This window comes from Motilimonas cestriensis (genome assembly GCF_021295315.1).
Classification (GTDB): domain Bacteria; phylum Pseudomonadota; class Gammaproteobacteria; order Enterobacterales; family CBDFNC01; genus Motilimonas; species Motilimonas cestriensis.
The window spans coordinates 1-57,671 of sequence record NZ_JAIMJA010000010.1; the positions used below are offsets into that span (position 1 = coordinate 1).

At 43.5% G+C, this 57,671-nt stretch carries 57 protein-coding genes; 29 read left to right on the forward strand and 28 right to left on the reverse strand.

The features are described from left to right. The 4 genes from K6Y31_RS10850 to K6Y31_RS10865 all read left to right on the forward strand — a co-directional run. A partial coding sequence (locus K6Y31_RS10850; RefSeq protein ID WP_427901897.1) for a transposase occupies window positions 1–128 on the forward strand: 128 nt, incomplete at its 5' end. A gap of 227 nt (window positions 129–355) precedes the next feature. Beyond that, window positions 356–610 (forward strand): hypothetical protein, encoded by a 255-nt coding sequence (locus K6Y31_RS10855; protein ID WP_017096922.1) that lies wholly within the window; start codon window positions 356–358, stop codon window positions 608–610. A gap of 9 nt (window positions 611–619) precedes the next feature. Next, window positions 620–874 carry a hypothetical protein gene (locus K6Y31_RS10860; protein ID WP_233052802.1) on the forward strand — a complete coding sequence of 85 codons (255 nt, stop codon included), beginning with the start codon at window positions 620–622 and terminating at the stop codon, window positions 872–874. Next, window positions 867–1,622, forward strand: coding sequence for a hypothetical protein (locus tag K6Y31_RS10865; RefSeq protein WP_108194403.1), 756 nt, complete (start codon window positions 867–869; stop codon window positions 1,620–1,622). Before K6Y31_RS10860 ends, K6Y31_RS10865 begins: the two co-directional genes overlap by 8 nt. A gap of 300 nt (window positions 1,623–1,922) precedes the next feature. On the opposite strand, the gene K6Y31_RS10870 is transcribed toward K6Y31_RS10865, so the two are convergent. Both K6Y31_RS10870 and K6Y31_RS10875 read right to left on the reverse strand, forming a co-directional pair. Continuing rightward, the gene (locus K6Y31_RS10870) at window positions 1,923–2,963 is read right to left on the reverse strand and encodes an IS91 family transposase (protein WP_233052803.1); all 1,041 of its coding nucleotides are present in this window, start codon (window positions 2,961–2,963) and stop codon (window positions 1,923–1,925) included. Beyond that, entirely contained in the window at window positions 2,960–3,847 is an 888-nt protein-coding gene (locus K6Y31_RS10875; protein WP_233052804.1) for a site-specific integrase, read from the reverse strand. Before K6Y31_RS10875 ends, K6Y31_RS10870 begins: the two co-directional genes overlap by 4 nt. 201 nt (window positions 3,848–4,048) lie before the next feature. Here K6Y31_RS10875 and K6Y31_RS10880 point away from each other — a divergent pair, with 201 nt between their 5' ends. Then, on the forward strand, window positions 4,049–4,378 hold the full coding sequence (locus K6Y31_RS10880) for a hypothetical protein (protein WP_233052805.1): 330 nt from the start codon (window positions 4,049–4,051) through the stop codon (window positions 4,376–4,378). A gap of 117 nt (window positions 4,379–4,495) precedes the next feature. Here K6Y31_RS10880 and ltrA read toward each other — a convergent pair whose 3' ends face one another. Beyond that, window positions 4,496–5,809: a group II intron reverse transcriptase/maturase gene (gene ltrA, locus K6Y31_RS10885; RefSeq protein ID WP_233052806.1), complete on the reverse strand. Its 1,314-nt coding sequence runs from the start codon at window positions 5,807–5,809 to the stop codon at window positions 4,496–4,498. A 658-nt stretch (window positions 5,810–6,467) separates the two neighbouring features. Here ltrA and K6Y31_RS10890 point away from each other — a divergent pair. The 3 genes from K6Y31_RS10890 to focA all read left to right on the forward strand — a co-directional run bounded on the left by K6Y31_RS10890 (window position 6,468) and on the right by focA (window position 8,899). After that, entirely contained in the window at window positions 6,468–7,052 is a 585-nt protein-coding gene (locus K6Y31_RS10890; protein WP_233052807.1) for a DMP19 family protein, read from the forward strand. 279 nt (window positions 7,053–7,331) lie between these two features. Next, a complete protein-coding gene (locus K6Y31_RS10895; RefSeq protein ID WP_233052808.1) occupies window positions 7,332–7,640 on the forward strand; it encodes a putative quinol monooxygenase in 309 nt (102 codons plus the stop codon). A 407-nt stretch (window positions 7,641–8,047) separates the two neighbouring features. Next, a complete protein-coding gene (gene focA / locus K6Y31_RS10900; RefSeq protein ID WP_233052809.1) occupies window positions 8,048–8,899 on the forward strand; it encodes a formate transporter FocA in 852 nt (283 codons plus the stop codon). 81 nt (window positions 8,900–8,980) lie between these two features. On the opposite strand, the gene metQ is transcribed toward focA, so the two are convergent. From metQ to K6Y31_RS10925, 5 genes are all read right to left on the reverse strand, one after another. Next, window positions 8,981–9,823: a methionine ABC transporter substrate-binding lipoprotein MetQ gene (metQ, locus tag K6Y31_RS10905; RefSeq protein ID WP_233052810.1), complete on the reverse strand. Its 843-nt coding sequence runs from the start codon at window positions 9,821–9,823 to the stop codon at window positions 8,981–8,983. A gap of 11 nt (window positions 9,824–9,834) precedes the next feature. Continuing rightward, window positions 9,835–10,488 carry a methionine ABC transporter permease gene (locus tag K6Y31_RS10910; RefSeq protein WP_233052811.1) on the reverse strand — a complete coding sequence of 218 codons (654 nt, stop codon included), beginning with the start codon at window positions 10,486–10,488 and terminating at the stop codon, window positions 9,835–9,837. A gap of 83 nt (window positions 10,489–10,571) precedes the next feature. Next, window positions 10,572–11,603 carry a methionine ABC transporter ATP-binding protein MetN gene (metN, locus tag K6Y31_RS10915; protein ID WP_233052812.1) on the reverse strand — a complete coding sequence of 344 codons (1,032 nt, stop codon included), beginning with the start codon at window positions 11,601–11,603 and terminating at the stop codon, window positions 10,572–10,574. 219 nt (window positions 11,604–11,822) lie between these two features. Further along, window positions 11,823–13,775 carry a GGDEF and EAL domain-containing protein gene (locus K6Y31_RS10920; protein WP_233052813.1) on the reverse strand — a complete coding sequence of 651 codons (1,953 nt, stop codon included), beginning with the start codon at window positions 13,773–13,775 and terminating at the stop codon, window positions 11,823–11,825. Between the two features lie 223 nt (window positions 13,776–13,998). Continuing rightward, window positions 13,999–14,796: a substrate-binding periplasmic protein gene (locus K6Y31_RS10925; protein WP_233052814.1), complete on the reverse strand. Its 798-nt coding sequence runs from the start codon at window positions 14,794–14,796 to the stop codon at window positions 13,999–14,001. Window positions 14,797–15,237: 441 nt separating this feature from the next. Between K6Y31_RS10925 and cspE the strand changes: the two genes are divergently transcribed. Further along, window positions 15,238–15,447, forward strand: coding sequence for a transcription antiterminator/RNA stability regulator CspE (gene cspE, locus K6Y31_RS10930; RefSeq protein ID WP_232801980.1), 210 nt, complete (start codon window positions 15,238–15,240; stop codon window positions 15,445–15,447). A gap of 271 nt (window positions 15,448–15,718) precedes the next feature. Here cspE and K6Y31_RS10935 read toward each other — a convergent pair whose 3' ends face one another. Further along, window positions 15,719–17,314, reverse strand: coding sequence for an isocitrate lyase (locus K6Y31_RS10935; RefSeq protein WP_233052940.1), 1,596 nt, complete (start codon window positions 17,312–17,314; stop codon window positions 15,719–15,721). Between the two features lie 187 nt (window positions 17,315–17,501). After that, window positions 17,502–19,688 (reverse strand): malate synthase G, encoded by a 2,187-nt coding sequence (locus K6Y31_RS10940; RefSeq protein ID WP_233052815.1) that lies wholly within the window; start codon window positions 19,686–19,688, stop codon window positions 17,502–17,504. Between the two features lie 142 nt (window positions 19,689–19,830). On the opposite strand from K6Y31_RS10940, the gene K6Y31_RS10945 reads away from it, so the two are divergent. Further along, the gene (locus tag K6Y31_RS10945) at window positions 19,831–21,417 is read left to right on the forward strand and encodes a DUF3612 domain-containing protein (protein WP_233052816.1); all 1,587 of its coding nucleotides are present in this window, start codon (window positions 19,831–19,833) and stop codon (window positions 21,415–21,417) included. 27 nt (window positions 21,418–21,444) lie between these two features. On the opposite strand, the gene K6Y31_RS10950 is transcribed toward K6Y31_RS10945, so the two are convergent. Beyond that, on the reverse strand, window positions 21,445–22,110 hold the full coding sequence (locus K6Y31_RS10950; protein ID WP_233052817.1) for a DUF2913 family protein: 666 nt from the start codon (window positions 22,108–22,110) through the stop codon (window positions 21,445–21,447). A 60-nt stretch (window positions 22,111–22,170) separates the two neighbouring features. Next, window positions 22,171–23,040, reverse strand: coding sequence for a helix-turn-helix domain-containing protein (locus K6Y31_RS10955; protein ID WP_233052818.1), 870 nt, complete (start codon window positions 23,038–23,040; stop codon window positions 22,171–22,173). Between the two features lie 150 nt (window positions 23,041–23,190). Between K6Y31_RS10955 and K6Y31_RS10960 the strand changes: the two genes are divergently transcribed. Beyond that, the gene (locus K6Y31_RS10960; protein ID WP_233052819.1) at window positions 23,191–24,405 is read left to right on the forward strand and encodes a sugar efflux transporter; all 1,215 of its coding nucleotides are present in this window, start codon (window positions 23,191–23,193) and stop codon (window positions 24,403–24,405) included. A gap of 272 nt (window positions 24,406–24,677) precedes the next feature. Here the strand turns inward: K6Y31_RS10960 and K6Y31_RS10965 are convergent, their stop codons facing one another. From K6Y31_RS10965 to K6Y31_RS10990, 6 genes are all read right to left on the reverse strand, one after another. Then, window positions 24,678–24,887, reverse strand: coding sequence for a cold-shock protein (locus tag K6Y31_RS10965; protein WP_232801970.1), 210 nt, complete (start codon window positions 24,885–24,887; stop codon window positions 24,678–24,680). A 335-nt stretch (window positions 24,888–25,222) separates the two neighbouring features. Beyond that, on the reverse strand, window positions 25,223–25,909 hold the full coding sequence (locus K6Y31_RS10970) for a TIGR01621 family pseudouridine synthase (protein ID WP_233052820.1): 687 nt from the start codon (window positions 25,907–25,909) through the stop codon (window positions 25,223–25,225). A 55-nt stretch (window positions 25,910–25,964) separates the two neighbouring features. Continuing rightward, window positions 25,965–26,708 (reverse strand): ABC transporter permease, encoded by a 744-nt coding sequence (locus tag K6Y31_RS10975; RefSeq protein ID WP_233052821.1) that lies wholly within the window; start codon window positions 26,706–26,708, stop codon window positions 25,965–25,967. 3 nt (window positions 26,709–26,711) lie between these two features. Then, window positions 26,712–27,455 (reverse strand): ABC transporter permease, encoded by a 744-nt coding sequence (locus K6Y31_RS10980; protein WP_232801967.1) that lies wholly within the window; start codon window positions 27,453–27,455, stop codon window positions 26,712–26,714. Window positions 27,456–27,516: 61 nt separating this feature from the next. Further along, window positions 27,517–28,287, reverse strand: a complete 771-nt coding sequence (locus tag K6Y31_RS10985; RefSeq protein ID WP_233052822.1) for an ABC transporter substrate-binding protein — start codon at window positions 28,285–28,287, stop codon at window positions 27,517–27,519. Between the two features lie 123 nt (window positions 28,288–28,410). After that, window positions 28,411–29,181, reverse strand: coding sequence for an ABC transporter ATP-binding protein (locus K6Y31_RS10990; RefSeq protein ID WP_233052823.1), 771 nt, complete (start codon window positions 29,179–29,181; stop codon window positions 28,411–28,413). Between the two features lie 671 nt (window positions 29,182–29,852). On the opposite strand from K6Y31_RS10990, the gene K6Y31_RS10995 reads away from it, so the two are divergent. From K6Y31_RS10995 to K6Y31_RS11005, 3 genes are all read left to right on the forward strand, one after another. After that, window positions 29,853–30,461, forward strand: a complete 609-nt coding sequence (locus K6Y31_RS10995; protein WP_233052824.1) for an acetate uptake transporter — start codon at window positions 29,853–29,855, stop codon at window positions 30,459–30,461. Window positions 30,462–30,684: 223 nt separating this feature from the next. Continuing rightward, complete coding sequence (locus tag K6Y31_RS11000; protein WP_233052825.1) at window positions 30,685–31,782, forward strand: YjgN family protein; 1,098 nt, start codon at window positions 30,685–30,687, stop codon at window positions 31,780–31,782. Next, a complete protein-coding gene (locus tag K6Y31_RS11005) occupies window positions 31,782–32,774 on the forward strand; it encodes a M48 family metallopeptidase (protein WP_233052826.1) in 993 nt (330 codons plus the stop codon). The genes K6Y31_RS11000 and K6Y31_RS11005 overlap by 1 nt, the downstream gene beginning before the upstream one ends. Before the next feature lie 323 nt (window positions 32,775–33,097). Here the strand turns inward: K6Y31_RS11005 and K6Y31_RS11010 are convergent, their stop codons facing one another. From K6Y31_RS11010 to K6Y31_RS11020, 3 genes are read right to left on the reverse strand one after another with little or no spacing between them, the layout of a single operon-like run. Further along, on the reverse strand, window positions 33,098–33,619 hold the full coding sequence (locus K6Y31_RS11010) for a DUF2753 domain-containing protein (RefSeq protein WP_233052827.1): 522 nt from the start codon (window positions 33,617–33,619) through the stop codon (window positions 33,098–33,100). Window positions 33,620–33,626: 7 nt separating this feature from the next. Further along, the gene (locus tag K6Y31_RS11015; RefSeq protein ID WP_233052828.1) at window positions 33,627–34,559 is read right to left on the reverse strand and encodes an ATP-binding cassette domain-containing protein; all 933 of its coding nucleotides are present in this window, start codon (window positions 34,557–34,559) and stop codon (window positions 33,627–33,629) included. Between the two features lie 11 nt (window positions 34,560–34,570). Beyond that, a complete protein-coding gene (locus tag K6Y31_RS11020) occupies window positions 34,571–35,428 on the reverse strand; it encodes an ABC transporter ATP-binding protein (protein WP_233052829.1) in 858 nt (285 codons plus the stop codon). 205 nt (window positions 35,429–35,633) lie between these two features. Here K6Y31_RS11020 and K6Y31_RS11025 point away from each other — a divergent pair, with 205 nt between their 5' ends. After that, the gene (locus tag K6Y31_RS11025) at window positions 35,634–36,482 is read left to right on the forward strand and encodes a thioredoxin family protein (RefSeq protein WP_233052830.1); all 849 of its coding nucleotides are present in this window, start codon (window positions 35,634–35,636) and stop codon (window positions 36,480–36,482) included. A 194-nt stretch (window positions 36,483–36,676) separates the two neighbouring features. On the opposite strand, the gene K6Y31_RS11030 is transcribed toward K6Y31_RS11025, so the two are convergent. After that, window positions 36,677–37,831 carry a GGDEF domain-containing protein gene (locus tag K6Y31_RS11030; protein ID WP_233052831.1) on the reverse strand — a complete coding sequence of 385 codons (1,155 nt, stop codon included), beginning with the start codon at window positions 37,829–37,831 and terminating at the stop codon, window positions 36,677–36,679. A gap of 491 nt (window positions 37,832–38,322) precedes the next feature. On the opposite strand from K6Y31_RS11030, the gene K6Y31_RS11035 reads away from it, so the two are divergent. Next, window positions 38,323–38,781 (forward strand): hypothetical protein, encoded by a 459-nt coding sequence (locus tag K6Y31_RS11035; protein WP_233052832.1) that lies wholly within the window; start codon window positions 38,323–38,325, stop codon window positions 38,779–38,781. A 139-nt stretch (window positions 38,782–38,920) separates the two neighbouring features. On the opposite strand, the gene K6Y31_RS11040 is transcribed toward K6Y31_RS11035, so the two are convergent. Both K6Y31_RS11040 and K6Y31_RS11045 read right to left on the reverse strand, forming a co-directional pair. Continuing rightward, window positions 38,921–39,553 (reverse strand): HAD-IA family hydrolase, encoded by a 633-nt coding sequence (locus tag K6Y31_RS11040; RefSeq protein ID WP_233052833.1) that lies wholly within the window; start codon window positions 39,551–39,553, stop codon window positions 38,921–38,923. Window positions 39,554–39,560: 7 nt separating this feature from the next. Next, window positions 39,561–39,785 carry a hypothetical protein gene (locus K6Y31_RS11045; protein WP_233052834.1) on the reverse strand — a complete coding sequence of 75 codons (225 nt, stop codon included), beginning with the start codon at window positions 39,783–39,785 and terminating at the stop codon, window positions 39,561–39,563. A 97-nt stretch (window positions 39,786–39,882) separates the two neighbouring features. Here K6Y31_RS11045 and K6Y31_RS11050 point away from each other — a divergent pair, with 97 nt between their 5' ends. Further along, window positions 39,883–40,749, forward strand: coding sequence for a LysR family transcriptional regulator (locus K6Y31_RS11050; protein WP_282560164.1), 867 nt, complete (start codon window positions 39,883–39,885; stop codon window positions 40,747–40,749). Between the two features lie 224 nt (window positions 40,750–40,973). Here the strand turns inward: K6Y31_RS11050 and sohB are convergent, their stop codons facing one another. Then, entirely contained in the window at window positions 40,974–42,023 is a 1,050-nt protein-coding gene (gene sohB / locus K6Y31_RS11055; RefSeq protein WP_233052836.1) for a protease SohB, read from the reverse strand. Window positions 42,024–42,150: 127 nt separating this feature from the next. On the opposite strand from sohB, the gene K6Y31_RS11060 reads away from it, so the two are divergent. From K6Y31_RS11060 to K6Y31_RS11080, 5 genes are read left to right on the forward strand one after another with little or no spacing between them, the layout of a single operon-like run. After that, entirely contained in the window at window positions 42,151–42,885 is a 735-nt protein-coding gene (locus K6Y31_RS11060; protein WP_233052837.1) for a YciK family oxidoreductase, read from the forward strand. 17 nt (window positions 42,886–42,902) lie between these two features. After that, window positions 42,903–43,844 (forward strand): LysR family transcriptional regulator, encoded by a 942-nt coding sequence (locus K6Y31_RS11065; protein WP_233052838.1) that lies wholly within the window; start codon window positions 42,903–42,905, stop codon window positions 43,842–43,844. Then, window positions 43,841–44,575, forward strand: coding sequence for a 5-oxoprolinase subunit PxpA (locus K6Y31_RS11070; protein WP_233052839.1), 735 nt, complete (start codon window positions 43,841–43,843; stop codon window positions 44,573–44,575). Before K6Y31_RS11065 ends, K6Y31_RS11070 begins: the two co-directional genes overlap by 4 nt. 2 nt (window positions 44,576–44,577) lie before the next feature. Beyond that, window positions 44,578–45,279 carry a 5-oxoprolinase subunit PxpB gene (gene pxpB / locus K6Y31_RS11075; RefSeq protein ID WP_233052840.1) on the forward strand — a complete coding sequence of 234 codons (702 nt, stop codon included), beginning with the start codon at window positions 44,578–44,580 and terminating at the stop codon, window positions 45,277–45,279. Then, window positions 45,269–46,222, forward strand: coding sequence for a 5-oxoprolinase subunit C family protein (locus K6Y31_RS11080; protein ID WP_233052841.1), 954 nt, complete (start codon window positions 45,269–45,271; stop codon window positions 46,220–46,222). Before pxpB ends, K6Y31_RS11080 begins: the two co-directional genes overlap by 11 nt. A gap of 36 nt (window positions 46,223–46,258) precedes the next feature. Here K6Y31_RS11080 and ylqF read toward each other — a convergent pair whose 3' ends face one another. Beyond that, window positions 46,259–47,182: a ribosome biogenesis GTPase YlqF gene (gene ylqF / locus K6Y31_RS11085; protein ID WP_233052842.1), complete on the reverse strand. Its 924-nt coding sequence runs from the start codon at window positions 47,180–47,182 to the stop codon at window positions 46,259–46,261. Window positions 47,183–47,570: 388 nt separating this feature from the next. Between ylqF and K6Y31_RS11090 the strand changes: the two genes are divergently transcribed. The 4 genes from K6Y31_RS11090 to K6Y31_RS11110 all read left to right on the forward strand — a co-directional run bounded on the left by K6Y31_RS11090 (window position 47,571) and on the right by K6Y31_RS11110 (window position 52,324). Then, entirely contained in the window at window positions 47,571–48,548 is a 978-nt protein-coding gene (locus tag K6Y31_RS11090) for a TAXI family TRAP transporter solute-binding subunit (protein ID WP_233052843.1), read from the forward strand. 355 nt (window positions 48,549–48,903) lie between these two features. Next, window positions 48,904–51,489, forward strand: coding sequence for a TRAP transporter permease (locus K6Y31_RS11100; RefSeq protein WP_233052844.1), 2,586 nt, complete (start codon window positions 48,904–48,906; stop codon window positions 51,487–51,489). Between the two features lie 9 nt (window positions 51,490–51,498). Then, window positions 51,499–51,930 (forward strand): universal stress protein, encoded by a 432-nt coding sequence (locus tag K6Y31_RS11105; RefSeq protein ID WP_233052845.1) that lies wholly within the window; start codon window positions 51,499–51,501, stop codon window positions 51,928–51,930. 199 nt (window positions 51,931–52,129) lie between these two features. After that, window positions 52,130–52,324 carry a YaeP family protein gene (locus K6Y31_RS11110; protein ID WP_233052846.1) on the forward strand — a complete coding sequence of 65 codons (195 nt, stop codon included), beginning with the start codon at window positions 52,130–52,132 and terminating at the stop codon, window positions 52,322–52,324. 18 nt (window positions 52,325–52,342) lie between these two features. Here K6Y31_RS11110 and K6Y31_RS11115 read toward each other — a convergent pair whose 3' ends face one another. Then, complete coding sequence (locus tag K6Y31_RS11115) at window positions 52,343–53,092, reverse strand: hypothetical protein (protein WP_233052847.1); 750 nt, start codon at window positions 53,090–53,092, stop codon at window positions 52,343–52,345. A gap of 320 nt (window positions 53,093–53,412) precedes the next feature. Between K6Y31_RS11115 and K6Y31_RS11120 the strand changes: the two genes are divergently transcribed. Together K6Y31_RS11120 and K6Y31_RS11125 are read left to right on the forward strand one after the other, a co-directional pair. Further along, entirely contained in the window at window positions 53,413–54,498 is a 1,086-nt protein-coding gene (locus tag K6Y31_RS11120) for a sensor histidine kinase (RefSeq protein WP_233052848.1), read from the forward strand. A gap of 89 nt (window positions 54,499–54,587) precedes the next feature. After that, complete coding sequence (locus tag K6Y31_RS11125; RefSeq protein WP_233052849.1) at window positions 54,588–55,205, forward strand: hypothetical protein; 618 nt, start codon at window positions 54,588–54,590, stop codon at window positions 55,203–55,205. Window positions 55,206–55,214: 9 nt separating this feature from the next. On the opposite strand, the gene K6Y31_RS11130 is transcribed toward K6Y31_RS11125, so the two are convergent. Next, window positions 55,215–56,129 (reverse strand): LysR family transcriptional regulator, encoded by a 915-nt coding sequence (locus tag K6Y31_RS11130; protein WP_233052850.1) that lies wholly within the window; start codon window positions 56,127–56,129, stop codon window positions 55,215–55,217. Window positions 56,130–56,402: 273 nt separating this feature from the next. On the opposite strand from K6Y31_RS11130, the gene K6Y31_RS11135 reads away from it, so the two are divergent. After that, a complete protein-coding gene (locus K6Y31_RS11135) occupies window positions 56,403–57,617 on the forward strand; it encodes a pyridoxal phosphate-dependent aminotransferase (protein WP_233052851.1) in 1,215 nt (404 codons plus the stop codon). The last annotated feature ends 54 nt before the right edge of the window (window positions 57,618–57,671 follow it).

The window sequence follows — 57,671 nt, forward strand, 5'->3', positions numbered from 1 at the left end:
TCGGCAATATAACGGTGAATAAAGGCATGAATAAGTTGACGCTACGGGGACAAGCCAAAGTGAATGCCCAGTGGCAGCTGTATTGCCTTGTTCATAATATTGAAAAGCTGCAAAAGACGATGCATTAAGCAGGGCAAGCCCCCTATTGCCTGAAATCCCCCCCAAACCAGCCTCAAACGCCTCATAAAAAACGCCAACTCAAGATAATCTTCATTCCAGCAGAAAAAGACTAAACAATTGAGTCAAAACAAGAACTCAGCTATGGTTTGGTGCATCATAAAAATATATTTTAAAACGAGTAATTCTACAGGCTCGTTAACTGCCTTTCAAATCTGGCATTTCTAAAGGAGTATTTATGAACATGAATGATCAAGACCTTGGGCACAAATTAAAACTTAAATATGGTACTGCACCAAATGATCCAAGTGCTAATCAGCTAGAGCTAATAAAGCGTGATATTAAGGCTTTGGTTGCTAAGGGTATAACACCAACAGAAAACGATTGGGCTGAGATTGTAAAAAGGCATTGTCCAAGTGCTGGTAGTTACGGTTACAGTGGCGCTGACACATCAGATTTGATTACATTATTACAATTGGCAACCAAAAATTAGGAGTGTTTTATGAGTTTAGATATTTTAAAAAAGGAGCTTGAAGCTGCATTATTGATCACGGACTGGTCACCCTCAACAGCTGAATTAAAAGAAATTGCAAGACGCCTCAAAGCATTTAAAGGAGAGCCTAGCAAAGCTAATATCGCTAATGTTGTTTTGGAAGTGGTTGGTTCATATGAAGCAATGGCTTTGGAAGGCGTTGATAATTCAGACTTAACAACGTTACTTTTACTTGCAACCAAAACGGCTTCAAGTGATGACTAATGAACAATCTGTTCTTCTCGCTGAAAGCGAAATTGAAGAGTTAAAACAGAAGTATATGGCTCATCTTAGTCCAGTAGTTCTTCGCCTTCATAAAGATGGTGGGGAGCCAACTCTTCAAGAATTACTTACTTGTCAGCAACTTGGGGCTCAATATTTTAATTTTGTCGAGAATTTTGTCGGTAATAGTGGCTTGCTTGGTGCACATGCCAATGGAAAATGGATTTCAGGGTTTGCTGAAACCTGTCATAGCATTTTAAGCGCTTATATTGTACATGTTAATTTTCTACGAAGTCATTCAGCTACACTTAAAGTTGCGTTAGAACAACCGAATGCTAATGCATACGCAAACATGCAAAGAATGACTAAAGAATATCTTTCTAAAGAACAGTGGCAACAATTAGAGAATTCTTTTATTGAGAGCTCTCTGCCAACAACAGGGTTCAAATTCGCAGGGGCAAATGATTTGAAAGAAACACCTAAATGGCAGCTAATAACGGGGCTAATTGTGGGGGTAGTATTCGCTTTCTTAATTCTCGTTGCCGTAATTTTTATTCCTAATCCTACATCAACACAGTTTTTTATTTTCAGGGGCGTGTTTGCAATTTCACTAGCCGCAATAGCTGCAATTATCCCAGGCTTGCTAAATGTTGAGTCTCGATTCCAAAAATTCTCAATAAAAGCAACAGGAGCAATAGCTGTATTTGTTATTGTATGGTTACTAAATCCACCTGCACTAATCGGCAGTTAACAGATAAGAATAGGTGTCGCGAAGCCGACACCTATATTCAAGTGTTGGACAAGCCCGGAGCCTCGATGAGCTCGATTCCTTCCTTATTAAGTAAATTGCTGCATTGAGTGTTAACCGCGCTTAGCCTGAGTACCTTTCTCAAGACGAGCGAGAGGGATGTAAGGGGCGATCATAATGTAAACGCTTGCCTTATCAGTTTGTTACGGCTTGCCTGTGTGTTATTTCTTTATTCGTATTCCTCTTGTTGTCGCCCTAGGCGTGGTGAAGGCCATCATCCTTATTGCGTCCTTGCGGGGTTGATTATCTCGGTCGCAGGATACCAATGCAGCGCATGCTGTGCTGGCAACACGGGCAAGTGCGCTCGGGTTTGCTCGGTGGCGCTATTCCCAGTAGCTGTTGCAACAACGGCAGTAGCAAACATTGTATTTGGTGCAAAATGGCTTTGGCGTTACCGCGTAAAAAGCCGTAATCACGGGCGCGTTGTAACCCCTTTGGTAACACGTGTTGCAACATCAACATCAAGAACGTCAATGTTGGCAGTGTGCGCTGCTTCCAGTGGTTGGTTTGCCCGTCGCGATAACGAAACGTGACGTTATCCTTGGTGATGTCAATGATGTCTTTGTCGGGCAATACACCGCGATACAAGTAGCGCGAGAGATACTTCAGCGTCGGTAAGCCTTCGCCCACGGCGCGACAATCCACTACCCATTTCGGTGGGACGTGATTGGGCAAGCTCAAGCTTGGGTGTTGATTGATGGCGTCGAGCATTCTGGCGCGCCACACTTTCGCCAGTGCAAAGGCGTTAAACAAGTAGTCTTTTTTGCCTTTGTACCAGTGTTTTTTGCTGGCGTCATAGCGGCCGCCAGCCACTAAAATGTGCAAATGCGGATGTAAGTTACGCTGTCGGCTGTGGGTGTGCAGCACCGAGGTAAAGCCGAGCTCGCCTTTGTTCTGCTTGGCGGCGAAGTCTTTAAGGATGCTGGCGGTCACCTTAAACATAATGGGATATAAATGGCGCGGATGATGGGCCGCGAGTGACCTGAGCTCATAAGGCAAGGTGAAGGTCACCATAAAATAGGTGGTGAGTAGCAGCTTACTTTGTTGTCGCCATAACCATTGGGACGCGGTGCGCTGCTGGCACTGCGGGCAAAACCGATGCCCACACGATAATGGCGTCACTTCCTGATGCGGGCAGTGACGACATTGCCATTTTGAGCTGCCTTGTTGCTCAGTTTGGCATCGTAATAAAGCATGAATGGCACGGCGTACGTCGTTGTTGAGATTGTATTGCTGGCGCAGCGCATCCTGATGCTCACGCAATATTTCAATAAAGGCGCTCATGAGTTAGCCCACATCAACACCAATTTATCAGCGAGTTGGTTCACCGCTAACACACTGTCGGCTTGTTTCACGCGGGTCAGGTGGGTGTAGCGCGCGGTGGTATTGAGACTGGCGTGACCGAGCAAGGCTTGCAGCGAGCGCAAATCCAACCCTTGCTCCAGTAAATGGGTGGCATAACAATGGCGCAGCGAATGGGGACTAATGTGTTGATGGATATTGCAATCAGCCAGTACCCGCTTGAGGGCTTTTTGCACGCTGCCTTTATCCATTGGCACATCGCTGTCGGGCCCCATTTTTGGAAACAACAAGCGAGTATGGCGATGCGTGGCCCAGTAACCACGTAGCGCCACCAAGGTGCGCTCAGGCAGTGGCACCAATCGGTCTTTGCCGCCTTCGCCATCACGCACATGCACCTGCATTGATGCGCTGTCGATATCGGATATGGTCAAATTAAGCCCTTCGCTTAACCGCAAACCCAAGGTATAGAGCACCAAAAAGAACACTTGATAACGACACTTAACCGTCATGGAAATCAGCAAACCGACTTGCGCCGAGGTCAACACATCCGGCAAGCGCTTCACCTGCGGCGGTTTAACAATGTTAAGCCACTCCCACTGCCTATCAAGGGTGTAGCGATAGAAAAACTGCAAACCATTACGGTCAATTTTCACCGTGCTCCAAGAATGGGTCGCAACCAGACTGGCAAAGTAGGTCTTTAAATCATCGGCCGTCATGGCATCAGGTGCGCGGTCAAAAAACGCAGAAAGGCGACGCACCGCACGAGAATACGCATCAATGGTTGCCGGGCGTTTGCCTTGTAAAGTTAAGTTGGTAAGATGTTGTTGGTAAAGCAATTCAAAGCGTTGTTGGTCGGTGGTATTCATGGTTTTTACTCCAGTAAGCCCCATCAAAGTGACGGGGGGTTACTTGAGTATGAAATATCAACCACACTCCGCCGCGCAGCGGCTTCGTTCAACAAGGCAATTAAACGGAACTAAAACAGTTGGTTAGGTTCCGCTTCGCTCCACATTATAACCAACAATTTTAGTCCGCTTGTTGCGGCGTTAGCTATCAAGGAGAGTTTTGTGAAATCACCATTTATCAATCATTTAATCACTAAAATCATAGAAGGAAAGTCGGAGGTAGCTTTATCCTCTAGTGCAGCTAAAGCGACTCTAAGTAAATTAGAAGAAGTTGCTGAAGCTATTAGAACATCACAAGGGGAAGATGCTAAGCAATCCGTACTTTCTTACATAGAAGTTAAAAGAGCATTGGAACAATGTATCGACTTTGTTGATAATAAATCCACACAAGTTACAGATGAAGATCATACAATTTATTATGATTTTATTTATAGTAATCTTACTAAAGCTGAAGCGATAATTGATTCTGAATTAACTCATTTAGGTCTTTGATATTTGATAGCTAATCGAGTAGCCGGAGGTATCTAGCCTCCAGCCCCCACAACACCCTGCATGCGGGTCCGCACAGGGCGTTTCACTATGGGTAGTGAAGCTTAATCCATCCATCTCTCAGCTCATAAAGTCCCTGATTCTTCGGGTAAGCATTGGATAATGCTTGTTGAATTCCGGGGGGGTCGAACTTCGCCATGGGCCTTTACTGGTGATGCCGCAAGCAACCGCAGACTGGATATGCACGCCACGGGATAACAGGTTTCTGACTTTGGTTCTCGGCTTACGCCATTGTCGCCAGTAAGCCATTCGCACTCTGCGTCTGATCCAGTGATCAAGGTCAACACAGCGCTGGTAGCAGTTGGCGATACCGAAGTAGTTGATCCAGCCCTGAAGGTATTGGCTCAGTTTGAAGAGCTGATATTTCATCGAGACTCCCCAGTTTCGGTTTGTCAGTTGCCTGACCCGCTGTTTAAATGTTGCCAGCGTTTTGTCATGCCACTGAATGTTACCCCGCTTGAATGTAAACCCGAGGAACTGACTTTCAGAGGTTTTGACTACCTTGCTTTTCGTGCTGTTCACCATTAATTTCAGCTTGTTTTGCAGGAAGTTGCTGATGCTGTGCAGCACGCGTTCACCCGCTCGTTTCGACCTGACCAGAATGGTAAAATCATCTGCATAGCGGGCGAACTGATGGCCACGTTTCTCCAGCTCTTTGTCCAGTGGGTCGAGCATAATGTTTGCCAGCAGAGGGGATAAGGGTCCGCCCTGTGGTACACCTTCCCGGGTTTCGCTATAAAACTGGTTATCGTCTTTTGCTTTACAAATGACGCCAGCTCTAAGGTAGCGACCAAGCAATTTCATCAGACGTTTGTCCTTCACTTTATAGCTAAGATGCGTCATCAGAAGGTCATGGTTCACACGGTCAAAGAATTTAGACAGATCAACATCTACCGCAAATTTACGGCCTTGTTTAATGATGCCTTGCATTTGCTTTACGGCTTGCTGCCCATTTCGGTTTGGTCTGAATCCGAAACTGTTGTTTGAGAATTCAGGATCGAATATGGGGGTAAGCACCTGGGCTATAGCCTGCTGTATCACTCTGTCGGTGACGGTCGGGATCCCCAGCAGGCGTTTGCCGCCATCGGGTTTGTCAATCTCTACGCGCCTGACAGGTGAAGGTTGATATTGCTGCGCGTTAATGGCTTCAGCAACGTCATCCCACTGGCCAGATTTAACCCAGCCGGGGAACTGTTCGATGGTCATGCCATCAACACCAGCTGCCCCTTTATTGACTCGAACATGTTGCCATGCAAGACGAAGGTTCTCGCGTTGCAGTATCTGTTCGAACAAATTGTTGCCAAAGGCTGGCTTCGTATCAGTATGCTGGCTCACGTCGCTGCCGGGCGGCATTCGTGTTTCCAAATATGACAAGGCTCCTCCTTTATTTCATCGTGTTCAGGCCTTCACCGTGTCCCCTCCATTACGGCAAGAGAGAGACATTTGGCGCTTTTATAAATGGTGCCGTCTGCTGACTTCTGCTTAATCGTTCGTGGGATTACTCCAACCAGCGCTATCGTTGTTCATCTATTCGCTCATATTGGTTGATGAGTCCAATATGCCAGGCCAGTTTAAAGCAGCGGCCAAGCTGCTAAAGAGACGATCGCATGTTAAGCAGATCTCCCCGGATAAGGACAAAAACGGGCCGGCCCTCCGGTTTCACTGCACAACTGCATCATTTACGGTGCTCCTTAAATCACATGGCTTTGTCGTCTTGTGCCAACTCGCCTCGGAGCTACGCCTCGTATGATGTTCTTATTCATCAGCTCGCAGTTTTGCTAGCGGCTTCCTCCAGACCTTTCCTCGCGGAAAAGCCCTTGCCATTCGCTAATAGTTAACGTCTAATAATCAATAAGATAGTTAGACGGTGATTTTCCTATAGAGGACTTTCACCTCATTAGTTCATGCCCATGCCGGGCGTACACAAGGCGTTTAAACGGAACTAAAACAGTGGGTTACGTTTCGCTTCGCTACACAGTATAACCCACAATTTTTGTCCGATTATTGTGGCGTTATGCATTAAGGTGTAAATATGAGTGACAAGGTTCCATGTATTGAGTGCGGTGCGCTCGTATTACCCTCCACAGCAAAGAGAACTGGTGGAGTTTGTATGCCATGCAAAAATGGCAATCGAAAAAATATTGAACGAGCTAAAGAGTATTATAAGAAAGAACGTGAGCTAGAAAAGACCTGTCCATTTAGGGCTCTTTGGCGGAATCTAGTTGATAAAGTTTACAATCATGAAGGTGGATTTACTGCTTTGTCAGAAGCTGAAAAAACTTATTATGCTGTAAATACCCTTAGTGGCGAAGTCTACAATGGTGGCTTTATTCAGTATTTTGATAATACGGCAGGAGAGCATTTTAAGTATGCCGAACTTGGTCTTGAGAGTTTATCTGCAACGCAATCCTTGATGCTATTGCGCCAAGCAAAAACGGCTCTATTTGGTTCGGCAATCGTACCCACAGATCAAGCGCAACGTTGGTCAATAATCAGAAAGAATACAGATGAACCTGATTTAGATGTTCTCGATACCGAGTTTTACAAAGATGAAGATAAATTAGGTGAAAAACTTGAGGATTTCGCTATTAAATCGTTCCTCATAAAAAATGCATAATCGGGTAGCCGGAGGTATCTAGCCTCCAGCCCCCACACCCCCCATCATGCATTCTTGATTAAGAAGGTGAGCAATGGGCGGTTCATCTTCCTACAGAGGACTCTCACCTCATTAGTTAATGCCCATGTTGGGCGTACACAAGTCATTCCAAAGGACAGAAAACAGCTGGTTTTTGCTCCTGCGTCGCTGATTTTAACTAACTATTTTATTGCCTCTGAATGAGGCTTTATGTGGCTAAGTAACATGAATTTATTCACCTGAACCGTTAGGAAATGGAATTTGATAACTGTAATCGTAAACGCAAAAGTTAAATGTGATTTTCTTAATGAATATTTAGAAGTTGCATCATTACTTACTAAAGAGTCTCGAAATAGAGCTGGTTGTGTGTCGTATGTTTTCAATCAAAGTGTTGGTAACCCATTAGAGTTTACTCTATTCGAACAATGGGAAAGTCAGGCGCACTTAGACGAACACATCAAAGCTTTAATAGATTTACTTGGTGCGCCTGATCCTGGCGGTATGCTTCCTGCAAAGTTGATTAACTTTTACGAAAGTGCAGAACCAAAGTTTTACAACTCAATCGAGTAACGCGCACATACCCCCCCCTCTGGCAGGATAGTTTTTACTACTTAAATTTTAACCAGTTGGGGCGTTAGGACTTAATTGTGCCGCGCTATAGTGAAGAACCAGGGCAAACGCATGAATGTTTTTCGAGCGTTTAGTGGTGTTTTCTTAGACGAATATCTGCCGCAAGGATGCGGTAGTTAAGCCATCATGGATGATTTCACGGCGTTTCGTATAAGAAGATTCCACTTTGTTCGCTTAGTTGATTGTATTTTGTACACTCATGCGTTCGCCCTGAGTGAAGAACGAAAGCAGCAGGTTTTCCCTCACTGTTACTGATATTTTTCATATTCCTGATATTTATCAATCTAGATCACACTTTTTTTGTTAATCTGTCGGCCTTTTTCATTCACTTGTAGCTGAGTCGCAACTTGGAAACACAAAAAAACCCGTTTGATTCTTTAATGCCGACTGAAATGGCGAAAAAAGCCGAAGAAGTTGGGATCTATAAAGCAACGAAAAACCCCTTTCAATCTTTAGTGCTGGCGATTTCTGCCGGTGTATTTATTTCCATCGCCTTTGTTTTTTACACCACGGTGACCATCGGCACAGCTGACATGGCCTACGGTATTTCTCATTTAGTGGGTGGCTTAGCGTTTAGTTTAGGGCTTATTTTAGTGGTAATTTGTGGCGGAGATTTATTTACTTCGTCAGTACTCACTACCATCGCCAGAGCCAGTGGTCGCATTAGCAGCTCACAGTTATTAAAAAACTGGGCCACTGTTTATGTTGGCAACTTAATTGGCGCGGCTTTTTTTGTACTGTTGGTTTGGTTTGCCAAACTTCACTTAGTGGCAAATGGTGCTTGGGGTGTGAATGCAATGAATATTGCCCAACACAAACTCCATCATGATTTTTCCCAAGCGATTGCGCTGGGGTTACTGTGTAACTTGCTGGTCTGCTTAGCCACTTGGATGACGTTTTCTTGTCGCAGTGCCACCGACAAAGTAGTAGTAATGTTGTTACCCGTAGCCATGTTTGTTGCGACTGGGTTTGAGCACAGTATTGCTAATATGTTTATGGTGCCAATGGGCATTATGGTTCACACCTTTGCCGATGCAGCCTTTTGGCAAAGTGTGGGGCTAGAGCCAGCGCTATATGCTGACCTAACATTAAAGCAGTTTGTGTTACATAACCTCATTCCGGTCACTATTGGCAATATATTAGGCGGCTTATTGGTAGGAATGACCTACTGGATTATCCATTTAAAACCTAAAGGTTAAATATTTCTTACACGGTTACCATAAAAAAAGCTGCACCGACGAGTGCAGCTTTTTTCAAATTAAAGGGTATCGGTTAGGTAATTACCAACCTTTTACGACACTGCCTTGAAACAATTCTTGAGCCTTGTTGTAAACGGCTTCAGACTGGAATGCCTGAATAAATTGTGCCACTCTTTCATCGTTCTTATTGTCTTCACGCGTTGCAATAATGTTCACATAAGGAGAATCTTTCTCCTCAACAAACAAACCATCACGTGTCGGTAGCAAGTCAATTGATGAAGCATAAGTGGTATTAATGACCGCTAGCGACACATCATCTAATGAACGAGGAAGTTGCGCCGCTTCTAGTTCAATGAGTTCGAAGTTTTTCGGGTTGTCAACAATATCCATAATACTGGCATTTAGACCTGCATCTGCTTTTAAGGTAAATAAACCTTGTTTTTCTAACAAAATCAACGAACGGCCTTGGTTAGTCGGATCATTAGGCACTGCAATTTTAGCGCCTTCTTCTAATTCATTGACGTTTTTAATAGTTTTAGAAAAGCCTGCGATTGGGTAAACAAAAGTGTTCGCCACATTCACTATCTTTAAGCCACGGTCTTTAACCATAGTGTCAAGATATGGTTGATGCTGAAATGCATTGGCGTCAATACTGCCGTCAGACAAGGCAATATTTGGCGTTACGTAATCAGTAAAAGTCACCACTTCAACATTGAGGTTAAATTTCTCTAGTGCAATTCTTTTTGCTTCTTCGACTAATTGCGCTTCAGAGCCAGCAATCGCACCGACTTTTAGGGTTTGTACTTGCGCCACTGGCGCCTCAGCAGGCGCTTGCTCAGTTGCGGTTTTATCACCACAACCTGTTAATAATAACGCGGCTGCCACAGCAGACGAGCCAAACCAGTGTTTTAACGTTAGCTTCATTTTGATTTCCATTATCTATGGTCGACTTTATTCACTAGGTAATCACCTAGCATTTGTATCACCTGCACTAATGCAATCAGCACAATGACGGTAATAATGAGTATTTGCGGCTCAAAACGGTGAAAGCCGTAACGGATCCCGACATCACCTAAACCACCACCCCCCACTGCGCCAGCCATGGCAGAGTAGTTCACTAAGGTAACCAAAGTGATGGTGATACTGTTAATAATGCCCGGCAGTGCCTCAGGCAAACAGACTTTGCAAATAATTTGTAACGGCGTGGCGCCCATCGCATTGGCTGCTTCAACTAAGCCTGACGGCACCTCCATGAGTGCGCCTTCAATTAAGCGTGCAACAAAAGGAATAGCGGCAATGGTCAGTGGCACGGTTGCGGCCAAGGTACCAATTGAGCTGCCAACAATAATGCGAGTAAGTGGAATAATAGCCACTAATAGAATAATAAAAGGCACCGAGCGACCAATATTAACGGAAATGCCCAATATGTGGTTAAGGGTTGGATTAGCCCAAAGCTCACCCGCCTTGGTGTTATGTAATAACACGCCAAGAGGGATGCCAAATAAACAGCTAATTAGGCCCGATAGACCAACCATCATCAGGGTTTCGCCAAAGGCCTGTGTTAATAACGAAATCATGGCTTCAGACATTACCCAGCACCTCGAGATAATAATTACAGTGAACGTTTAGTGTTGTTATTTTGCCGCAACATGGCATTGAAAGACTCGCTCGCTTAGACATAGCCCAACACCTCTACGCTAAGATGATGCTCGATCAAAAACTGAATGGCTAAATCAGTTTGCTCTGATTCGCCAAACAACTCTGCAAGCATGTAGCCAAATTTAACCCCACCCGCGTAGTCCATGTTGGCACTGAGGATGCTCACGTCGACATGGTATTTACGACTTAACTCAGAGATTAAAGGCGCGTCAACACTGGCTCCCGAAAAACCAAGCCGAACTAAAGGAAACGTGCTCGGTTTAGGTTCGCTTGAAAGGCGCATTTGATATTCATGGGGGATCTCGATATGTATCGTTGCCGCGATGAAGCGTTTTGCCAACTCTGTTTTCGGGTGTGAGAAAAAGTCCGCCACGCTGTTTTTTTCAATGAGCTCGCCGCGATCGATAATAGCCACTTGATCACAAATGCTCTTAATCACTTCCATTTCATGGGTGATCATCAATATGGTGATTTGTAATTTGTGGTTAATGTCTTTCAGTAAATTTAAGATAGACTTTGTGGTTTCGGGATCGAGTGCCGATGTCGCTTCATCACACAATAGCACCTTAGGCGATGTCGCCAAAGCGCGTGCTATCGCTACACGTTGTTTTTGTCCACCACTTAGTTGAGCTGGGTACACATTCGCTTTGTCATCCAAACCAACTAACGTTAACAATTCAGCCACGCGCTGCTTGATAGCCGCGCCATCATAACGCTCAAACTCTAACGGTAAGGCAATATTCTCGGCAACTGTTCGTGACGACAATAAGTTAAAGTGCTGAAAAATCATGCCGATTTTTCTTCGCGCTTGACCCAATTCTTGTTTGTTTAGCGCGGTTAATTCCGTGCCGTCCAAAATAACTTTGCCTGAATCAGGGCGCTCTAGTAGGTTCACACATCGGATCAAGGTACTTTTACCCGCACCTGATGCCCCTATCACACCAAAAATTTGGCCCGCTTCGATGTTAAGATTGACATGATTGAGAGCAACAACTTGTTGTTCTCCTTTGCCAAATATCTTATTTAGATTTTCCAGTTGGATCATAGTGTTGATAATGTCCCGAGTACAGACTAAGTACAAAAGCAGAGATATTCGCTGTTAAAGTTAAACCAGCAAGTTATTAGCCCTAAGTTTAACCTAAATCAACGGGAGATGATGCTAAAAATTATAACAGATTAAGTCAATATATTAATAAAGACTAACAAACAAGATATTGCGAGAGGTAGGTAGCAGAATTGATTAAATTTCTGCTACCAGACAGTATTAGCATTCGTTGAGAAAGGGCGCTTGTTGACCGAGTAATTCAGCAACCTCTTCAGCAAGTAAAGGTTTAGCAAAATAGTAACCTTGAATGGTAGTACAGCCTAAATGAACCACTTGATCTAATTCCAATTTACGCTCTACCCCTTCGGCCACCACATTAAGGCCCAAGTTTTTTGCTAATTCGATAATGGCACGCGTAATAATCTGTTGATCAGGTTTTTGATCAATCTGGTCAACAAATGAGCGGTCTATTTTTAGCTTACTAATGGGAAAGCGCGACAGATAAGCCAGGTTGGAATAACCGGTTCCAAAATCGTCAACACTCAAACTTAAGCCAAGTTGACGTAACTGCTTTAATGTTTCATATAATTTAACCTCATCTTTCATCAAGATGCTTTCCGTTAGCTCAAGCTCAATTAATTCCCCTGGCACATTGGAATGACTAAGCCGCATCGCAATATCTTTAACGAGATCGTGTTGATGAAACTGTAAACCGGAGACATTGATAGAAACGGGCACACAGGGTAAACCTAATGCTAGCCATTTGGCCTGCTGAGCTAAAGCGGCCTCAAGTACAAATTTACCAATATCAGAAATTAGGCCCGATTGCTCGGCAAAAGGAATAAAATCAGCGGGGCTTATCTCTCCACGCTCAGGGTCTTGCCAGCGGATTAAAGCTTCCATTCCTAACATGGTGCCATTTATGCCATTGACCATGGGTTGATAACGTAGAAATAGTTGCTTCTCTTCAATCGCTTGACGTAATCGTTTATCCATCGAAATTTGCTGTAGTGCAAGGCCGGCAAATTGCTCGGAAAACAACTGATAGCGTTTGCGCCCTGCTAACTTCGCTTGGTACATCGCGATGTCAGCATTTTTAACCAGCTCCCAGCACTCCGAACCATGTTGTGGATAAAGGCTGATCCCCATCGTCACAGCTAAATCAAACTCAAATGATTCAATTTCACAGCGCTGGCAAACACTTTTCATTATGGCCTTAGACCAAAGCTGGATTTGCTCGCTGTTGGCTAAACCTTGGGCAATAAGCACAAACTCATCGCCACTTAAGCGGTATATTTGGGTATTAGCTGGTGCGCATTGCTGTAATCGCTTTGCGGTAGCGATAAGTGCTTTGTCACCTGCCGCATGTCCCATCGAATCATTGATTAACTTAAAGTTATCCATATCCAAAAAGGCAACCAATAAATTAGCCGGCGCACAGGCCAGTAACTTTGTCAGGTCTTGTTCTAATGAATAGCGATTAGCCAGCCCTGTTAACGAATCAAAATGAGCCAAGTGCGCTAGCTTTTCTTGGGCTTTTTTACGCTCACTAATATCTCTTGCTGTACCGGCGGTACCAACAACTTTGCTGGCCTTAACGACCGGCACTTTGATGAGTTCAATCCAAGATTGCGAGCCATCAACTGCAGTGGCAAAAAACTCTTGTCTAAGTTGTTGCCCCGTCTCCATTACTTGTAAGTCGTCTTGTCGGTATTGTTCCGCATCGGCAGGATGAGAGAGGTCAAAATCTGTTTTACCAATCAGGGTTTCATAATTGACACCAAATGCTTTTTCAAACTGTGCATTCACTGTTAGAAAGCGCCCTTTAGTGTCTTTTACCCAAGCTAAATCGGGCAAACTATTCAGCAATGTTTGGTATTTTTGTGTCCGATCAGACAAAGCCGCCACATCAATATGCAAACGACGATTCGCTCGCTCTAATTGCACCTTATTTTTATGTAATTCAGTAATGGTGTGGTTTAGGGTTTTCAGGTTGAAATAAACGACTAACAGCAAATTGAGGAAAATAGAATAAACAACCAAATTCAATAGACTGATTTCATTAGGGAAAAAATAAAACACTAAGATATCAACTAAAACCGTGAGAGAGAATGAAACAATCAAATATTGGCGGCTAATACTAGGTGGTTGACTATCTAGCTTATCATTCATGCAATTATACACCTCTTACTTCTTAGGTCTTGAGCATACACCGCTCCAACTTAACTAGAATACAGAGTTAGATATTAATAATCACATCATTTACAAATCAATAGGCTAAAATAAAACACGGTTAGCAAAATGCCTATGCCAGTTTCAAGATTAATCAGCAAAACTTGCAACTACAAAATTCTATGCTAAAGGTGCTACATTTTATACGCCAAAGTGCGACCGCTTAATGCAAGTCATCACTACCAAAATATCGATCTTTAATTTCAGTAAATTCGGGTTCTGTCATTAGCTCGGTCAATGCTTGCTCTATCTTCGATGACAGGTAGCGATGGTTAGATAATTTCGAGAAGCCAATATAGAGCGCCACATCTTGCTTGGGTTGATAAGCCGCTCTCGATAACTGCTGCCAAAGGCCTCTTTTATTTATCTCGTATTCCACTTGGCAGTCAGTGCCAATAAACGCTTCTAAATGTCCTTTTTTAGCCATTCTAAGCAGTTGAATTTCGGTTGGAACACCATGTTTTACCATTGCATCATCAGAATCAAAGGGCTCAAAGTAGGCAGAATCTAATACATAACCAATGCGGTAAAAATACAAATCTTGGTAGCTATTAATGGGCTTAGGAATGTCTTTTTGCGTGTAAAAAGCGGGCCGACAATGATAGTAACTAGGAGAAAGATATTGGATAAATTGTTCACGTTCAGGCGTTTTAGCCAACCCTACCATCATATCTACTTGACCGATCTCCATATGACTTAAGGCTCTGGCCCAAGGATAACGTTTAATATTGAATTGGAGCCCCGTTTTCGCGCTTAAAGCTTGCAATAAATCGATGTCAAACCCTATAAAGGCGGCCTTATTATCGGTACTGATACGAAACGGAGGCCATTCATCTGTCGCTACAATAATAGCCGAAGAAGGCGTTACAGTTGGAGAGTTAGGCATATCAGGGCTTGCTCTTATTTCCTCCGGCAGGAATACCAGCGTAAAAAAGATGACGATGAAAAGAGTCTCTTTCATAGCTAACCTCAACAATAAAAAGCAAATTCTAGATCCTTTGTGATTATAGATGAGTTTATTAACCGAAGCTGAATAGTCACCAACTAGGAATGAAAATCATTAAGCAAAACCAAATCAAAAACTTATATTTTCATTAACACTAGCCCCGCCGCTGTATGACAACTGGCATCACAAAATAGTCTCAAAATTAATTTTTTGATAATTGCAATTAACCTGTTTACTTTGTCTTTAGCTGTGTTAATATCGTCCACGGCCTGTCAGACAGACCTTTGTTTATATGTAATACTACAATGTTATGCTTTAGAAACCTTCGTTCCATCTGTTAATCAGTTAGATTCATGAAGACTTTCCTTACATAGTTTTTGCAACACATAAATAATTCTTTTCTGGCTACTACAACGCATTTTATGCGAATTATTTTTGAAAAGTTAGGAGACAAACATGTCTAAATCAACTGGTATCGTTAAATGGTTCAACGAAGATAAAGGTTTCGGTTTTATCACTCAAGATAACGGCGGCGCTGACGTATTCGTACATTTCCGTGCAATCGCTTCTGAAGGCTTCAAAACGCTAGCTGAAGGTCAAAAAGTTTCTTTTGACCTAGAGCAAGGCCAAAAAGGTCCTCAAGCTGCTAACGTAACTACTCTTTAATTTAAGAGCATTTACTTAGTAAAAAAGCTGACTTAGGTCAGCTTTTTTTGTTTTTGTACTTTTTCAACAACCTTTATCACTCCCTATCCCTACCATTCTTAAATCCTCCTTACTAACTGTAGTGCTTTATTTAAGTAACCTAGACTGGCTCGCTCACCACCGTAAAAGAGACGACAGCTTTAAACAGGGATGATGTGGCTCTATTTCATCTTTAGTCATAAAAAAACGGCTGATGCCAACACACCAACCGCTTTGCTGAGCAAATAAAACCTTATGAGAACTGATTCATCGTATTATTGTGTCCCGATGCTTTCAGCGCCTGATTGCCAGAAAAATACTCTTTATGGTCATCGCCAATATTAGAGCCAGACATATCTTGGTGTTTAACCGAGGCTAAACTTTGTCTGATTTCTTGGCGTTGCACCCCTTCCACATATGCCAACATGCCTTGCGTGCCAAAGTAGTCTTTTGCAAGGTTATCAGTGGATAACGCGGCCGTATGATACGTAGGCAAGGTAATCAAGTGGTGGAAAATACCCGCTTGTTTAGATGCATCTTGCTGGAAGCAACGAATTTTCTCATCAGCAACTTGCGCTAACTCACTATCGTCATACTGCTGACTCATTAAGTTTTCACGGTGATAGCTGCTGAGATCTCGACCTTGCTCTTGCCAAGCATCAAACACTTGCTGTCTAAAGTTAAGTGTCCAGTTGAATGAAGGACTGTTGTTGTATACCAGCTTAGCATTAGGCACGACCTCTCTAATGCGGTTAACCATACCGGCGATTTGCTCAACATGAGGCTTCTCTGTTTCAATCCACAGTAAATCAGCGCCATTTTGTAACGAGGTAATGCAATCTAGCACCACCCGATCTTCACCCGTATTGACTTTGAATTTCACGAGGCCATTGGGTAAGCGAGTTGGCTTTATTAGCTTATCCCCCTGACGGATAACCATATCACCGGTGGCTAAACTAGCGACATCGGTCACCTCTTCGCCGTCAATAAACGCATTGTATTGATCGGCCAAGTCGCCAGCGAATTGGGATACCGGAATTTTTTGTGTTAAACCCGCGCCTAATGAATCTGTGCGCGCCACGATGATGCCATTTTCAATACCTAGCTCCATAAAGGCGTAACGCACCGCATTAATTTTGGCTAAAAAGTCTTCATGGGGCACGGTCACCTTACCGTCTTGATGACCACACTGCTTAGCATCTGACACTTGGTTCTCTATTTGAATACAACAAGCCCCTGCCTCGATCATTTTCTTCGCCAATAGATAAGTGGCTTCTTCGTTGCCAAAACCAGCATCAATGTCAGCAATAATCGGCACAACATGTGTTTCAAATTCATCAATGCGTTTTTGCACAGCCCGCTCTTTGACATGGTCGCCTTCTTGTCTAGCGCCATCTAACTCTTTGAATAAATGATTCAACTCGCGAGCATCAGCCTGCTTTAGAAAAGTATATAACTCTTCTATTAACGCTGGCACCGAGGTTTTTTCGTGCATCGATTGGTCCGGCAATGGACCAAACTCAGAACGCATCGCTGCGACCATCCAGCCTGATAGATACAAATATCGGCCTTTAGTGGTACCAAAATGTTTCTTAACCGAGATCATTTTTTGTTGGCCAATAAAGCCGTGCCAACAACCCAATGATTGTGTGTATTGGCTCGCATCATCGTCATAGCCTTGCATATCACGGCGCATGATATCTGCGGTGTATTGCGCGATATCCAACCCGGTTTTAAAGCGATTTTGTAATCGCATTCTCACGACAAACTCAGGGTTAATTGCGCGCCATGTATCACCTTGTTGCGCTAAAAAATTGCTGGCATGAGTCATTTCCGTTGTATAAGTCATCATATTTTGCCTCTTTTATCCTATGGTTTGTACGCTGGCCATGGCGAAATTAATAAGCCATGTGCAAGCGGGTTGTATCTCACTTATTTTGTGACTGTGCGCCAACTTTCGGTGTAGATCTTTTTAGCTCGCTCACTGAGCTCTACTCAGCGAGCGCATTACCTTTAAACAACATCACCCTATGCCGCTATCCAGCTTGTTTCGCGAGTTGTCGATATTGATGTAACAGTGGCTCGGTATAGCCACTTGGTTGTTGCTCCCCTTCAAATATCAGTGCTCTAGCGGCTTTAAAAGCCAAGCTTTGCTCAGAGTTTGGGCTCATGTTACGGTAACCCGCTAACCCCGCGTTTTGCTGGTCTACCTGCTGCGCCATACGATCCATTACAGCTTCCACTTGTTGTGGAGTGCAAACCCCGTGCTTTAACCAATTCGCAATGTGCTGACTAGAAATACGTAAGGTTGCCCTGTCTTCCATTAAGCCTATGTTGTTAATGTCTGGTACTTTTGAGCAACCAACCCCCATCTCAACCCAGCGCACTACGTAACCTAAAATGCCTTGGATATTGTTAGCCAACTCATTTTCAATCTGCTCATTGGTCAGTTTTTCCGGCGCGGCCATCAGTGGCACAGTTAACACTTTAGATAATGGGGTGGCAGCTCTGCCTTTAAGTTGTTGCTGCACGTCATTCACATTCACTTGGTGATAGTGCAATGCATGTAATACCGCCGCAGTAGGTGAAGGAACCCAAGCCGTACTGGCACCTGAGCGTGGATGCTCGATTTTTGCTGTTAGCATGGAGGCCATTTCATCTGGCATAGCCCACATGCCTTTGCCGATTTGTGCTCTGCCTGGAAAGCCACAGGTTAAGCCCGCATCAACATTGGCGTTTTCATATGCTTGGATCCAAACCTGTTGTTTAATCTCATTTTTCGGTAGGAAAGGGCCTGCCTCCATACTGGTATGAATTTCATCACCGGTGCGATCTAAAAATCCCGTATTGATAAAAAACACCCGCTCTTTTGCTTCATAGATACACGCTTTAAGATTAACCGTCGTGCGGCGCTCTTCATCCATGATGCCTAATTTGATGGTATTGCGCGCCAGACCTAACATGTCTTCAACGCGGCCAAACAAACGGCAAGTGAATGCCACTTCTTCAGGGCCATGCATTTTCGGTTTAACAATGTAGATACTGCCTGTGCGGCTATTATGAATATCGCGTTTGCTCATATCCATATCGTGAGTGTGTTGTAAATCAAGCATGCCAATCATGCTGGTTACCACGGCATCAATGATACCTTCAGGGGCAAAGTTACCTTGGGCATCTTGCATCAGCTCGGTATCCATTAAATGGCCGACATTGCGAACCAACAGCAATGAGCGACCATGTAAACGGTATTCATCACCATTTTTACAATTAAAAATCTTGTCGGGATTTAAATGCCGCTCCATGGTATGACCATTTTTGTCGAATTCGGCGGTTAGATTCCCTTGGATCAACCCCATCCAATTGCGATAAGCAGCAATCTTATCGCTGGCATCTACTGCGGCAATCGAGTCTTCGAGGTCCATTATGGTACTAAGGGCCGCTTCCACTTTAATATCATCAATGCCTGATAAATCGTGTTGACCAATAAAACCTTGTCTATCAATCACAACCTCTATGTGCAAACCATTATTTTTCAGCACAATAGAGCTGGGATCGGCTTTTGAATTAGCGAAAGCAACAAACTGACAAGGCGAAACTAATCCAGACTCTGAGCCATCAGGAAAGTAAGCTAACAGATGCTGGAAATACACCGTATAACTGGCCACATCATGGTGTGAGCCTTTTTCTAGAGGACACACTTGATCGAGAAAGTCTTTGGCAAAATCAATTACATGCTTACCGCGAGCGGGATTATATTTACGACAAGGTGCGAGCCCTGAATCAGATGGGATAGCATCGCTGCCATAAAGTGCATCATATAAACTACCCCAACGTGCATTCGCGGCATTGAGTGCAAAACGCGCATTCATTACGGGAACCACTAACTGCGGGCCCGCTAACTCAGCAATCTCTTGGTCAACGTTTTCCGTTGTGATAGTAAAAGGCGCAGGCTCATCCACTAAGTAATTAATTTCACGAAGAAAGGCTTGATAACTTTCCATGTCAAATTGAGGATTCGCAAGGTGCCATTGATCAATTTGGTCTTGTAACTGTTGACGCGTTCTTAGCAAGGCACGGTTTTCAGGGGCAAGATCCTCGACTAACGCCGTTAAGTCATGCCAAAACGTTGCTGAATTTAAACCCGTAAGGGGGAGAACTTCTTCGTTAATAAAGCGATAGAAGCCCTGATTGATTTCACATTCTTTCTTAAGCGCTTGGTTCATGGCCTCTTCCTCTTAATACATACAGGCAATTAATGGTTAAAGTGTGAGCAAGGTTTGGTGTTTATTTGTTCACTGATTGGAAGTGTAGAGGAAGGCTGGCTAAAATTTCACAATAGAAATTTCACAGTGTAAATTTTACAAAATGAAAAATAGTAAAAGTTTATTACGTCAGTCGCATTTTCTTGGCACAAAAATCCGCAACTTACGAAAACGAAACAACCTTACACTGGAAGATTTGTCTGCTCGCTGTATTAAAGTCAGCGCCGAAGAGGCGCCGTCAGTCTCATACTTATCAATGATCGAGCGCGGTAAGCGCGTTCCCAGTGAAGAAATGCTCACAGTGATCGCCACGGTATTTCAAAAAGATGCGCATTGGTTTTTAGATGATGAGCCAGAGCCGCAAGACATTACCCCAGCCAAAGGTAATCATGGTGGCATCAGTGGCATGGCCCTTGAGCCTAGCTTTTTGTTTTCTAGTGAAGTACTACAAATTGCCATTCCCGAGATGCTGTCACAAACGGGCACCACCGGTCGGCAATTTGCACACTTGCTGATCCGTGCGCATCAAGAGCACCATCAAAATCATTTTCCCGATCTTGAACGCGCGGCAGAATCAGTTGGCCATAAACGCATGCCGTTACATGTCGATGACTTAGTTGAAATTGCCGAGAATGTGGGCTTAATAGTCAAGTGGTTTGACCGTGCCAGTGAAGATATCGTTGACGATCAGGGTGAGCAATCAAAAAGAGTGATCAGCTCCTTCTTCGAGCCACCAAAAACGGTTTACCTTAATGAACAACTAAAAAAACAACAAACCCGCTTAAAATATGATTTAGCAGTGCACATCGGCCATTGCGTATTACACAATAACGATGGCATGAAAAGCGTGATGGTAGCTGGGCGCAACCAAAGCTATGGCTTACATGAAGATCATTCACAACAACACTCTGCTGCCACATTAGATTCCCAAGATATTCTTCATGCTTGGCGCGACTTTGAATGTAGCTTTTTTGCCGGTGCCTTGCTTTGCCCCAAAGTGCCCTTTCGTCAATTACTTGATCGTCGCGGTTATGAGATCAATGTCAGTGAATATTTGGCTGTGTCAGAGTCAGTGGTGATGCGGCGAATGACGGCCGTTTCACCCTACCCGCACTGGCATTATTTTGATGCCTACGCCCCCGGTAAACTCAAAGCGGTATATCGAGGTAATGGTATTCCACTGCCTTGGGGCAATATGCGCTTAGTCAACGACCCTTGTCAGCACTGGTCGGTATTTCGTATGATCAATGCATCATCTACCGGCACTGAAGCGCAGATATCTATTTTAAATCAAGGTGATATACCAAAAATTTATTGCTGCGAATCAATCAAAGTGGAAGATCTGGCGGGTAATCATCATGTCCTTTGCACAGGAATCGATCTCAATCCAGCGCTGGATGCGCAGGGCCATGATAGTGTCGCTATCGCCACTGAGCTCAAATTCGCATGTATGAAAAACGGTGGCGAAACGGCGATCCCCAACAAGATAAAAAAAATCTTGCTAAGTGTGGCGCAGATCCTAAACATTGCTTGGATTGAACGCGGTATTAATAATGAAGCTCGGCTAATTTGTTCTCGCGGCATTCAATGCCCACGAGAGCCTAAATGTTACGCCAGCGATATCTGCCAACAGAATGTGTTTGATGTACAGCAAATCCAAGCTCAAATTATTCAGTCATTAAACAACTAAGCTAATATTTTGTCCTATGCTGGGCATTTATTTGGCCAAAAACTCGGCTAAATAAGGGCCATTATTACTAGGATAAATCACGTATTCACCGTGATACTTCACCTTAGACTTATAATCTGTCACTTTAAACAATAATAAATTCTGCGCTCCGGCTAATGAAATTAGCTGTTGAACGTTGCCGCGCACGTAGCAAGATAGCGGACGAATAAGCCGTTTTTCTTCAGCATGGATAGCACGCTCGTACTGCTGTCGACAGACCACTAGCGAGTCCATCCCTGCGCTATTTCGTTTCACCTTGCGTTCAATGACTGAATCAGTGATCAACGACCAATCCGACTCTGCTAATTGATCGAATAAAGCATCAATTTGTGTTTCATAAACCTTAGCCAGGGTACCTTGCTCAGACAATAAAGCGCCGTAAACACGAGTGATATCTTCAAACGTTTGCTTCAGCTGAGCATGTTTGCCCATACTACGTCCTTGCTGTTGCCACACCAGTAAAGTAGCCGCAACACAATGTGCAAAACGCTGGGTTTTAATGGCTTTTGTCACCCAAGCATTCAGATAATGAGCTTGATTAACTGGAGTGCGAGAAACACTGCCATCTAAATGAGCTTGCTCTAACTCATTAAGCGCGATGCAGGCTAAATCATAGATTTCTTTAGCAAAAGTAGAACTGGCTTGGCTGGACATTAAAAACTCAAAAGTTAAAAAACGGCTATTTTACCTATTTTGTATTTCGCTGACTACGTCTCATGCTTTTCGCTGCGAAAATTGCCGACGAAATTCGCTTGGTTTCATGCCTTTATAGAGCTTAAATTGGCGGTTAAAGTTGGCCAAATTATTAAAGCCGACACGGTTGGCAATAGCTGCGATAGCCAGATTTTTATTAATCAATTGCTCACAAGCTTTACCGATACGATACTGCGCAAGATGTACCGAAAAGCTATTATTAAAATGTTTTTCAAACATACGATACACGCTGCTTTTACTCATATGTAAATGTTGGCATAAATCATCAACTAGGATCTGAGTATGATAATGTTGCTCAATAAATGCAGTGGCCTTATTGAGCTTGGTATGCTGCTTTTCGGTTTCTTCAACATAGGGCTGAGAGCTTGATGTAATGGATTTTTGTTCAGGTGCTTCCGCCATGATGGCTAAGATAGCAAGGACATTATTAACTTGCTGCAACGGGCTTAACTGCCTATGAGATTGGAGATGCTGATAGACCTGCTGCGCGGCTTCTTGACAAAATAATAGCCCTTGATTACTGCGCTGTAGCATGCGCTGAATGCCTTGATATTCAGGCAGTAACTTTATTAAGCTGTTAATCCATTGGCCACTAAACCACAGCACATAGGTATCATTGTGTGAGGCCTCATTGAGCAACGAGTCGATAGTATTAGTGTGGGGTAAGTGAGGGCCAAATAGCGCCAGCGTATTGTGACTAAACGGCAAAATAGCATCGCCAACAAATAACTTGCCAGCACAATCACGCTTAAGCACTATTTCGTATTCTAGATGGTAGTGCCAATCGAAATGACTCTCTGTACATTGGTAATGCATCACCCGCCAAGGTCGCGTGTGATCGCCACACATTTTTTCAATATAAGGTTTCATGCCTACTTCTTTATTCTATTTATTCATTTATGCCCAACCGAACGACCTTATAGTATCAGAAGCTGAAACAAATGAATCACTTTTCCCCTGTCAAACACCTACATTAACGCCATCAGATTGACCAAAATAATCCCTAATTAAGGCAGTAACATGATAAAAAATCCCGTCTCTATAATATTTATAGTCACGACCTTTATTTCCGGTCTCAGCACGGCCCTTGTTTTTCCACTTACTAGCTTATATTTGGTAGATGCGATTGGCTGCTCACCATTAGAGATGGGGGTTTTCTTAGTGGTGATGGTGCTAAGCAGTGTTATCGCTTCGATGTATTTAGGTAAAAAATCTGACACGCACTGGAGCAGAAGCGCCATACTAAGCGCAGCACAAATTAGCTTTTTTATTGGCGTGGTTATTCTTGCTTTTACCCGTGATTATTACATCGCACTTGTCGCCGCTATTGTCTTCTTAAGTGTGGGCGGTGCAGCCTTACCACAAATTTTCACATTAGGCCGTCTTTACGCCGATAAAGAGCTGAACAATAACAGCGCGCAATTTTTATCAGTGATGCGTGCGGGAATAGCCTTAGCTTGGGTAGTCGGCCCGCCCATCGCCTTTTTACTCAAAGAGCAATTAGGCTTTACCGCCACGTTTGTTTGCTCTGGCCTGTTGGCATTATCGATGTTGTTGTTAATCAGCTATCTACCTGATCACTCAAAATTTGTAGCAGACCAACCTAGCAGCAATGATGAGCCGGTACAGAATGCCCAGCATTGGCTGCTGATCCCAGGTGTTGCTTTGTTTTTACTTAGCACGCTCGCCATGTTTTCTGCTAACAATATGTATATTACTGCACTACCTATCTACCTTACCAAAGAGCTAACATACAGCGCACAATGGGCTGGCTACCTAATGGGGATGGCTGCTTTTATCGAAATTCCATTTATGGTACTAGCGGGCAGCTTGGCAAATAGAATCGGGACCATGCGTTTACTGGTCATAGGTGTTGCAGCCGGCATTCTCTACTACAGTGGGCTGCTTGTTTTGACAAACATTTGGCAGCTACTGGCACTGCAATTGTTTAACGGCATTTTTATCGCGATCACGGCAAGCCTTGGCATGATTGTGATGCAAGATTTAATGCGTAATCAAATGGGTCTAGGCACTACACTGTTTAGCAGTGCGCAGCAACTTAGCATGTTAGTGGGTAGTTTATGCGTTGGCCTAATTGCACAATATTTTGATTATCACACTGTCTTTCTCGGCTCATTAGTGGCCAGCATACTGGCTTTAATCGTCCTTTTGGGTGTAATGCTGAGAACGAGTCAGCAAAAAAAGCAACTAACCGACCTTCAAGCTTCACCATGATGTGGGCTTTATAACCTATACCACTAGGGTAAGAGAAAGTATATTTTTCTGGTAAATGTCGTTTTCAAGGATGAAAATGATTGGTGAGTATTTGCCATTGCGGTGACAATTCTAGCTCATTTTATATAAGCAGACTCACGTTACTATATTGAAACTGAGTGCTGTAGCTAAATTACAGGCAAAAAAAACGAGACTGAACGTCTCGTTTTATCAACTGTTTACATCATTTTCTGATTCTACACTACTAATAGTGGGCCATCAGAAATTCACCATTATAGCGGTACGATGTTCTCAGCTTGAGGACCTTTTTGGCCTTGAGTAACTTCAAACTGAACTTTTTGACCTTCAGCTAAAGTTTTGAAACCAGTACCAGTAATTGCACGGAAGTGAGCAAAAACGTCAGGGCCATTCTCTTGTTGAATGAAACCGAAACCTTTAGCTTCGTTAAACCATTTTACTGTACCAGTAGTTGTATTAGACATAATCTATATCCTGTAAATCAAGAGTAATAAGCTCATCGAGCTCGTTGTTTTGCTGGAAGTGTTGCTATTACTTATGAAAACAGGATTTAAGAGGTAAATCTTTAATCCGGATGGTGCGCATAAATATAAACCGTACTTTCAAGCTAAAAAGATTATAAACCCCCTGTACGTTAAGTCAACGAATTTTACACCGTAAAAACAGCCTTTAAATCAAGATAACATAAATATAAAAAAACCATTACAATCAACAAGTAACACAAAGCTACAAAAGGTGTATTTGTTTCAGAAATTTTAACGCTATGAGAACATTACACAATTACCACTACCTCAAAAGGCTATGAATAAGTCGTATTTATTTCTGGCCAATTCAAATGACTAAGATCGCCTAATGCCTGTAATTGCTGCTGACATTCAGGGCGCATAAACCAATCGCCACGGCTAGGAGCAACTTGATAGAAGTAATCTTTCTCACCATAACGAAAGCTTAATTGGTAAGCATGCAGATATCCGCGATCGCTCTCATCTTGGCCATAGCGCATGTCACCTAAGATAGGAGCAGCAATGCTTTTCAGTGCCACACGCAACTGGTGGGTTTTACCCGTGGCGGGCTTAAGTAGATAAAGGCGAATGCCGGGCACTAAGCTTTGACTAAAAAATTGGGTAACAGCTGGATTATGTTGGCTTTTAGTTAGCTTCCAACTGCCACGGCGGCTTTTTTCCATATCACCTTTTATCAACCCTTGTTTTTTATTGGGCTTTTGCATGCTTAAGGCGAGGTAAAACTTACTCATTTTTCGCTGAGCAAATAATTGCGTAAAAGCGGCCGCAGCAGTGGGTGACTTGGCCAGTATTAAAATCCCTGACGTCATCTTATCGAGTCGATGCACGCTGTATAACTTCAAAGATAAGGCACGTTCAACCTCAACCACTAACCCAGCGTCACCGTCTTCACTATGAAAATTACAATCTGCGGCTTTATTAATCACCACAAAATCCACTTCATCTGCCACTAACTCAAACATCGAATACTCGCCCTTCAAATAATAAAAAAGGGCCTGCTGGCCCTTTTCAACGTTATTATACCTTGAGCGGCTTAAGATGTTTATGCCAACGCGCTTCCCACTTTTTAAATAGGAATACGATCACAAAGGTTGTCATCATATAAAGCATCCCAGCCGTGATAAAAGCTTCAAAAGGCGCGTAGTAGCGTGAGTTTACAATCCGCGCCGCCCCCGTTAAATCTACGATGGTAACCACCCCCGCTAAGGCGCTGCCATGTAGCATGAAGATAACCTCATTGCTGTAAGCAGGTAAGGCGCGTCGAAACGAGCTAGGCAGCACAATGCGCGACATGATCTTAAACCGACTTAAACCATAGGCCTTAGCAGCTTCAATTTCACCTGAAGGCATGGTATTGATACTGCCCCGCACTATCTCTGCGGTGTATGCTCCGGTGTTTAAGGTAAAGGCCAATAAGGCACAAAACCAGGCTTCTTGAAACCAAGGCCAAATGGCTAACGCAATAGGGTGTTCATTATTTGCCAAAAACTGACCCGCTCCGTAATAAATAAGGAACAGTTGAATCAATAATGGTGTGCCACGGAAAAAGTAGATAAACGCCCACGCAGGAAATTTAATCGCCCAATTGTTGCTGTTATTCATAATGCCCGCAGGCACAGCAATAAATAAACCAAGGAATAAGGATAAGGCAACTAACCAAAGCGTGGTCCAAAGACCGGATAAATACAGTGGCCACTCGTTTATCAATAACTGAACATACTCAAACTGGCTAAACCAAAGAAAAAAAGCTTCTAATGACATTGGCTACCTCGACACTATTGCGTATTTTTTCTCAGCATGACTTAACAAGCTGGTCGAAATAGCGGTAAAGACTAAGAAAACTAACGCCACCACAAAGTAAAAAGTAAATGGCATTTGTGTCGAGCCACCCGCATCGCCGGCCGCTTTCACCATGTCTTCTAAACCTATGATAGAAACAAGGGCCGTTGTTTTGAGCAAAACCAACCAATTATTACCAAAGCCCGGTAAGGCATGGCGCATCATTTGCGGAAACATCACTCGGCGAAATACCATCCAGCTACTCATGCCATAAGCTCTTGCAGCTTCTAGTTGGCCTTTATCGACTGCAATAATGGCACCACGAAAGGTTTCGGCCATATAAGCGCCAAAAATAAAACCAATGGTCGCCACGCCTGCAAAGAACGGACTGACGTCAACATAATCCGGTAAATAACTGACCCATTCATGAGCAGCGTCTTGCCCTTGAAAATACTCATTGAGCCAATCATTAATCGTAACGTTAAATTCATTAATGAAGATTTGACCACCAAAAAAGATCAGCATCATTAAAATCAAGTCAGGGATACCACGGATCACTGTGGTATAGAGGGTTGCCCACCAGCGCAAAAAAGTAATAGAAGACAACTTTGCCAGCGCGCCAAGCATGCCTAGTACAACGGCAACGAATAATGACAATAATGCCACTTGTAATGTGACCCAAGCACCAGACAAAATAGTGCTTTCATAGCCTTGTAGGTCTAACAACATAATAAGTACTTACATGTGCTTGAAAGAAAAGGGAGCCTTAGCTCCCTATCAAATTTGGCAATTAGTCGCCGTAAACATCAAAGTCAAAATACTTATCTTGTAGCTCTTTATACTTGCCATTGGCGCGAATCGCTTTGATAGCAGCGTCAAACTTGGCTTTTAGTTCAGTGTCGTTTTTACGCATCGCAATGCCCGCGCCTTCACCAAACCAACGAGGATCGTTTAATTTAGGGCCAACAAATTCAAATGCATCACCACCAGGCTTGTTCAATAGACCATCAGAAATAGCAGCAGAGTCGATCATCACGTAATCAATACGGCCCGATTTAAGGTCTAAATAAGCCTCATCTGCCGTGCCGTAACGCTTAACTTGTGCTTTAGGGAAATTATCGGTCACGTAGGTATCCATCGATGTTGCACGTTGTACACCGATGCGCTTATCAAACATAAACTCAGTGGTTAGTTCAATCGGCGTGCCTTTTTTCGCAGCAAAGCGCGCAGGAATATGCTGATATTTTTCAGAGAACGCGACTTTCTTTTTACGCTCTTCGGTAATATCCATGGTCGCGATAATGGCATCGAATTTACGTGCTAATAGTGCTGGAATGATGCCGTCCCAGTCTTGCTTAACTAAGGTACATTTCACCTTCATTTCTTCACAAAGGGCATTAGCCATATCAATGTCAAAGCCCTTTACTTCACCGTTTGGCTCGGTCCAACTAAATGGGGGGTAAGCGCCTTCAATACCAATGCGTACATTTTTCCATTCTTTAGCATGCGCACTGCCTGCGACGGTAAGTATCATGGCTGCAGCGATGATCAATTTTTTCATCTTCTTTCCCTTTTGGTTTGCTAACAAGTTAAACAAGTTTGTTGTTGTGTTTGTACTACTTATAATTTTGTTTATCAGCCGTGTATAAAACGCAATCGCGCTTTTATTATAGTTATGCTGCTTTTAATACACAGATGAGATAAATTGTTTAAAGCGCTCAGATTTAGGTTGCGTGAAAATCTGTTCAGGAGCACCTTGTTCTTCCACTAAGCCTTGATGTAAAAACATCACTTTATTTGATACGTCGCGAGCAAACGCCATTTCATGTGTGACTACTAACATAGTGCGTCCCTCCTCGGCTAGATTTCTCATTACCGTAAGCACTTCCCCAACCAATTCAGGATCTAACGCTGAGGTAGGCTCGTCAAATAACATGACTTCGGGGTCTACTGCTAATGCTCTGGCAATCGCTGCACGCTGCTGCTGGCCGCCGGACAAATGACCAGGATAATATTCGCGGCGATCATATAACCCAACTTTGTTTAGGTATTCATGCGCCGCTTCAATGGCTTGTTTTTTGGGCATGCCCAGCACATGCACAGGCGCTTCAATAATATTTTCTAATACGGTCATGTGAGACCATAAGTTAAAACCTTGAAACACCATGGCTAAGCGCGCGCGAATGGCTTCAACCTGCTTTTGATTTGCTGGAATACGTTCGCCATTCTTCAAAGGTTTCATTTGGATCAGCTCACCTTTTACATAAACGTCACCGGCATTGGGCATTTCTAATAAATTAATACAACGCAAAAATGTACTTTTACCAGAGCCTGATGATCCCAAGATAGAAATGACATCACCTTGGTTCGCGATCAAATCTATACCTTTAAGGACTTCGTTATTACCGAATTTTTTATGCAGTGCCTTAACTTCTAATGTGGGTATAGCATTCATTATAATTTCGCAATCCTTGACGTTGGTATGAAGTATGAACCTTGTTAATGAAGCGTAACAATCAAAAAGGCCAAACCATTATTGAACAGTATTATAACAACATATCCTATGGTCAATGATTTGCAAAACCATAGAAACCGCCATTAAAGGCGACGAATCTAACATCTAACAATTCACCAATAAAGCATATTTAGTCAAAATACGATTTTTTTGATAACTAGATCGAAATCGACGACCTTTAAGCCCAACATTCACTAATATGGCGAGAAAACAGAGAAAAACGCAAAAATATAGCGTAAAAGTTATATCAAACTAACCCTATAACCAAATAATAAATTTGAAAAATGAGTCAAATTAGCTGCATTACCCACTTTCACTTAAAAACAAAAAACATAGCATTAAAAATCCATTAAAACACAACATCAAACGCTAGCAAGAAACCTGTAAAACTCGCTAAAAACACACCTAAAACAGACAAATATCCGCAGCAAAACGCCAAGCACCGTTAAACGGTGTTATTGAATTGTTAGTGAATTTAGACTGTTTTGAAACCAGTAGTTTACAGTCAGATTAAATAGTTAAAATATTAAAAAATATGCTAGGAATGTGATCTGCATCCTGCTACATTTCGCGCACTTTCACTCTCTGCTAACTTAAAGGGACAAACTAACGTGTCTACAAACTACGCAAATCCAGGCCCACTAGGCTTAATGGGCTTTGGCATGACTACAGTATTACTAAATATTCACAATGCGGGATTCTTTCCTATTAGTGCAATGATTTTAGCAATGGGGCTGTGTTACGGCGGTTTAGCTCAAGTTATAGCAGGCGTGTTAGAATTTAAAAAAGGCAACACATTTGGTTTAACCGCTTTCACTTCTTACGGCTTTTTCTGGATCAGTTTAGTCGTATTACTTATCTTGCCTGAGCTAGGCTTAGCTGAAGCGACACCCCATGCTTTTATGGGCTTCTACTTATTGATGTGGGGTATTTTTACCGCTTTCATGTTTGTCGGCACCTTAAGCCACAATAAAGCGACGCAATTTATCTTTGCTAGCTTAACTCTTTTATTCTTCTTACTGGCTGCACGCGATTTTACCGGCTCTGCATTTATCGGCACCTTAGCAGGCTTTGAGGGTATGATTTGTGGCGCGAGTGCGATTTATACCGCCATGGCGACTGTTATTAACGGTGAACTGGGCCGTGAAGTATTACCACTAGGCAATAAAAAGCCAGCAACTGTAGTTGAAAGTGGACCCAGCGTTGCACAAGCTGCTTAATCACTTCATCTACTGTCGGAAGTGAAACCCGCATTGCATAAGGGGTAACCACCTCATCTACTAAAAATGAGCCGCATGGCTCATTTTTTTGTCTGACGTTTCACCGAGGGCGAGAAAATCTAGCCCAACCCACCACTAGTTGATATTATCTTCAGCTTTATTTGTTGACAGCTATTTGTTAACCCCTTAATCAATCTTAAACATGCAAATTGCGGAGTCCGCCTTGTCAAACCAACAACCCCAAGTGAACGGCACCGACTTGCCTAGCAAAAGTACCGCTTATTATCGCGTCAACTTTACCGGGCAAGCTGGCGAATATTTCAAAATATGGATAGTTAACATTGCGTTATCGATTGTCACTCTGGGTATTTACTCAGCTTGGGCGAAAGTACGTACACAGCAATATTTTCACACCAATACCCTAATCAATGGCACTGGTTTTCAATACCATGGCCAACCTTTAAATATTTTAAAAGGCCGCATTATTGCTGTTGTATTGTTTGTTTTATACTCTTTTGCCGTCAACAGCGTGCCAATTATCGCACTCCCGGTAATGTTGATTTTTGTTATCGCATTACCTTGGATCGTGATCCGAGCGCTCGCTTTTAACGCACGTATGACATCATTTCGCGGCATTCGCTTTAACTTTGAAGCCAGCTATGGTGAAGCATTCCAAATCGTGTTGCTGTGGCCATTATTGATTATTGTGACATTTGGCTTAATCATTCCACTGATCAAGCATAAGTACTACGAATTTGTTATCAACCACAGCAGCATGGGCACAACGTCGTTTCGCTATAACGGTAAAATCTCTGAAATGTTTATTATTTACCTTATCGCCATGGCGATTGCGGCTGGTATATCGACCGCCATGATGATAATAGGCATGGTTTTCGCTTTGTTTGCTGGCTTGGCATCTGCTGCTGACGAATCATCAGCATTGATGATCTGGCTGGCTTCAAGCGGTGCATCCATCGTTATCGTATTATATTTGGCCTTATACTTGCTGATGTGGGCATTTATCAAAACCAAAACCACCAACCTCATTTTCAACAATTTGACGTTAGATGAGCACCGCTTTTACGCGGATCTTAATTTTTCTCAAATGGCGATCATTCAATTTACTAATACCTTAGCCATTATTTTCAGTTTAGGCTTGGCTTATCCTTGGGCAGCCATACGCATGACACGTTATCAGGCATGCTGCATTCAAGTGATCGTAAGTGATAATCTCGATAACATCATCGCTGGAGAAATCAAAAAAGTCGGCGCATTAGGTGACGAAGCCGCTGGCATATTTGATGTGGAATTAGCCATTTAATGAAAATAACCGGAATTTACTATTCAGGCAAAAGCAGCGCAGCCCTAAGCAGCGCACTTATTTTGCACGCTGAGAACAGAGTAAGCATCAACCAAACTGACATTTACTTAAGCCTTGATGAACTCGATATCGCACCGCGAATTGGCAATGGCAATCGTTGGGTTTATTTTCCGGATGGCAGTAGCTTTGAAAGCCAAGATAATGATGCTTTGGATACCCTGAGTAAGCGCCAACGCAACCATGGTTTAAGCTTACATCTGCTGGAAAGTAAGCTGCGTTATATTATATCTAGCCTGATTTTTACCTTAATTTTTTGTGTCTGCTTTTTTATTTGGGGCGTGCCAGCCACTACCCAGTTAATTGCTCAAACATTGCCTGACAACACCAGTAAGTTATTAGGCAGTCAAAGCTTAGAAATCGTCGACCGCACGCTTTTCGAACCCTCTGAATTAAGCGATGAGAAACAACAAACCTTACAAACCTTATTTAAACCGTATTTAAGCCCAGACCAGCGTGTGTTAATTCGCAGTAGCGAAGCGTTAGGCGCGAACGCTATCGCCCTACCCAATGGTATATTAATTTTTACCGATGAATTGATAAACATAACGACTGAGCAAGAGCTGCTGGCCGTGTTAGGTCACGAGCTCGGGCACGTTGAGCACAAGCATGGCTTACAAGCCCTGATCCGCAGCTCATTATTACTGTTTGTTTATACCTTGATCACAGGTGATGCTGCAGGGGCCTCATCCAGTATTGCCGCGCTGCCAACGCTGTTGCTCGAGCAAGGCTACTCGCGTGACTTTGAACGCGAGGCAGATGATTATGCGATGGATTTTTTAAAGCAACATAACATCCCCAGAACGGCACTAATGGGCGCCTTAAACAAGATTTACCAAGCACATGAAATCGACAAAAAAGAAAGCCTGAGGGATTATCTGTCATCGCACCCCGCGCCAAAAGAACGCTTGGAAAGACTTACCACTGTTGAATGAGATCAACAAGCAGCAAGGATACTATTCAAGCTCAGTTCTGTTTAAGCCTATCGCAGCCAGATAAAGTATGTTTTACGGCAAAATTTCGTTTTCAGGGATGATAACGCAAAGCGTATATTCGGGCTGAATGGACGGCACAACAATTAGCGGATTTTAAGATGGCTGGGTGATGAGTATCGCTCAACCCTGTTGGAATCAGGCATTAAAATGCACTAGCCGTACTTAGTTAGCCCTTGCTCAATGAGTGATCCTCAATACAAGGCAAATAGTGAGCCATGATCACGCTCTTTAACATGCAAAAAAGAGCGCGATAAGAGGTGGTATTAATGTAGGGTTACATCCTTGGGATAATGCTGGCAGCCTTCACATTGTTCACAGCTTGGCGATAGGTTTTTATTTTGATGCTTAGCCATGTAAGCAACATGCTCATCAACCAAGGCATCCGACAACACTTGCCAATGTTGGCCTTGGTGTTGCTGGTGAAATTCAAGCAGTCCCACTAACGTCACATCCAACATTTTTAAGCTAGTCACTCGGGTCAACTCGGTTAACGCATCATTGTCAGCAAATTGCTGCAGCTGCGCATGAGCCAGTTGCAGATAGTAATGCTCAGCGTCAACATCACCTTGGCCTTTGCTGGTGTTAACTAAGTTATGGCAAGCCGTCATGTATAAACGGGCACTGTGCTCATACTCAGCGCTAAGAGACAAATCATCAATGAGCTTTTGCGCTTCTGATAGCGCTAGCTTGTAGAAGGTTTCTGCTTGACGCGTGTCACCTTGGCGTAAAAAATGCTGACCCTGTGCAGACAAGGTTTGCCATAAGTCTAATGAAAATGCTGCCATATCTACCTCACCCAGCCAATAACCTTACGTAGTGATTTTGATTCACTCGTTTTATTTGGTTTACTTTGGCGCTGCTAATATCGCGAATATGCTGCGCGTGCGAGGAGTAATCTTCCTCGCCTTTCACTACATCAGCAAAACGCACATCGGGGTCTGGTACGGCGGAGATTAATAACCGCGTATAAGGATGCTGCGGATTATTGATCACTTCCGTGGTGTCACCCCACTCTACAATTTGCCCTTTGTACATCACTGCGGTTTCTTCAGCGATGTAATGAGCCGTCGCCAAATCATGCGTGATGTATAAAAAGCCCAAATTAAACTCTTTTTTCATTCGCTGCATTAAGTCTAGTACGCCAATACGGATTGACACGTCTAACATCGACGTTGGCTCATCGGCCAATACCAAGTCAGCCCCAACCGCTAAAGTCTTAGCCATATTTACGCGCTGACGTTGGCCGCCGCTGAGCTCATGAGGAAACTTCTCGGCTGTCAGTGCCGGCAGCTCCACCATTTCGAGTAATTCGTGCACGCGATCGCGCAGTTTAGTTTTGTCGTTTTCACACATGCGATGCAGCAGTAATGGGCGCGCTAAATGATGATAAATAGTGTGAGTAGGATTGAGTGAGCCAAATGGGTCTTGGAAAATCATTTGCACGCTTTTACGGTAATTTAATACTTCTTGGCGGCCTTTAATTTCAGTGATGTCTTTACCACGAAATAAAATTTGTCCTTGAGTTGGCTCATATATTTTAGTGATCAAACGCGCGCAGGTACTTTTACCGCAGCCTGATTCGCCCACCAGCGCGAGCGCCTTACCTTTGTGAATAGAAAATGACACGTCATTGAGGGCGCGAAATAGGTCTGATTTTGCAAAACCGCCACCCGTAGTGAAATCTTTCACCACATTGCGCAGCTCTAGAATTGGGGTATTATCCATAATTATTTTCCTTATAGTTGGATCAGTTCAGGCGTAAATTCACCCGCTGGCTGATAATGCTTGCGCCCTTCATGAATAGAAGGAAAAGCAGACCACAGCTTTTGGGTATAAGGATGCTGCGGATGATGACGAATTTGTTGTGACTCGTTTACTTCCACCAACTCACCTTGATACATCACGCCAATGCGGTCACAAAACTGCGTCATTAAGCTCAAATCATGGGTAATAAAAAGGATAGAAAAGCCAAACTCTTCTTTTAAATGATATATTTGCTGTAAAATTTCGCGCTGCACCACCACATCTAATGCCGTGGTTGGCTCATCCATCACAATCAACTTGGCATTTAAGGCCAAACAAATAGCGATTACTAAGCGCTGACGCATACCGCCACTGAATTGATGCGGGTAATCACGCAAACGCTCACGCGGAATTTTAACAATATCAAGCAGCTGCTCGGCGCGCTCAATGGCCTCAACACGCGTCATCTTAGTGTGGGTCATGATCACATCGCAAAACTGCTCTTCAAGGCGTAAAACAGGATTTAATGAGTTCATGGCACTTTGAAACACCATGGCAATTTGCGTCCAGCGAAAGTCTCGCAGTTGATGCTCAGTTAATTTAACCACATCGGTGCCGTCAAAAATAATTTCGCCGCCACTGATTAACGCCGGTGGCTTATGCAAACGTGTCACCGCAAAAGCAATGGTGCTTTTACCACACCCCGACTCACCCGCTAAGCCAAACACTTCTCCTGCTGCAATATCAAAACTGACTTTTTTTACCGCCTGAAACGCCCCGTCTGAGGTCAAGTAATCGACTTCCAAGTCTCTTACTTGCAACAAAGGCCGCGTTGAAGATAACTCATTCATTCTCCACTCCTGTATACACTCGATAAATACAAATAAAGCCGTGCCAACTGACACCTAAAAAACCAATGCTATTGCGAATCAATATCATTAGCAATTTGTTTTTCACTTTATCCGCATCACAGAAGTTCTTTTGTGATCTATCACATGCTTGTTTTTCTTTGCTTTCGTACCCACTATGTAAATAATTATTTTTGGGGAGTTGCACATGCAATCAAATATTATCGATGTCTCACTCGACAATTTTCAGGCGGTTATTTTAGAGGGCTCACAAAGCCAACCGGTAATGGTGACGTTTTGGGCGCCTAGCCATCAAGAATCGATGGATTTATTAACCACCTTGGAAAAACTCGCCAATGAGTTTTCAGGTCAATTTGTGCTGGCCAAAATAAACTGCGAGCAAGACCAAGCCATCGCAATGCAATTTGGCGTGCAGGCACTGCCAACCACTGCGATGTTTGTTAATGGTCAACCCGCAGATGGCTTTGCCGGTAATCAAGACGAAGCCGCGATCAGAGATATTTTGAGTAAACATTTGCCAGACGAGGCCGATTTATTGCTGCAACAAGGCCAAGCATTAATTGAACAGCAGGATTTCAGCGGCGCGTTAACGGCGTTAAAACAAGTACTCACTCTCAAACCTGAGCTGGCTGTTGCGCAAATTACCTTAGCCAAAGCCCATATTGAATTAGGCCATATCACCGAGGCGCAAGCGCTAATTGAAAAAATCAAACTGGTTGATCAAGATGCGCTGTATCACGCCGTGGTGGCGCAGATAGAATTAGCCAAACAAGCTGCTGACACACCAGAAATTCGCGCGTTAGAAGCGCAAATAGCCGAGCAGCCTTCGCCTGAACTACATTACAACTTGGCGGTGCAATACAGCCAAGTAAACCGGATTGAAGAAGCGCTGGCACTGCTGTTCCCGCTTTTATCAACCGACATGAATGCACAAGACGGCAAAGTAAAACAAACCTTTATGGATATCTTAGCCACGCATTCAAGCGATCCCGCTGTCAGTAGCTATCGCCGCAAGCTGTATAGTTTGTTGTATTAGTTGGGGATGCCAGAAATGGGCTAGCCGTTTTGCGGCTAGCTCGCTTTCGTCATGGCTTGGATCAGAGGAGTAAGGCTCAATTAGTTGCTCAACGTTTGGTAAATAGCAAAGCTGAACAAGTGTGTAGGTCCGCTTATTAAAAGAGTGCCATATTTGCTTTTTCTAATTCGTAACTCGTTACTAGAGGCTGTTGATTAGCGCTCTATAGCTAAAGTATTACGACCATTATGCTTAACTCTATATAGTGCTTTATCAGCCCTTTCGACGCACGCTTTCCAATTTTCTGTTGGCGACAATTGGGCAATACCAAAACTGGATGTCACATGCAGTGACGGTTGCTCATCAATGGTTAGCTTGACTATCGATTGTCGTAATTCATCAGTAAATTGTTTAGCTTGTTCTAGGTTGCAATTGGGTAGCAAAATTAAGATTTCATCTCCGCCTAATCGAAATGCAACAGCTGAATCATAGAGTGACTGCAAAGTGACTTTCGCTACCACTTTAATAACATCATCACCCACTAAATGCCCGCACTGATCGTTAATCGATTTAAAATTGTCAATATCTGACAAAATCATACATACAGGAGCGCTTTGTGCTTGCTGCTGAAACAGTGGAATAGCGTCATCTAGTGCGCGGCGATTCTGCAGTTCTGTAAGTGGGTCTTGATAAGAAAGACAATGGATAGAGCGCAATAGTCTAGCGTTAATCATCCAAATCATCGAAAAGCTCATTGAGACAATGAGAATGATGCTAAATAAAAAGGTCAGCTGATGAATCAAATTAGCCGCCATAAAATTTTTTATCTCTGCGCCTGATAGCGACAGCACAACTCTGAGTAGCATAAACAGACCATAAGCCATAAATGACAACGCCATCATTCGGGTTGCTAAAGGAAGGTCTTCATTACGGCCTTTTATCACTACAACAGCGGTACTTATTGTAACAAAAGCCATATACAAACTTATCACAACGACTCGATTTTTTATCGAAGGCTCAAAATAGGTAAAGAAAACAAAACCAACAAATACCACTAGCAACATTAAGCTACTAAACTTCGTTAGCTTAACTGAGTACCCTCGAAACAGAGACAAGCTATATAGGGTTAGATGAAACCCCGCAGCAATAAATAGATTGGCCCCAATAATACTGAGATAATCAGGGATCACACCTCTTAAACTCAATAGCAATGGGCCGGTACCAATAATAAATATCGAAAGTGAGAAAAGTGATAACCCCTTGATGGGCTTTTGAGCTACCTGAAATAAAAGCAGGCCAATGCAGTAGATCACTGAGAACAAAATAACGATAAAGTTGAGCGTTCTGATATCTAACGTAAATATATCCATTTTTTCTCAGTGTCCCTGTACTACACAACTCGCTTCACATCAGCAAATTTAATAATGACACAAGTTTGTACTCTAACTAGAGTCATGATTTCGAGAACTAACGAGAATTAACAGGGAAGCCTCCTAAATTTGAAGCTTGTCACATCGGCTAGTGCAAGTTACCTATTTAAAAGTTTTACGAAGAAGCGGGCGGATGGTGACGCCAGTAAATTTCAAATTTCAAATTTCAAGTTTCAAGTTTCAAAGCCAACCATGACAACCATGACAACCATTCAAACAGGAATGAATCACTTAGCGTTAGACGTTATTCGCCCCTATTGCAAACAGACGATTAACTTTATGAATTCACTAACCATTCCCTTTATTCCATACTAATCAATATACTAGATTCAATTAAAAAAGGTATGTAACATAGCCTCTTAGATACATTCACGTACAATAACATCAACAGGGAAATGATGAAAAATTGTAAATTATATACCGTGTTATTCATGATACTGACGCTCGTAGGCTGCTCATCTCCTAAACATTTTTACCAAGGGCCAGAGCTATCTGCCGATGAAAGGGTCACCATTTGGTCCCCTACCCCCATGCTCGACGTCAAAAGAATAAATGATATTGGCATTACCCTCGGAGTGCTAAACCTTGGTGATAGGGTGTACGCAAAGCAAGGTAAAAATACGATGACAGTCGAGTCTAAGGGTGACAGCACAAGTTGGTCATCAAGCGGTTACACCGCAACTAGCACAAGAGTGTATCGCGGCACGTTTTCTGCTGATCTTTTGGCCGGACATGTCTACCTACTGGAGTCGACAGGCGGGTATTTAACCCTGAGCGATCTTGGCAACACCTTTACCTTACCTGAGAACTCGCTCGTTAACGGTGATGGTTATTATGAGGCGCTAGAGGAAGCGAGAAAAATAGGGACAAGAGTTAAGCTTTATAAGTAACTGCAACTTGGCTGAAATGTGCAGATATTACCTATCACTCAGCCTATTTCGCCATCAACATGTTTTTAAATGCGCTCCGACAGGAGCGCATTCTATTTACTCAAATCGGCCATACTCACTCGATGACTGAGGCTAACGCTTATTGGCCATCTTCTATGTTTAATGAACCATTAAAAGAAACGCCGCTATAGTTTTCGATTTGGCTTACTGTGTGTTCATCTTTAACCCGTGGAGAGCCAACCCGAATAACTTGGCAACCGGCTTGCACTGCGCTGGTAATCCCGGCGGGCGCATCTTCAAACACGATACATTGCGTCGCCTGCGTGTTTAACTGCTCAATGGCGCAGAGATAGGGCTCTGGATCAGGCTTACCATTTTGACATTGTTCAGCGGTCACCATTAATTCAGGAATAGGCAGACCACAAACCTGAAGCTTTTTGAGGGCGAGCTTTTTGCTCGAGGATGTCACTATGGCCCAGTTTTGCCTCGGTAATGCTAGCAATAATGCTTTAGCACCCGTAATTTCTGTACAGAGGGTTGATAATTCAAGCTCTCTGGCATCTAACCAACTTAGCTCAGCCTCTAAATCAGCGTTTGGCAGAAACCTTGGGATAATGTCTTGTCCCCTCACCCCATGGCAGCAAGCGATCACCTCTGCAGGATTTAGGTTTACCCGATTGCACCATTCGCTCCATGCGGTTTCAACAACTTTGGTGGTATTGACTAACGTACCATCAAGATCAAACAGAAAAAATTCTTCTTTAAACATCATAATCGCATTATTCCTTTAGAAACTGTCTATTGGCCATCGCCTCGCCTAACTCTCGCCATTGAAAACGATTAATAAAAACTAGACGTGCATTTTCAGCATTGTTGGCTTCAATCAAAATGGGGGCTAATACAAACCCCTGTTTAAACAAAGCCAGTATAATTTCTGCCGTTTCAGTCTTAGCGATGTCTTCAACAACTAGCACATCACCTTTAGCTAAGATGCAAAACTCCATAACGATTATCACTCTGGTTGATTAAGTATACTTAGCATTTTAACTAACCCAGTGATAACGTATATTGAAATAAAATTAGCAGTGATAACTTATTGTTATGAAGGTTAGCCTTAAACATTTGCAAGCGATCGAAGCACTAGCTAAAGCGAAAAGCTTTAGAGCTGCAGCCCAACAGTTATGTATTTCACAACCAGCTCTGTCAAAACAAATTAAAAACTTCGAGGATCTGTACGGCGTTGAAATGTTTATTCGAACACCTAATGGCGCGATGCTGTCGTATCAAGGGGAGCTAATCATCAGTGAAATCACTAATCTGAATAAGCATATTGATAAGGTGGAACGCTATATCCAGCAAGTAGTTGTAAGTAACGTGGGGGCACTGCAAATCGGCTTTGGCAAATCCAGTAATGATTTTTTACCCAGCATTATTAGAGAATTCAAGGCGCAACACACTAGCATTCATTTATCTTTGCTCGATTTAGCCTCCCATATACAAGAAGAACAGCTGGTGATGGGCTTACTTGATCTCGCTTTTATGCGCGCGCCAAAAAACCTGAATCTTAAGCGTGTTAAAGTCTCCTCCGATGAGTTTGTATTAGTGGTTTCTAAGCACCTTTACCAAGGCGAAAAAATCCAAGATTATCTTGACAAATACGATTTATTAATGCTTGAGCAAACTGATAAATCAGAAATGATTAATCAGACCAAGGCGATATTGGCAGGGCGTGATTTTCGTACCAACCATATCGCGACCGATATAGAGACCATCCTGACATTGGTCATTTCAGATGTTGGCGTGTCTATCTTGCCGAAAAAATCGATTTTGCAATATTCTGACGAAATAGCGGTTATTTCCTTTGAACAAGACACCAGTTGGGGGATTTATTTGGTGTGGGATCCTGCTCGAGTCACTCAATCGATCGAGCAATTTGTTAACTATGCCAAACAGAAGTTAGTCTTGTAAGCTTATACCCAATCAACTTGACAGTTATCAAGATGTTGAGTGAAGTCCCTTTCTATCATTATGGCCAAATCTAACTCAAATCAGAAAAGAGATTGCGCCATTACTGGCGCCCCGACAAAGGCCGCAAGCAATGCCTCGAAACAAAAAGGGCTGCACGTTTAAGTACAGCCCTTCCATTCAATCAACTATCAATAAATTGTCCACACTCAAGCTGTAATCGCTGTTTAGCTATTGATAAACGGTCCTTTGCCTTGCTGCCATAGTTTCATTAGACAGCGTTCAAATGCTAATGACGCAGCATGAGCAATTTTGTCCGCTAATTTTTTCTTCACTGCATAACGCACTGCGATGACTGTTTTTGTCTCATTCTGTTGCAGTAAATAATCATCACTGGTTTGCACTTTATCAATCAAGTTTAGCGAAAAGGCTTGGCTACCATACCAATGCTCGCCGGTGGCAACCTTGTTGATATCCAGTTGCGGGCGGTTTTCACTGACAAATTCTTTAAACAACACATGGGTTTCTTCTAACTCTTGTTGGAATTTTTCTTTACCCTTTTCGGTGTTTTCGCCAAACATGGTCACGGTACGCTTAAATTCACCCGCGGTCATTTGCTCAAAGTCGACATCGTGTTTTTTTAGCAGGCGGTTAAAGTTAGGAATTTGTGCGATAACACCAATGGAGCCAATAATCGCAAATGGCGCGGCAATAATTTTGGGGGCCACACAAGCCATCATATAACCGCCACTGGCTGCTACTTTGTCCACTGATACGGTTAAGTTAACCCCTTGCGCGCGTAAACGTTGTAATTGCGATGATGCCAAGCCATAACCGTGAACCATGCCGCCACCACTTTCAAGGCGCACTAACACTTCATCATTGGGTTGAACTACCCCCAAAATAGCGGTCACCTCTTCACGCAACGACGACACTTCTTTGGCATCAATGCTGCCTTTGAAGTCCACTACATATAACTTATTCTTAATTTCTGCTTCTGGCTCAGTTGGCGATTTTTTGGCCGCTTTTTTCGCGGCTTTGGCGGCTTTCTTTTCGGCCTTTTGTTTTGCTTTCAGCTCGTCTTCTGATAACAGTTGCTCTTCAAAATGCTGTTGATTGTTGTTTAACTGCTCGGATAAATCGGTGATCAACAACTCACCTTTTTGCGCTTTTTGTTTCGCCGCCAACACCACAGCGGTGACAATAATAGCCAAAATGGCTGCCACAAAGGTCAGGGTTTTCGCGAAGAAAAGTCCGTATTCGTATAAAAATTCCAATCTATCACTCCTATTTACAAGCACAGGTTAAACGCAGTGCGCATTATGCGAACATATAACGCGCCAGCATAGCAAAAACCAAGGGAAGACGTTAGAATTTGCACAAAATTTTGCAGGAGAAAGCACCTTGGAATATCAAGCCCCACAAGACTTATTAGCAAACAAAACCATACTTGTCACCGGAGCAGGCTCTGGCATTGGTAAAGAAATTGCGCTCACTTACGCCAAACACGGGGCTCGCGTGATCTTACTGGGTCGCACCGTAGCAAAATTAGAAGCGGTATATGACGAAATTGAAGCCCTTGGCGCACCGCAGCCGGCAATCATTCCAATGGATTTAAAAGGTGCCACCGAACAACATTATCAAGATATGGCAGAAACCATTGCGGGACAATTTGGCCACCTCGACGGCTTAGTTCATAATGCTGGCGCACTTGGCGTACTTGGCCCATTTCATCAAATCGGCCAAGATATGTGGGATGAGGTAATGCAAGTAAATGTGAAATCACAGTTTTTGATGACTAAACATTTATTACCTGTGCTAAAAGAAGCAACAGCCGCTTCGATTATTTTCACTAGCTCAAGTGTTGGCAGACAGGGGCGAGCGTACTGGGGCGTGTACGCTATTTCAAAATTTGCCACCGAAGGCATGATGCAAACCTTAGCCAGTGAGCTTGATGGCAGCCATGTGCGTGCCAACTGCATTAACCCAGGCGCCACTCATACCCCAATGCGCTCTAAAGCCTACCCCGCAGAAGACGCAGATTTGCTTAAGCGCCCGGCGGATATCATGCCAACCTATCTATACTTAATGGGAGCGGATAGCTTAGCGGTCAATGGCCAAAGTTTGAACGCGCAGTAATTTATTCAGGAGCGTTAATGCAAGATCCAACCAGTAAGCGCTTAAAAGCCACCCTCGAACAATGGCGTATTTTACAAGCCGTGGTGGATCATGGTGGCTATAGCAAAGCCGCTGAGGCATTAAATAAGAGCCAGTCTTCACTCAACCATGCGGTAACCAAATTACAGCACCAAATGGGCGTAGCGCTACTTGAAGTAAAGGGCCGTAAAGCCTATTTAACGAATGCCGGCGAAGTCATGCTGCGCCGCTCTCGGTTATTAACCCAAAGCGCATTTGAGCTTGAACAACTGGCGGATAATTTGTGCCAAGGTTGGGAGCCAGAAATCACCTTGTATGCTGAGATTATTTATCCCAGAGAACGTTTATATCGTGCTCTGCAGGCTTTTTTACCGCAAAGCCGCGGCAGCCGTATTAAATTGCTGGACTCGGTGATTACTGGCACCAGTGATGCGATAATCAAAAAACAGGCTGATATTGTGATCACAGGCCAGTTGCCTAAGGGCTACCTTGGCCAGCCTCTTATTAACGTTCATTTAGTTCCTTGTATTAGCCCCCTCCATCCTTTGAGCCAGCAATCCACTGTTGATGTAAAAGAGCTGATGCAAGAATTACAAGTCGTGATTAAAGACACAGCTATCACACCTAATGAAAGTTTAGGCTGGCTTAAATCCGAGCAGCGCTTAACCGTGAGTAATTTTCACGAAGCAGTGAGCTTGGTCAGTCAAGGCATCGGCTTTGCGTGGTTTCCGAAGCACTTTGTTGCCTCACAACTCAAACAGAAACAATTACAAATGCTGCCGCTAAAACAGGGTAAATCAAGAACCAGTATGACTCACTTAGTGGTGCCCGATGAAACCCGCATCGGCCCGGGCGCATCCACCTTTGTTAACTGCCTTTTGGCAGAGCATAATCTCGAGTCTGACGCATTTTATGACAGCAACAAGGAGCCAATAGCGTGAAACTAAATTGTGACATGGGCGAAAACTATGGCAACTGGAATTTGGGCAGTGATGAGGCCGTCATGCCTTATGTCGACATGGCCAATATAGCTTGTGGCTTCCATGCCAGCGATCCCCTAACGATGGATCGCACGGTTAAATTGGCGAAACAATACCAAGTGACTGTCGGTGCCCATCCGGGCTACCCCGACTTAGTCGGGTTTGGTCGCCGCGCCATGGCTATCGAAAACAACGAACTGCGCAGTATTATCCAATATCAAGTGGGCGCTCTCGCCGCTATTTGCCGTGCAAATCAAGTCGAATTATCCTACGTAAAACCTCACGGCGCGCTCTATCACGCAATGATGCAACAACCCGAGACCATGGCAACTATCATGGATGCGGTAAAGGAAATGGAGTTAAATCTAGCCTTGATGATCCAAGCTGATAGTCAGTACCAGGCCCATCAAGCCCAAGCCGACGCGCGCCAACTGCCGCTGATATTTGAAGCCTTTGCCGATCGTTGCTACCAAGACAATGGCTCGTTACTTGGACGTGACCAAAATGGCGCTCAGCTTGATGAGCAGCAGATGCTCGAACAAGCTCATCGTCTAATGAACAAGCAGCAAGTGATTACTCATTCACAACAAATCTTGGCCGTTAAGGCCGAAACCTTATGTGTGCATGGCGATAATCCGGCGGCAATTAATGGTATTGCGAAACTGGCTGCGCTGTTAAGGCCACCGTTGTAATAATGAAGATCGAGCCGCTTAATGAGAGCAGTCTATTAGTCAGTTTCTCAGACGAGATCAGCGAGCCGGTATTAGACTTGATCCGTTTATTTTGTCAGCAACTGATGCGCAGCTCAGCACGAGCGGCCATTGTCGAGTTAGTGCCCTCCTACAACACGGTGATGCTGGTTTACCGCTTAACGCAAACGGACTATGACAGCTTGCATCGCGAACTCCAGCAGTGCTACCAACAAGCGCAAAGACAAAGCAAGCAACTCATCCGCCCACGTGTTGTCGAATTACCCGTGTTTTACAGTGAAACCACGGGCCCTGATTTGGCGCGTATTAGTCAGCAAACAGGCTTGTCTGTACAAGACATCATTAACCGGCATACTCAGACTCAATATCGAGTTTACGCCATCGGTTTTAGTCCGGGGTATCCCTATTTAGCGAGTGTCGATTCACTCATCGCTCAGCCACGTTTAACTGCGCCGCGAAAAAATGTGCCCGCAGGCAGTGTCGGCATTGCCGATACGCAAACAGGCATTTACCCGAAAGCCTCACCCGGCGGCTGGAACATTATTGGTAATTGCCCTGAGCCTTTACTTGATAGCCAGCTCAGTTGTCGATTAAATGTGGGGGATACGGTGCAATTTGTAACCATTAATGAAAGAGAGTTTGTGGCCTTAGGCGGTAAGATTACGGTAGGTTTTAATGAGCTTTAAAGTGATTAATGGAGGCTTGCTGAGCACGCTTCAAGACTTAGGTCGCTTGGGCCATAGCCACACAGGGTTTAGCCAAGGTGGTAGCTTAGATTTAAAAGCCGCTTGCTGGGCGAATTATCTCCTTGGTAATTCGATGGACTGTGCAGTGATCGAAATCACCTTAGGTCAATTAAGCCTACAAGCGCAGCAGAGCACGGTTTTTGCTGTATGCGGCGCCAATATGCAAATGCGCATAAATGAACGCCCACTTCAGCCTTGGCGTAGCGCTGTTATCAAGGCCGGAGAAACCCTAAGTTTTGGCCACTGTCGGCAAGGCATGCGTTGCTACTTAAGTGTATCGGGAGGCTTTAAACTACCGTTACAACTGGGCAGTGTTGCTACTGTCAGCCGCGACCAGCTCGGCGGCCTTAACGCGGGAGCCAAGCTGCAAACTGGCGATGTGCTGCCTTTTTCTCCCGTTAACATCAATAAACAACATGCATTTACTCAGCTGTGTGTGCCAGCGACATATTATCAACATGGTTATCAAAGCACCCATCATAGCTGGGTTAACTTAAATGTGTTTAAAGGCCCACAATGGCATTTATTTAGCGCCAAGGATCAACAAGCCTTTTTACAGCAACATTTTGTGTTAGATCAGCAAAGTAATCGCATGGCGGCTAAATTTAACGGTGCGCCACTTAGCAGTAATATCAAAGGAATTGTCTCGCAAGGGATCAATCTAGGTGCCATTCAAGTCCCGCCGAATGGCTTACCCATGGCATTGTTAAACGACCGGCAAACCTTAGGTGGCTATGCCAAAATAGCCAATCTAACCCACCAAGCTTGTTGGAAATTAGCCCAACTACCGCCGGGCTGTCATGTACAATTTACTTTAGCCGATTTAGCAACAGAACAAGCCAAGCTGCGCCAGTTTTATCGGTTTTTTGGCATCAACTTATAGTAAAAACACGCTGTAGCAGAAACATAGTTTTGCGCATTAATTACGGCGGCGTCTTTTCTTTTTCGGTTTATCTTTTAGTTTTTCTTCACGTTCAAGTGTGAGTTGCTCAACCAGCACTTTTTCTTTTTCTACCATCTCTGGGGTTTCTAAGCTGATTCGACCAATGGCAGCAGAGCGAATTTCATGAAGGAGGATTTCTGACACTTTATGCAGATCAGCTCGCCCACCCGCTCTTTTCGCACCGCGTTTAGCCGCAATCGCTTCAAGTAGTGCTAAATCAGATTGCGGTAGTTCATCGAGTTGGTAGCGCGCCTTTAATAACTCAGGATAGGCTTTGAGCAAATAATCGGCAGCAAAAAATGCCACTTCTTCATATTCCATCGCCGTATCTTTAATTGCGCCCGTGGTGGCTAAACGATAACTGGAATTTTCGTTCATCACTTTCGGCCATAAAATACCGGGAGTATCCGATAAAACGATGCCGTTTTTAAGGTTAATCCGCTGCTGCGCTTTGGTCACTGCCGGCTCATTACCCGTTTTAGCAATAATGCGACCGGCTAATATGTTAATCGTGGTCGATTTACCTACGTTAGGGATCCCCATTATCATGGCGCGAATATTTTCTAAGCCTTGATCTCTTGCGGGAAACATCGCACGACATAAATCTAGGATAGCGCGCACTTGCTCTGGCTCTTGAGTGGTTAGTGCCACTGCTCTCATATTAGGCTGCTGATTATAATAATCTAACCACAGCTGAGTGATAGCGGGATCCGCTAAGTCTGATTTGTTAAGAATTTTTATACAGGGTTTATCACCTCTTACTTCGGTGATAACAGGGTTTTCACTGCTGTACGGAATACGCGCGTCCAATACTTCAATGATCAAATCGACATTTGGCATAGCTTCGCGAATTTCACGTTGCGCTTTATGCATATGACCTGGATACCAATGAACTGCCACTTTTTTTCTCCTTCAGTTAAACCCGCGCGCAATACTAACGACTAACAGCAAGAAGTACAGGTTTTCTCATCAATAAGCCCTTTGTAAGAGTAGCCAGAGATAAAATAATCAGGACAACTAAATTTAAGTTCAATTTTAGTACAAAGCTCCACTAAAAAAGCCAATAACAAAATCACCTACATAAAAACCGTATTTTTTCAATTTTATAACCTGCATCACGAATTCGCCTGACTTAATTGCATTCAACTCGCTAGGACTCTAGATTAAGGATATATCGTTGATTCCTATTAAATATTTAACGGTAATAATAAAAAACAGAAAACACACTACAATAGAGTCTAAAGCCGCTTGGCTTTTACCCTGTATTCACAACAAAAAGGATCAGTACATGTCGCTGAAAAAGAAACTAACCCTAGCCCTTGCTGCAACAAGCTTAAGCCTAGGTATGGCCATTCCTTCGGCCAGCGCACAAGAATTTATTAGCATAGGTACCGGTGGTGTAACAGGTGTTTACTACCCTACTGGCGGTGCTATTTGTCGCTTAGTCAATAAAGGCAAAGCTGATCACAATATTCGCTGCTCGGTTGAAAGTACCGGCGGTTCAATCTACAACTTAAACACCATTCGTGCAGGTGAGCTAGACATGGGCGTGGCTCAGTCAGACTCTCAACACTATGCCTATAACGGTGAAGGTCCCTTCAAAGAAGCAGGCGCATTTAAAGAGCTACGTTCAGTATTTTCTGTCCACGCCGAACCTTTCACAATTGTGGCGCGTAAAGACGCTAACATCAAAAACTTTGCTGACTTAAAAGGCAAGCGCGTTAACGTAGGTAACCCCGGCTCTGGCCAACGTAGCACCATGGAATTAGTGATGGGCGCTTATGGTTGGACTAATGCTGACTTTACTCTGGCTTCCGAGCTTAAGCCTGCTGAGCAATCTCAAGCTTTATGTGACAATAAAGTGGATGCCATCGTTTACGTGGTTGGCCATCCAAATGGCTCAATTAAAGAAGCAACTACATCATGTGAAACAGTGTTGGTTAACGTAGCAGGCCCTGAAATCGACAAACTAGTCGAAGGCAAACCTTACTACCGCCAAGTGTCCATTCCAGGTGGCATGTACCAAGGTAGCGAGCAAGACACGCAAACTTTTGGTGTTGGCGCAACGTTTGTAAGCTCAACCAAAACATCCGATAAAGTAGTTTATGAAGTGGTTAAAGCGGTGTTTGAGAACTTTAATCAGTTCAAACGCTTACACCCTGCCTTCTCACATCTTGAAAAATCTCAAATGGTGAAGGATTCATTATCTGCACCCCTTCACGAAGGTGCGAAAAAATACTACATGGAAGCGGGTTTAATTAAGTAAACCCGAACCTATAACCAACCTAGGGTCTGTTGATCTTTGCTGGTTAATTTTTGTTCGAGATAAAAGCGTTTTGAGCAAGGCGAGCAGTGTGTAGCTTAGCATTCTAAGTAAATACTGCTCAACGATGGGCAAAACGCTTTTAGCCGAATCCGTAGGACAGCGTTTGTTGGGTATTTCTACTGCGTTATCGCCTTTTCGTGTAGCTCTAGCTACACCACAATAGCGCTGCCTTGTATAAATACCCTACAATTCGCTGCAAAAACAATCACGAAAGATCAACAAACCCTAGGGGAGCGCAATGCTCCTCTCTTTGTTTTTATCACGCCATATTAATTTCATCGCCATAGGGGGCTCAATGGCCACATCGTTAAAAACCGATACCGAGCTCGAGCTGCAGGAAATGCTAGCTCAATCTGATACGGGGGCGCGTCAACCAATGGGTAGCGCAGGCAAAATTTTGCTTGCAGTGCCTTTTTTATGGGCGCTATTTCAACTTTGGTATGCCTCACCGCTGCCATTTATGCTCAATTTTTTGGTACTCAATGACACCCAAGCACGTTCAATTCACTTAGCATTTGCGGTGTTTCTTGCCTTCACGGCTTACCCAGCGTTAAAGAGTTCACCTCGTAGTCATATTCCTTGGCAAGATTGGCTATTTGCCCTTGTTGGCGCATTTTGTGCCTCTTACTTGTTAATTTTTTATGAGGAAATCGCTAATCGCTCTGGCGCACCAACCTCCTTTGACGTAGTTGCAGGTGTGACAGGTATGATACTGCTACTAGAAGCCACGCGCCGCGCCCTTGGGCCACCGTTAATGATAGTGGCAGCAGTATTTTTAACTTACGCCCTTGCCGGGCCTTACATGCCCGATATCATTGCCCATAAAGGCGCCAGCTTAAACAAGCTTATTTCACACCAATGGCTCACCACTGAAGGGGTATTTGGTGTTGCGCTTGGCGTTTCTACCTCTTTTGTCTTTATGTTTGTATTATTTGGCGCCCTGCTGGATAAAGCGGGTGCAGGTAACTATTTCATTAAAGTGGCTTTTTCTTTACTAGGCCACATGCGCGGCGGTCCAGCAAAAGCAGCCGTGGTCGCTTCTGGGTTGAGTGGCTTAGTGTCTGGCTCATCCATTGCTAACGTGGTCACCACAGGTACCTTTACCATCCCATTGATGAAACGAGTGGGCTTCCCTGCTGAAAAAGCGGGAGCGGTAGAAGTTGCCGCGTCAACCAATGGTCAATTAACGCCTCCCATTATGGGAGCGGCCGCTTTTTTGATGGTGGAGTATGTCGGTATTCCTTATGTTGACGTGATCAAACACGCCATTTTGCCGGCTTTAATTTCTTACATTGCACTGATATACATCGTGCATTTAGAAGCGCTAAAAGCGGATATGAAAGGCCTAGAAGGCCCCAATAAACTCACTACTGCACAATTTTTGTTTGTGTTACTGACAGGCCTGCTGATGGCGGCAGGTTTTGGCGCGCTGGTGTTTTACTTCATTTCTTGGAGCAAAGCGTTATTGGGTGATTTTGCAACATTAATGATTGCCAGTGTTACCATCGCTACCTACGCTGGTTTAGTTTATGTCTCAGCGAAAAATGAAGATCTTGAGATTGATGATCCCAATGAGAAAGAAGTGCTGATCCCACCATTAGGCAGCACTGTTGTTTCCGGGCTCTATTACTTATTGCCCATTGTTGCGTTAATTTGGTGTTTAGTGATTGAACGCTTCTCACCGGGCTTATCGGCGTTTTGGGCCACGGTATTTATGATGTTTATCGTCGTCACTCATCGCCCTCTAAAAGCTTTTTTTAGACAGCAATCTGCTTTACCTAAAACGGTTAAGCTAGGTTTGATGGATCTATTTGAAAGTTTAGTCAGTGGCTCGCGCAACATGATCGGTATCGGCGTCGCCACAGCGGCAGCGGGCATCGTTGTCGGCACGGTGACGCTCACCGGTATTGGCTTGGTGATGACGGAGTTTGTTGAGTTTATCTCCGGCGGCAATTTATTCTTGATTTTGCTGTTTACCGCCATTATCAGCTTAATATTAGGCATGGGCTTACCCACCACAGCGAACTACATTGTGGTGTCAACCTTAATGGCACCGGTGATTGTGACATTAGGCGCCAACGCTGGCTTAATTGTCCCCTTGATTGCCGTACACTTATTTGTGTTCTACTTCGGCATCTTGGCAGACGATACACCCCCTGTAGGTCTCGCGGCTTTTGCGGCAGCGGCTATCGCCAAATCGGATCCGATTAAGACCGGTATCCAAGGTTTTACTTACGACATCCGCACCGCGATTTTGCCCTTTATGTTCATTTTTAATACCCAGCTATTATTAATTGGCATAGATAGTTGGTGGCATTTAGCCGGCACTATTTTTAGTGCCACCGTTGCCATGCTCGCCTTTGCTGCCGCTACTCAAGGCTACTGGCTAGTTAAAACTAAATGGTGGGAAGTAGTAGGCTTACTATTAGTTGCTTTTACCTTATTCCGCCCGGGCTTTTGGTGGGATGAGGTTTATCCGCCAAGTGAGCAAGTTGCAGCAACACAACTGAATCAGGTCATTGGCGAGCTGGCGATTAATCAGCCACTGCAACTTCGTGTTTCGGGTGAATCGCTCGACGGCGATCAAGTCAGCAAAATCGTTCGCTTACCGTTTGCCGAAACAGCAGAAACGCCAGCGCAACGCATTCTCAGCACGGGGTTGAACTTACGACAGGAAGATGGTCAGACCATCGTCGACTTTGTTGAGTTTGATAGTCCGGCACAACAAGAAGGTATTGATTTTGACTGGGTCATTGAAAATATTGAAAGACCGCTAGATCGCCCAGCAAAAGAGTGGATGTATATTCCAGCCTTGCTGTTATTAGGGTTAATGGCAATGGGGCAACTCAAGCGCCGCCGTGAAACAGCACAAACCGCATAAGGGATAGAGATGTATAAAAATATACTGGTACCCGTCGATTTAAACGCGAAAGGTTTTTCAGATAAAGCCTTAACCGCCGCCATCTGGCAGGCTAAACAAAGCCATGCAAAATTGTTTTTATTAACGATATTGCCAGGAATGAACATGCCAATGGTGGCATCATACTTTCCTGAATCAGCGATCAAAGCCATGGCAAATGATACCAGAGATCAATTAAAAGCATTTGCCGAAGAAAAAATTCCCGATGATCTAGATGTCGTCGTTCACGTTGGCCAAGGTAAGCCCTACAAGCAAATATTAACGTATGCCCACGAGCAAAAAATTGACTTGATCATTATGCCGAGTCATAAGCGCTCTAAGCTCAATAAAGCGGTACTTGGCTCTGTGGCGGCGAAAGTTGTTGAACGCGCACCAATAGACGTAATGGTCATTAAACCTTAGCTTGCTTTATAACAATGCAAAAATCTTAAACTGACAGCGAAAATTGTTGAACGCGCATCAATCGATAGATGTAATGGTCATTAAGCCTTAGTTTGCTTTATAACAATGCAAAAATCTTAAACTGACAGCATAATAGCTGCCAGTTTAAGTAGAACAACACAGATGTATAATGTTTCTGTGCTGAACCATAGGAAGTCAAATGGAATTATCAAACAAAACACGTGAAACCATCAGTCAAATTGCCAGCGGCGATATTGGCTATATCAGTAAAGCCGTAACCTGTGCAATTAAGACTCTGGATGAGATAGTACAAGATGAGTCATTACCTGAAGCGGTAAGAAACAAAGCTGCTTTTGCGGCAGCCAATTTACATTTGAGTGATCATGAGGACTAAACGAGATTACATCCTCGGTTAACCGCGGCAACGTTTGCTGAAGTCTCCAACCGGACAGACAAACGTTTGCTGCTTAAGGTATAGCTCTGTTTGCCTCGCGGCACTTTCAAATGCGCGCAAGGACTGTTGGTCTGTGAAAATATCCTGCTTAAGCCGCTCAATCGAAATCGCAGTAACGTCAAAAGGTGCAACACGCCACTCGCGCGTGATTAAGTAAATCGCTTCTTTTCCTCTAATGGCTTTAAAATAGGCAATAACACCTTGCTCGGTGCCACGACGACGACCACAATAATACTTACCGTACGCCACACCAATGTCATACTCAGTATCAGCATAAATAGGCTCATTGACTGAACCGTCACAGACACTGTTGACAATATCTTTCAGCGACGTCGCGAAACGCTCGGCGGGCATACTTTTTGGCAAAGCGGTCAACCATTGCTCGTTAAGTAAATCGCTGTAGTTAAACTGGCTTTGACCTTCAGGGATATGTTCAATCTCGCGAAAACTGCCCAAACGTTCATCTTTTATTTTCTGCCAGCTTCCCCAACCAGGAAAAACCCCCACCGTTAAAAACTCACGACTGGCGTCTCTGCGTTTTTGGGTTTTCTTGCGCTCTTGTTCGTAAGAGGGTTCAGCAACGTCTAAATCACAGGGTTGGCTAGAAAAAACGACTTTATCACCAAAATCACACTGATAAAACGACGCCATAGCTGGCGTGGTTAACAGCATTAACAATGTTAATAAATAAAGACGTAAATATTTCATTATGTAATTGTCGCTTCCATATCGACACGGGCTCAGGCTAATATTGCCAGACCTCGCCTGTTACCTATAATTTTTTTACTCACTTTGTGATTCAAAACACAAAGGCAAGCCACTGTTTGCACTATTTTTTTAGGTTAACCACCTGATGTTAGGGAAAACATTACTTTCGTTCAGTTTTAACTGTCACTCATTCAGGATAGTTGATAACATAAACATTATATTTAATAGACATCAGGCTGTATGAATACTAACCATATTCGGGCTTCCGTTGCGAAGTTCAACTTCATCTTCTCTCGTTTTTTATAACTGGTTTTTTAAATATGTCATTTAGACTCGACAATGAGACAGGTAAGTTACGCGTAAAAGGGGTAATAACAGATTGCGTTATCTCTAGCTTAGTCGCGTTTACCATTGCTCTAATATTAAAACTTACGGAAATCACTACCAGCTTTACCTTAAGTGCTCTTATCGCGCACAGCTTTAGCATGTCATGTATTTTCGTTGCAGTGTTAGTTGACGCTTACTACCCCTTTGCTGCTCGCATGTTTAAAACGAGTATCATTGTCGCTGTAGGGATGGCGTTCGGCGCCATCTTTACTTACATTTTATTGATTAATTTCTATGGCCACTCGACAAACTTTCTTAGTGACCGTATTTTTAAAGCAGCTGTCATTTCCCTTTCAATTGGCGCTGTTGTGACTTTTTTCTTCCACAGCCGCGATAAAACCGTTTTAATTCAACATAAATTAAGTGAAGCCCAACTACAAAAGGCCAATCAAGAAAAAGCACTGATTGAAAGCCAACTGAAGATGCTGCAGAGCCAAATTGAGCCGCATTTTTTATTCAATACATTGGCAAATATACAAGCCATGATATTTCATCAGCCGGAAGTAGCAAGCCAATTATTAACTAACTTAACGGATTTACTGAGACAAAGTTTAACCAAAACTCGCCAGGATAAAATACATATTAATGATGAAATCACCTTTATAAAGTCATATTTATCTATTCAAAAAATACGTTTAGGTGATCGTCTTGACTTTCAAATAGAAGTCAGTGAGCATTTGCCTGAAGATACCCACGTACCGCCATTATTAGTACAACCTCTGGTTGAAAATGCCGTTAAACATGGTATAGGCCCAAGACCACAAGGAGGCGAAATAAAAGTCAGTTTTGCCAAAATTAATGATCAACTCTGTATTGCGATAAAAGATAATGGCGTGGGTTTTTCTATTAGTCACACCAAAGGGAATGGCATTGCACTAAATAATATTCGTAACCGGGTAAGTAGTTTATTCGGCGTTAAAGGCAAACTAGTGATTCGTGAAAATATGTCAGGGGGCGTCACTTCTGAACTTTATATGCCACTATTAACGGCCCCGGTAGAACAATCTGAAACCACTTAAAACCTCTTAAACTAGCTAAATTTTGTACAAATTAGCTTTGTCAGCTAAAATATTGATGTTTAAGCTGAACTCAAAGGATTGGGTTATGTATGTTATGGATTAGCATCATTATACTTTTTGCGTTACTACTGTTCGTAATAGCAATGACAATAAAGTCGCTATTATCAAGCCCCCTCTTTACTCAGCCAGAGCGCTATTTTTCCCTTTATAAAAATAACCAACCGCCACGTTTAACCGGGTTTGATCAGATTAATTGCTGGGCTCAGAATCATTATTTTTTTGAGGATAGCCAGTTTCTATTTCATCGTGCCAAACACCAAGTTGATTGTGCTTGCTGGATTAACGAAGCTGAATCTTGTTACCTGATAGTATGTCAATTTCCAACTAAGCAAAAAATATTTTTTGTGCAACTGTTTCAGCATGGCCACCATTACATTACCGCGAACACTCACCCTGGTTTAATTGCCCCCAGCCTAACGCAAGTAGATTATACTTTTCTGCCATTAGCCGATATTTTTCAGCTTTGGCAATACCACCAACAACATTCACAATCACAGAATGCCTATATTGCCAATATGAAAACGTATCGGCTATTATGCCGTTTTATTCGTAAACAGCACGCCAGCTATTTGGCGTTACCTTGGTGGAAAATCAATTACTTTAAGCTGCTGGCATTTTCCAAAATGAATCAAACGCCACCCGCATAGCAATATATTTTAAACCCGCTTAATGCCTTTTAAATTATCAAAACTGGACGTTACCGCCGTAGTTAAAAAATCGCTCATAAAGGGTAAATCTGCTTGCTCTTCACGAATGGCGGCATACAAGGTATTCCATAAGCCATCCTTACCTAACGGCTTAGCTAGCACATAATCACGCTCGAGATATTCAGTTAACGCCCAATTAGGCAGTGCCGCAACGCCCCTGCCGCTCGCCACTAATTGCAGCATCATAATCGTCATGTCCGCTTGCCTGATCCCAGTCGGCTCAACCCCTGCAGGGTCAAGAAATAAACTAAATATATCTAAACGCTCTGTCTCAACGGGATACGTAATCAATATTTCATTGGCAATATCTTCAGGCTCAACAAACGCCTTACTCGCCAGCGCATGGTGGCGACTAATTGCCAACATAGGTTGATAACTAAACAAAGGTATATAGCGTAATCCGGTGATTTCTTTCGGATCGGAGGTGACAACCAGATCTAAGTCTCCTCGCGCTAACGCAGGCAATGGCGCAAAGCTAAAACCACTGCTCAAATCTAACTCAACCTCAGGCCAACTGTCTCTGAATTTATCGATGGCTGGCATCAACCACTGAAAACAAGAATGGCATTCAATTGCCATATGTAAACGGCCAGCTTCTCCGGCATTCAGACGACTGATATCTCGTTCAGCACTGGCGAGACTGGGTAAAATTTCATCCGCTAAAGTAAGTAATCGCTGCCCCGCAACAGTAAACCGAATAGGACGTGTTTTGCGTATAAACAACCGCGTATTAAGCTTATCTTCCAAATCTTTAAGTTGATGAGATAAAGCAGATTGGGTTAAAAACAATCGCTCTGCGGCCTCAACCAAAGAGCCACTTCTGCGCAGCGCAACTAAGGTATTAAGATGCTTAATTTCTATCACTTGAAGAAAACCTTAGATAAAGTACAAAAAACATGAATTTGTTTCATTTTATTGTATTTATTGGCAAATAACTAGGTCAAACAAAGGGATCGACCCACAGCCAAATCTGCCAATAGAAAATTTTACGATATAATATGCGCGTCTGGCTCAATCAAAACGACAATGAACTGATTTAACTAAACGTTTTTCGCACCCTAAACAGTTTATTCTGACGCCAGAATCAGGTAATTTGAATAAACATCGGATTCATCACTAAGTAGAGCTATCCATTAAATGTTTTCTATCAACAAATCGCAAAAACTCGATAACGTTTGTTACGACATTCGAGGGCCCGTTTTAAAACATGCAAAAAGGCTAGAAGACGAAGGCCACAAAGTTTTAAAACTCAATATTGGAAACCCAGCCCCATTTGGCTTTGAAGCGCCTGATGAAATTGTTATGGACGTGCTGCAAAACTTGCCACAAAGCCAGGGTTATTGTGATTCAAAAGGCTTATTCTCGGCGCGTAAAGCCGTGGTCCAGTTTTATCAGCAACAAGGCATGAAAAATGTCGATGTCGATGATATCTACATGGGCAATGGCGTCAGCGAGTTAATCGTGATGGCAATGCAAGCGTTGCTCAATAACGGTGATGAACTGCTGGTGCCGTCACCAGATTATCCATTGTGGACGGCAGCGGTTACCTTAGCCGGCGGACATCCGGTTCATTATATTTGTGATGAAGAGGCAAATTGGTTCCCGGATTTAGATGATATAAAAAGTAAAATATCACCGCGAACGAAAGCCATTGTACTAATAAACCCTAACAACCCAACCGGTGCGGTATATAGCCGTGAATTGCTAGAGCAAGTGTTACAAATAGCACGAGAGCATAACCTAGTGGTATTCGCAGATGAAATTTACTCTAAAATCATCTATGACGACGCGGAGCATATCCCACTTTGTACACTGGCTGACGACTTGCTCATTGTAACTTTTAACGGTTTATCGAAAGCTTACCGTGTGTGTGGATTCCGCGTTGGCTGGATGATGATCAGTGGCGCTAAAACCCAAGCTAAAGATTACATTAGTGGGCTAGATATGCTCGCCTCGATGCGCTTGTGCTCCAATGTCCCGATGCAACACGCAGTGCAAACCGCATTAGGTGGCTATCAGAGTATTAACGAGCTTATCGTTCCCGGTGGTCGCTTATACGAGCAGCGAGAAGTGGCTTGGCGCTTAATTAACGATATTCCGGGCCTGTCTTGTACTAAACCCGATGGCGCCATGTATTTGTTTCCGAAACTGGACCAGAAAAAATTTAACATCAAAGATGACCAACAGTTTGTACTCGATCTATTGCTGAAAGAAAAAATACTGTTAGTTCAAGGAACGGGCTTTAACTGGCATAAACCCGACCACTTCCGCCTAGTCTTTCTTCCTAATGTTGTTGATCTAGAGACCGCTATTTCTCGTATGGCGCGCTTTCTGGATAGCTACAAGCAATAGCCTCACAGCTACTTATCATGTAACACTTTGTAGCAGAAATGTGATGCACATTTC

Bases quoted from the DNA above. Each gene is read 5' to 3' on its own strand.
- K6Y31_RS11020 (WP_233052829.1), bottom strand. From the start codon at position 35,428: ATGAATGAGTTATCTTCAACGCGGCCTTTGTTGCAAGTAAGAGACTTG.
- K6Y31_RS11090 (WP_233052843.1), top strand. From the start codon at position 47,571: ATGTCGCTGAAAAAGAAACTAACCCTAGCCCTTGCTGCAACAAGCTTA.
- K6Y31_RS10975 (WP_233052821.1), bottom strand. From the start codon at position 26,708: ATGTCATTAGAAGCTTTTTTTCTTTGGTTTAGCCAGTTTGAGTATGTT.
- K6Y31_RS11005 (WP_233052826.1), top strand. From the start codon at position 31,782: ATGAAAATAACCGGAATTTACTATTCAGGCAAAAGCAGCGCAGCCCTA.
- K6Y31_RS10875 (WP_233052804.1), bottom strand. From the start codon at position 3,847: ATGAATACCACCGACCAACAACGCTTTGAATTGCTTTACCAACAACAT.
- K6Y31_RS10985 (WP_233052822.1), bottom strand. From the start codon at position 28,287: ATGAAAAAATTGATCATCGCTGCAGCCATGATACTTACCGTCGCAGGC.
- metN (WP_233052812.1), bottom strand. From the start codon at position 11,603: ATGATCCAACTGGAAAATCTAAATAAGATATTTGGCAAAGGAGAACAA.
- K6Y31_RS11135 (WP_233052851.1), top strand. From the start codon at position 56,403: ATGTTTTCTATCAACAAATCGCAAAAACTCGATAACGTTTGTTACGAC.
- K6Y31_RS10960 (WP_233052819.1), top strand. From the start codon at position 23,191: ATGATAAAAAATCCCGTCTCTATAATATTTATAGTCACGACCTTTATT.
- K6Y31_RS10910 (WP_233052811.1), bottom strand. From the start codon at position 10,488: ATGTCTGAAGCCATGATTTCGTTATTAACACAGGCCTTTGGCGAAACC.
- K6Y31_RS10865 (WP_108194403.1), top strand. From the start codon at position 867: ATGACTAATGAACAATCTGTTCTTCTCGCTGAAAGCGAAATTGAAGAG.
- K6Y31_RS10935 (WP_233052940.1), bottom strand. From the start codon at position 17,314: ATGACTTATACAACGGAAATGACTCATGCCAGCAATTTTTTAGCGCAA.
- K6Y31_RS11125 (WP_233052849.1), top strand. From the start codon at position 54,588: ATGTTATGGATTAGCATCATTATACTTTTTGCGTTACTACTGTTCGTA.
- K6Y31_RS11040 (WP_233052833.1), bottom strand. From the start codon at position 39,553: ATGATGTTTAAAGAAGAATTTTTTCTGTTTGATCTTGATGGTACGTTA.
- K6Y31_RS10870 (WP_233052803.1), bottom strand. From the start codon at position 2,963: ATGAGCGCCTTTATTGAAATATTGCGTGAGCATCAGGATGCGCTGCGC.
- K6Y31_RS10925 (WP_233052814.1), bottom strand. From the start codon at position 14,796: ATGAAAGAGACTCTTTTCATCGTCATCTTTTTTACGCTGGTATTCCTG.
- K6Y31_RS10860 (WP_233052802.1), top strand. From the start codon at position 620: ATGAGTTTAGATATTTTAAAAAAGGAGCTTGAAGCTGCATTATTGATC.
- pxpB (WP_233052840.1), top strand. From the start codon at position 44,578: ATGAAGATCGAGCCGCTTAATGAGAGCAGTCTATTAGTCAGTTTCTCA.
- K6Y31_RS10940 (WP_233052815.1), bottom strand. From the start codon at position 19,688: ATGAACCAAGCGCTTAAGAAAGAATGTGAAATCAATCAGGGCTTCTAT.
- K6Y31_RS10970 (WP_233052820.1), bottom strand. From the start codon at position 25,909: ATGTTTGAGTTAGTGGCAGATGAAGTGGATTTTGTGGTGATTAATAAA.
- K6Y31_RS11080 (WP_233052841.1), top strand. From the start codon at position 45,269: ATGAGCTTTAAAGTGATTAATGGAGGCTTGCTGAGCACGCTTCAAGAC.
- K6Y31_RS11100 (WP_233052844.1), top strand. From the start codon at position 48,904: ATGGCCACATCGTTAAAAACCGATACCGAGCTCGAGCTGCAGGAAATG.
- K6Y31_RS11030 (WP_233052831.1), bottom strand. From the start codon at position 37,831: ATGGATATATTTACGTTAGATATCAGAACGCTCAACTTTATCGTTATT.
- K6Y31_RS10965 (WP_232801970.1), bottom strand. From the start codon at position 24,887: ATGTCTAATACAACTACTGGTACAGTAAAATGGTTTAACGAAGCTAAA.
- K6Y31_RS11015 (WP_233052828.1), bottom strand. From the start codon at position 34,559: ATGGATAATACCCCAATTCTAGAGCTGCGCAATGTGGTGAAAGATTTC.
- K6Y31_RS10890 (WP_233052807.1), top strand. From the start codon at position 6,468: ATGAGTGACAAGGTTCCATGTATTGAGTGCGGTGCGCTCGTATTACCC.
- K6Y31_RS11035 (WP_233052832.1), top strand. From the start codon at position 38,323: ATGATACTGACGCTCGTAGGCTGCTCATCTCCTAAACATTTTTACCAA.
- K6Y31_RS11115 (WP_233052847.1), bottom strand. From the start codon at position 53,092: ATGAAATATTTACGTCTTTATTTATTAACATTGTTAATGCTGTTAACC.
- K6Y31_RS10920 (WP_233052813.1), bottom strand. From the start codon at position 13,775: ATGAATGATAAGCTAGATAGTCAACCACCTAGTATTAGCCGCCAATAT.
- K6Y31_RS10990 (WP_233052823.1), bottom strand. From the start codon at position 29,181: ATGAATGCTATACCCACATTAGAAGTTAAGGCACTGCATAAAAAATTC.
- K6Y31_RS10955 (WP_233052818.1), bottom strand. From the start codon at position 23,040: ATGAAACCTTATATTGAAAAAATGTGTGGCGATCACACGCGACCTTGG.
- K6Y31_RS11045 (WP_233052834.1), bottom strand. From the start codon at position 39,785: ATGGAGTTTTGCATCTTAGCTAAAGGTGATGTGCTAGTTGTTGAAGAC.
- K6Y31_RS11105 (WP_233052845.1), top strand. From the start codon at position 51,499: ATGTATAAAAATATACTGGTACCCGTCGATTTAAACGCGAAAGGTTTT.
- cspE (WP_232801980.1), top strand. From the start codon at position 15,238: ATGTCTAAATCAACTGGTATCGTTAAATGGTTCAACGAAGATAAAGGT.
- K6Y31_RS10980 (WP_232801967.1), bottom strand. From the start codon at position 27,455: ATGTTGTTAGACCTACAAGGCTATGAAAGCACTATTTTGTCTGGTGCT.
- K6Y31_RS10950 (WP_233052817.1), bottom strand. From the start codon at position 22,110: ATGTCCAGCCAAGCCAGTTCTACTTTTGCTAAAGAAATCTATGATTTA.
- K6Y31_RS10855 (WP_017096922.1), top strand. From the start codon at position 356: ATGAACATGAATGATCAAGACCTTGGGCACAAATTAAAACTTAAATAT.
- K6Y31_RS10945 (WP_233052816.1), top strand. From the start codon at position 19,831: ATGAAAAATAGTAAAAGTTTATTACGTCAGTCGCATTTTCTTGGCACA.
- K6Y31_RS11010 (WP_233052827.1), bottom strand. From the start codon at position 33,619: ATGGCAGCATTTTCATTAGACTTATGGCAAACCTTGTCTGCACAGGGT.
- K6Y31_RS11050 (WP_282560164.1), top strand. From the start codon at position 39,883: ATGAAGGTTAGCCTTAAACATTTGCAAGCGATCGAAGCACTAGCTAAA.
- K6Y31_RS11120 (WP_233052848.1), top strand. From the start codon at position 53,413: ATGTCATTTAGACTCGACAATGAGACAGGTAAGTTACGCGTAAAAGGG.
- K6Y31_RS11110 (WP_233052846.1), top strand. From the start codon at position 52,130: ATGGAATTATCAAACAAAACACGTGAAACCATCAGTCAAATTGCCAGC.
- metQ (WP_233052810.1), bottom strand. From the start codon at position 9,823: ATGAAGCTAACGTTAAAACACTGGTTTGGCTCGTCTGCTGTGGCAGCC.
- K6Y31_RS11065 (WP_233052838.1), top strand. From the start codon at position 42,903: ATGCAAGATCCAACCAGTAAGCGCTTAAAAGCCACCCTCGAACAATGG.
- K6Y31_RS11025 (WP_233052830.1), top strand. From the start codon at position 35,634: ATGCAATCAAATATTATCGATGTCTCACTCGACAATTTTCAGGCGGTT.